This window comes from Nannocystis sp. RBIL2, from assembly GCF_026626745.1.
Classification (GTDB): Bacteria; Myxococcota_A; Polyangia; order Nannocystales; family Nannocystaceae; genus Nannocystis.
In genome coordinates this window covers 5259503-5316101 of the sequence record NZ_JAPNJW010000001.1, presented here as the reverse complement: position 1 = coordinate 5316101, position 56599 = coordinate 5259503, and the positions used below count along the sequence as shown (strand labels likewise).

General features: G+C 71.7%; 47 protein-coding genes, 1 tRNA gene and 2 pseudogenes (1 of these 50 only partly in view). 20 read left to right on the top strand and 30 right to left on the bottom strand.

Translation table 11 applies throughout. The features are described from left to right. Positions 1 to 151 precede the first annotated feature (151 nt). The gene (locus OV090_RS21130) at positions 152 to 1351 is read right to left on the bottom strand and encodes a hypothetical protein (protein WP_267705785.1); all 1200 of its coding nucleotides are present in this window, start codon (positions 1349 to 1351) and stop codon (positions 152 to 154) included. A gap of 164 nt (positions 1352 to 1515) precedes the next feature. Between OV090_RS21130 and OV090_RS21125 the strand changes: the two genes are divergently transcribed. The 3 genes from OV090_RS21125 to OV090_RS21115 are packed head-to-tail and all read left to right on the top strand — an operon-like array spanning position 1516 to position 5468. Further along, entirely contained in the window at positions 1516 to 3225 is a 1710-nt protein-coding gene (locus OV090_RS21125; RefSeq protein ID WP_267705783.1) for an AAA family ATPase, read from the top strand. Further along, on the top strand, positions 3222 to 4181 hold the full coding sequence (locus OV090_RS21120; protein WP_267705781.1) for a 5'-3' exonuclease H3TH domain-containing protein: 960 nt from the start codon (positions 3222 to 3224) through the stop codon (positions 4179 to 4181). The genes OV090_RS21125 and OV090_RS21120 overlap by 4 nt, the downstream gene beginning before the upstream one ends. Positions 4182 to 4223: 42 nt before the next feature. Continuing rightward, positions 4224 to 5468, top strand: a complete 1245-nt coding sequence (locus OV090_RS21115; RefSeq protein ID WP_267705779.1) for an MFS transporter — start codon at positions 4224 to 4226, stop codon at positions 5466 to 5468. 44 nt (positions 5469 to 5512) lie between these two features. On the opposite strand, the gene OV090_RS21110 is transcribed toward OV090_RS21115, so the two are convergent. Then, positions 5513 to 6205: a hypothetical protein gene (locus OV090_RS21110; protein ID WP_267705777.1), complete on the bottom strand. Its 693-nt coding sequence runs from the start codon at positions 6203 to 6205 to the stop codon at positions 5513 to 5515. 86 nt (positions 6206 to 6291) lie between these two features. Here OV090_RS21110 and OV090_RS21105 point away from each other — a divergent pair, with 86 nt between their 5' ends. Continuing rightward, a complete protein-coding gene (locus OV090_RS21105; protein WP_267705775.1) occupies positions 6292 to 7140 on the top strand; it encodes a Sir2 family NAD-dependent protein deacetylase in 849 nt (282 codons plus the stop codon). 124 nt (positions 7141 to 7264) lie between these two features. Here OV090_RS21105 and OV090_RS21100 read toward each other — a convergent pair whose 3' ends face one another. The 7 genes from OV090_RS21100 to OV090_RS21070 all read right to left on the bottom strand — a co-directional run bounded on the left by OV090_RS21100 (position 7265) and on the right by OV090_RS21070 (position 16998). Continuing rightward, positions 7265 to 7909: a uracil-DNA glycosylase family protein gene (locus OV090_RS21100; RefSeq protein WP_267705773.1), complete on the bottom strand. Its 645-nt coding sequence runs from the start codon at positions 7907 to 7909 to the stop codon at positions 7265 to 7267. 277 nt (positions 7910 to 8186) lie between these two features. Beyond that, complete coding sequence (locus OV090_RS21095) at positions 8187 to 9542, bottom strand: hypothetical protein (RefSeq protein WP_267705771.1); 1356 nt, start codon at positions 9540 to 9542, stop codon at positions 8187 to 8189. Between the two features lie 189 nt (positions 9543 to 9731). Continuing rightward, positions 9732 to 11564: a protein kinase gene (locus OV090_RS21090; RefSeq protein WP_267705769.1), complete on the bottom strand. Its 1833-nt coding sequence runs from the start codon at positions 11562 to 11564 to the stop codon at positions 9732 to 9734. A gap of 62 nt (positions 11565 to 11626) precedes the next feature. Further along, entirely contained in the window at positions 11627 to 13120 is a 1494-nt protein-coding gene (locus OV090_RS21085) for a serine/threonine-protein kinase (RefSeq protein ID WP_267705767.1), read from the bottom strand. A gap of 107 nt (positions 13121 to 13227) precedes the next feature. Next, positions 13228 to 14142, bottom strand: a complete 915-nt coding sequence (locus OV090_RS21080; RefSeq protein WP_267705764.1) for a hypothetical protein — start codon at positions 14140 to 14142, stop codon at positions 13228 to 13230. A gap of 42 nt (positions 14143 to 14184) precedes the next feature. After that, entirely contained in the window at positions 14185 to 15924 is a 1740-nt protein-coding gene (locus OV090_RS21075) for a hypothetical protein (protein ID WP_267705762.1), read from the bottom strand. A gap of 159 nt (positions 15925 to 16083) precedes the next feature. Further along, positions 16084 to 16998 (bottom strand): tetratricopeptide repeat protein, encoded by a 915-nt coding sequence (locus OV090_RS21070; protein WP_267705760.1) that lies wholly within the window; start codon positions 16996 to 16998, stop codon positions 16084 to 16086. A 177-nt stretch (positions 16999 to 17175) separates the two neighbouring features. On the opposite strand from OV090_RS21070, the gene OV090_RS21065 reads away from it, so the two are divergent. Beyond that, positions 17176 to 18579: a sigma 54-interacting transcriptional regulator gene (locus OV090_RS21065; protein WP_267705758.1), complete on the top strand. Its 1404-nt coding sequence runs from the start codon at positions 17176 to 17178 to the stop codon at positions 18577 to 18579. A 317-nt stretch (positions 18580 to 18896) separates the two neighbouring features. Then, positions 18897 to 18969, top strand: a tRNA-Phe gene (locus tag OV090_RS21060). A gap of 103 nt (positions 18970 to 19072) precedes the next feature. Here the strand turns inward: OV090_RS21060 and OV090_RS21055 are convergent. The 12 genes and pseudogenes from OV090_RS21055 to OV090_RS21000 all read right to left on the bottom strand — a co-directional run bounded on the left by OV090_RS21055 (position 19073) and on the right by OV090_RS21000 (position 32494). Next, a complete protein-coding gene (locus OV090_RS21055) occupies positions 19073 to 20374 on the bottom strand; it encodes a pectin acetylesterase-family hydrolase (RefSeq protein ID WP_267705756.1) in 1302 nt (433 codons plus the stop codon). Positions 20375 to 20588: 214 nt separating this feature from the next. After that, positions 20589 to 22427, bottom strand: coding sequence for a DUF255 domain-containing protein (locus OV090_RS21050; protein WP_267705755.1), 1839 nt, complete (start codon positions 22425 to 22427; stop codon positions 20589 to 20591). A 231-nt stretch (positions 22428 to 22658) separates the two neighbouring features. Next, positions 22659 to 23564 carry a hypothetical protein gene (locus OV090_RS21045; RefSeq protein ID WP_267705753.1) on the bottom strand — a complete coding sequence of 302 codons (906 nt, stop codon included), beginning with the start codon at positions 23562 to 23564 and terminating at the stop codon, positions 22659 to 22661. 682 nt (positions 23565 to 24246) lie between these two features. Next, positions 24247 to 24819: a Uma2 family endonuclease gene (locus OV090_RS21040; protein WP_267705752.1), complete on the bottom strand. Its 573-nt coding sequence runs from the start codon at positions 24817 to 24819 to the stop codon at positions 24247 to 24249. Between the two features lie 504 nt (positions 24820 to 25323). Further along, positions 25324 to 28584, bottom strand: coding sequence for a hypothetical protein (locus OV090_RS21035; RefSeq protein ID WP_267705751.1), 3261 nt, complete (start codon positions 28582 to 28584; stop codon positions 25324 to 25326). Positions 28585 to 28803: 219 nt separating this feature from the next. After that, positions 28804 to 29406, bottom strand: coding sequence for a class I SAM-dependent methyltransferase (locus OV090_RS21030; protein ID WP_267707138.1), 603 nt, complete (start codon positions 29404 to 29406; stop codon positions 28804 to 28806). Then, positions 29403 to 29798 carry a hypothetical protein gene (locus tag OV090_RS21025; RefSeq protein WP_267707157.1) on the bottom strand — a complete coding sequence of 132 codons (396 nt, stop codon included), beginning with the start codon at positions 29796 to 29798 and terminating at the stop codon, positions 29403 to 29405. Before OV090_RS21025 ends, OV090_RS21030 begins: the two co-directional genes overlap by 4 nt. A 190-nt stretch (positions 29799 to 29988) precedes the next feature. Then, a pseudogene (locus tag OV090_RS50770) lies at positions 29989 to 30429 on the bottom strand (glycosyltransferase family 2 protein); the annotation flags it as partial. An 82-nt stretch (positions 30430 to 30511) separates the two neighbouring features. Further along, positions 30512 to 30874, bottom strand: coding sequence for an STAS/SEC14 domain-containing protein (locus tag OV090_RS21015; protein WP_267705749.1), 363 nt, complete (start codon positions 30872 to 30874; stop codon positions 30512 to 30514). A 12-nt stretch (positions 30875 to 30886) separates the two neighbouring features. After that, on the bottom strand, positions 30887 to 31513 hold the full coding sequence (locus tag OV090_RS21010; protein ID WP_267705747.1) for an STAS domain-containing protein: 627 nt from the start codon (positions 31511 to 31513) through the stop codon (positions 30887 to 30889). Between the two features lies 1 nt (position 31514). Further along, positions 31515 to 31865, bottom strand: a complete 351-nt coding sequence (locus OV090_RS21005; RefSeq protein ID WP_267705745.1) for a hypothetical protein — start codon at positions 31863 to 31865, stop codon at positions 31515 to 31517. A gap of 2 nt (positions 31866 to 31867) precedes the next feature. Further along, on the bottom strand, positions 31868 to 32494 hold the full coding sequence (locus OV090_RS21000; RefSeq protein WP_267705743.1) for an STAS domain-containing protein: 627 nt from the start codon (positions 32492 to 32494) through the stop codon (positions 31868 to 31870). A 228-nt stretch (positions 32495 to 32722) separates the two neighbouring features. On the opposite strand from OV090_RS21000, the gene OV090_RS20995 reads away from it, so the two are divergent. Further along, on the top strand, positions 32723 to 34126 hold the full coding sequence (locus OV090_RS20995) for a DUF1552 domain-containing protein (RefSeq protein ID WP_267705741.1): 1404 nt from the start codon (positions 32723 to 32725) through the stop codon (positions 34124 to 34126). 39 nt (positions 34127 to 34165) lie between these two features. Here the strand turns inward: OV090_RS20995 and OV090_RS20990 are convergent, their stop codons facing one another. Next, entirely contained in the window at positions 34166 to 34747 is a 582-nt protein-coding gene (locus OV090_RS20990) for a TetR/AcrR family transcriptional regulator (RefSeq protein ID WP_267705739.1), read from the bottom strand. A gap of 169 nt (positions 34748 to 34916) precedes the next feature. Here OV090_RS20990 and OV090_RS20985 point away from each other — a divergent pair, with 169 nt between their 5' ends. From OV090_RS20985 to OV090_RS20970, 4 genes are all read left to right on the top strand, one after another. Continuing rightward, a complete protein-coding gene (locus OV090_RS20985; protein WP_267705737.1) occupies positions 34917 to 35927 on the top strand; it encodes an NAD(P)-dependent oxidoreductase in 1011 nt (336 codons plus the stop codon). 50 nt (positions 35928 to 35977) lie between these two features. Further along, entirely contained in the window at positions 35978 to 36976 is a 999-nt protein-coding gene (locus tag OV090_RS20980) for a hypothetical protein (RefSeq protein WP_267705734.1), read from the top strand. Positions 36977 to 37130: 154 nt separating this feature from the next. Then, complete coding sequence (locus tag OV090_RS20975; RefSeq protein ID WP_267705732.1) at positions 37131 to 37772, top strand: hypothetical protein; 642 nt, start codon at positions 37131 to 37133, stop codon at positions 37770 to 37772. Positions 37773 to 38058: 286 nt separating this feature from the next. Then, on the top strand, positions 38059 to 38445 hold the full coding sequence (locus OV090_RS20970; RefSeq protein WP_267705730.1) for a hypothetical protein: 387 nt from the start codon (positions 38059 to 38061) through the stop codon (positions 38443 to 38445). A gap of 75 nt (positions 38446 to 38520) precedes the next feature. On the opposite strand, the gene OV090_RS20965 is transcribed toward OV090_RS20970, so the two are convergent. Continuing rightward, positions 38521 to 39432 carry a histone deacetylase gene (locus OV090_RS20965; RefSeq protein WP_267705729.1) on the bottom strand — a complete coding sequence of 304 codons (912 nt, stop codon included), beginning with the start codon at positions 39430 to 39432 and terminating at the stop codon, positions 38521 to 38523. Positions 39433 to 39519: 87 nt separating this feature from the next. Between OV090_RS20965 and OV090_RS20960 the strand changes: the two genes are divergently transcribed. From OV090_RS20960 to OV090_RS20940, 5 genes are all read left to right on the top strand, one after another. Next, positions 39520 to 41076: a PilT/PilU family type 4a pilus ATPase gene (locus tag OV090_RS20960; RefSeq protein WP_267705727.1), complete on the top strand. Its 1557-nt coding sequence runs from the start codon at positions 39520 to 39522 to the stop codon at positions 41074 to 41076. Beyond that, on the top strand, positions 41076 to 42665 hold the full coding sequence (locus tag OV090_RS20955) for a hypothetical protein (protein WP_267705725.1): 1590 nt from the start codon (positions 41076 to 41078) through the stop codon (positions 42663 to 42665). Before OV090_RS20960 ends, OV090_RS20955 begins: the two co-directional genes overlap by 1 nt. Further along, complete coding sequence (locus OV090_RS20950; protein WP_267705722.1) at positions 42662 to 44224, top strand: hypothetical protein; 1563 nt, start codon at positions 42662 to 42664, stop codon at positions 44222 to 44224. The genes OV090_RS20955 and OV090_RS20950 overlap by 4 nt, the downstream gene beginning before the upstream one ends. A 154-nt stretch (positions 44225 to 44378) precedes the next feature. After that, positions 44379 to 44873, top strand: coding sequence for a GNAT family N-acetyltransferase (locus tag OV090_RS20945; protein ID WP_267705720.1), 495 nt, complete (start codon positions 44379 to 44381; stop codon positions 44871 to 44873). Then, positions 44870 to 46879 carry an endonuclease/exonuclease/phosphatase family protein gene (locus OV090_RS20940; RefSeq protein ID WP_267705718.1) on the top strand — a complete coding sequence of 670 codons (2010 nt, stop codon included), beginning with the start codon at positions 44870 to 44872 and terminating at the stop codon, positions 46877 to 46879. The genes OV090_RS20945 and OV090_RS20940 overlap by 4 nt, the downstream gene beginning before the upstream one ends. A gap of 15 nt (positions 46880 to 46894) precedes the next feature. Here OV090_RS20940 and OV090_RS20935 read toward each other — a convergent pair whose 3' ends face one another. From OV090_RS20935 to OV090_RS20925, 3 genes are all read right to left on the bottom strand, one after another. After that, positions 46895 to 47515, bottom strand: coding sequence for a peptidoglycan-binding domain-containing protein (locus tag OV090_RS20935; RefSeq protein WP_267705716.1), 621 nt, complete (start codon positions 47513 to 47515; stop codon positions 46895 to 46897). 211 nt (positions 47516 to 47726) lie between these two features. Next, positions 47727 to 49574, bottom strand: coding sequence for a hypothetical protein (locus tag OV090_RS20930; protein ID WP_267705714.1), 1848 nt, complete (start codon positions 49572 to 49574; stop codon positions 47727 to 47729). Continuing rightward, on the bottom strand, positions 49571 to 50461 hold the full coding sequence (locus OV090_RS20925) for a hypothetical protein (RefSeq protein WP_267705712.1): 891 nt from the start codon (positions 50459 to 50461) through the stop codon (positions 49571 to 49573). The genes OV090_RS20930 and OV090_RS20925 overlap by 4 nt, the downstream gene beginning before the upstream one ends. Positions 50462 to 51231: 770 nt before the next feature. Between OV090_RS20925 and OV090_RS20920 the strand changes: the two genes are divergently transcribed. From OV090_RS20920 to OV090_RS20910, 3 genes and pseudogenes are all read left to right on the top strand, one after another. Then, a complete protein-coding gene (locus OV090_RS20920; RefSeq protein ID WP_267705710.1) occupies positions 51232 to 51900 on the top strand; it encodes a CapA family protein in 669 nt (222 codons plus the stop codon). Further along, a pseudogene (locus tag OV090_RS50765) lies at positions 51852 to 52208 on the top strand (CapA family protein); the annotation flags it as partial. The gene OV090_RS20920 and the pseudogene OV090_RS50765, both read left to right, overlap by 49 nt. A 317-nt stretch (positions 52209 to 52525) precedes the next feature. Beyond that, positions 52526 to 52999 carry a hypothetical protein gene (locus OV090_RS20910; RefSeq protein WP_267705706.1) on the top strand — a complete coding sequence of 158 codons (474 nt, stop codon included), beginning with the start codon at positions 52526 to 52528 and terminating at the stop codon, positions 52997 to 52999. Here OV090_RS20910 and OV090_RS20905 read toward each other — a convergent pair. Next, positions 52950 to 53747 carry a hypothetical protein gene (locus OV090_RS20905; RefSeq protein ID WP_267705704.1) on the bottom strand — a complete coding sequence of 266 codons (798 nt, stop codon included), beginning with the start codon at positions 53745 to 53747 and terminating at the stop codon, positions 52950 to 52952. The two genes, OV090_RS20910 and OV090_RS20905, sit on opposite strands and share 50 nt — an antisense overlap. A 947-nt stretch (positions 53748 to 54694) precedes the next feature. Between OV090_RS20905 and OV090_RS20900 the strand changes: the two genes are divergently transcribed. Beyond that, positions 54695 to 54883 (top strand): DUF1328 family protein, encoded by a 189-nt coding sequence (locus tag OV090_RS20900; RefSeq protein ID WP_267705702.1) that lies wholly within the window; start codon positions 54695 to 54697, stop codon positions 54881 to 54883. 126 nt (positions 54884 to 55009) lie between these two features. On the opposite strand, the gene OV090_RS20895 is transcribed toward OV090_RS20900, so the two are convergent. The 3 genes from OV090_RS20895 to OV090_RS20885 all read right to left on the bottom strand — a co-directional run. Then, complete coding sequence (locus OV090_RS20895) at positions 55010 to 56131, bottom strand: tRNA-dihydrouridine synthase family protein (RefSeq protein WP_267705700.1); 1122 nt, start codon at positions 56129 to 56131, stop codon at positions 55010 to 55012. Next, entirely contained in the window at positions 56128 to 56463 is a 336-nt protein-coding gene (locus OV090_RS20890; protein WP_267705698.1) for a hypothetical protein, read from the bottom strand. Before OV090_RS20890 ends, OV090_RS20895 begins: the two co-directional genes overlap by 4 nt. Positions 56464 to 56541: 78 nt before the next feature. Then, positions 56542 to 56599 carry the 3' end of an ATP-dependent 6-phosphofructokinase gene (locus OV090_RS20885; protein ID WP_267705697.1) on the bottom strand. Its footprint extends 1043 nt past the window's final position, so 58 of the gene's 1101 nt are visible here — the last part of the coding sequence; its start codon lies beyond the right edge, outside the window; it ends in the stop codon at positions 56542 to 56544.

Sequence of the window (56599 nt, the reverse complement as noted above, 5' to 3'; positions counted from 1 at the left end):
CGTCCGTGCTGAGGCCGGCGCGGCCGGCGGGATGCGGTGAAGCGCACGCGCGCCGCGGCGACGCGATCTCGCAGGCGCAGGGCGATCCGAGGTGAGCGGCCGCGACGGACCGAGGGGCCATGTCCTCGGGGACATGTCCGCCCGCGCCGGTTCACGCGGCCTGCGACCACAAGGCGGCGTCGAGGCCGGCGCACAGCTGCACGGCGGCGCGCGGCGAGGGCAGGCCGAGGGCGAGCAGCTCGGCCTGCTCCGGGGCGTCGGCGAGGGCGTCGGCGAGGGCGTTCGCTGCGGCCCGTCGCGCGGCAGCGACAGCTCGCCGGCCGGCGTCGTCGAGCTGTCCCGAGAGCCAGGTGTCGAGCGCCCACGCCAGATCGGCGTGCCGCGCCTCGTCGGCGGCGATCGCGGCGAACACCGCCCGCAGCTCCGGGCCCTGGGCGGCGCGGGCCTGATGGGTGGCGACCAAAGCGGCCCAGGTCTCGTACACGCAGCCCTCGATCGCGTTCTCGACTGCCAGGGCTAGCAGGTCGCGCGGCGGCACCTCGGCGATCACCGGCGCGACGAGCTCGGCGCCGCGACGTCGCGCCAGCGCGGTCACCTGCGCTGCGTGGCGCTCCTCGTCGCGGGCGGCCTCGGCGAGCGCGGCGAGCAGCTCGGCGGGCGCACCGAGGCGCGCGAGCTCGGCGGCGAGGGCCGCGAAGGCATGCACCGAGGCGGCCTCGTCGTGAGCGGCACGCGCGAGCCACTGCGCCCCGGCGTCGGGCCCCTCGCCGGCGCTCCGCGAGCGCACGCAGGCGTGACCGCGTCCGCCGCAGGAGGCGGGCCATTTGCAATTCACGGTGTAGTTCTCGCCGGTCGGGGTGATCGAGCACGTCAAGTCGGACCGCTCGGGGCCTCCGGTGTCACTTACCGAGCCCTCGCAGACGCGCTCGCAGATCAGCGCGTCCCCGTACATGACGCCGCCGGTAGTGGTGCTGCCCGCGGACGTGGAATCGCCGGAGTCGGTGGAATCGCCGGTGTTCGCAGTGCCGGAATCGGTGGAGTCGCCGGATTCGGTGCCTGTGCTCGCGGTGGTGGAATCCGTGGCGTCGCCCGCGGTGGTGGCGTCGGAGTCGGTGGCGCCGGTGGTCGGGCTGACCTCGTTCGGGTCGATGCCCATCGACCAGAGCGCGTATTCTTCCGGGGTCAGGACGATCTCGTCGACGTAATAGCAGTCCCCGCCGGCGGGTGTAGTGGTCGAGGAGGACGCCGAGGTCGGGCCGTCGGTCGGCGCGCAGCCTGCCACCAGCGCCGAGAGCAACGGCGCGAGCGGGCTGCGCCACGGGAATTCGAAGGGTGAGTAAGCGTAGGCCATGCCGCACGGTAGCAGCGGCGGCCGGGTCCAGGGGGGCCGTCCGCCGCAGGCCCCTGCGTGGATGCGCGTGGGCGCTCGACCTCGATTCGCCCCGGCGGCAGCGCCGGCCGCAGGCGCAGTCGCGCGCGCACCCCGGCCGCGCGGGCCTGGTAGGCTCGCGGCGCATGACCGCGAGCGCCTCGACCTTCCCCCCGCTGCTCGTCACACCGCCGGCCGGCGGCTTCGATCGCGCCGCCGCGCGCGACCTGGTCAAAGAGTCAGGTCTGGCGGCCGCCCTGCACAAGCTGGTGCGCGCGCCGTTCGGGCACACCGTGGTGAGCCTGCGGGCGCTCGACGCGGCGATCGAGGCGGCCGATCTGGCGCTGCAGGCCGGCGAGGCGCTGCACGCCGCGCTGCTCGAGGACATCGCGCGCGCCGGCTCGCTGGCGCTGCCGGAGCCGACCCGCGACCAGCGGATGTTCGTCGGCGCGTTCACCCTGACGGTCCTCGGCGACGCGGCGGCGCCGCGGCTGGCCCTGGTCGCGCCGACGCCGGAGGTCCACGGCGAGCTCGAGTCGGATGGCCTCGAGGACCTGCTCGTTAGGCCAGCTCGGGAGGCGGTCAAGAGCGCGCTTGCGATGGCCGGCAAGTACCTCGAGGTCCAGGCCCAGCGGCAGCCGGGCGCCACCGCGCCGCGGCTCGACGAGCGCGAGGTGTGGGTGGTGACGACGCTGCACGCGTTCGTGCTGCAGCTGGCAGGCGCGCTGCGGCGGCTGACCCACGCCGGGCGCCTGCGGCCGTTCGGCGTGGCCCTGGCCCAGCGCAAGGTGGTGGTCGGCGAGCTGCGCTACGAGGGCTTTTCGGCGCGCGGCGCCGAGGGCCCGGCCAGCGACCTCAAGCCGGTCAAGCTGCAGGACATCGTCGGCAACCAGGAGTACCTGCAGGCCGGTCTCAAGCTGGCGCGCGACGTCGCCGCGTATGACCTCAAGGCCAGGCGCGGGCCGAAGCAGCTGAACCCCGTGCTGTTCGGCCTCGGCCGGCCCGGCTGCGGCAAGACGATCACCGCCCACGCGATCGGCAACTACTTCCTCGACTTCTGCAAGCAGCGCGACGTCCCGGCCCGCTTCAAGGTCATCCGCCGCACCGACTGGGCCTCGTCGTACCAGAACGCCAGCGCGGCGACGCTGGTGAAGATCTTCAAGGAGGAGGTCTACGGGTTCGAGGGCGTGTGCGGGGTCTATTGGCCCGACATCGACACCGCGTTCGCCTCGCGTGGGTCGGGCGACCTGCGCTCGGAGGAGAAGAACAACCTCGGCGCGGTGTTCGGGATCTTCGACGGCACGCTGATCCCGAAGGACGGCAAGTGGTTCATGATCTGCGACGCCAACTACATGCAGATGGACGAGGCGACGCGCTCGCGGATCGCCCAGAACCCGTTCACGGTGCGCGGGCCGACCACCGCCGACGACTACGTCCACCTGCTGCGCGACGTGCTGCTCGGCGATGTGCGCCCGTTCGTCGCCCACGGCGAGGAAGCGGGCTGGGCCGAGGTCGGCGCCGACCTGGTCAAGGCCGACCTCAGCGGCCGCTCGGTCGAGAGCGTGGCCAACAACATCCGCGCCTACGTGCAGGACTTCGAGTACCCCGACGAGTACTTCCGCGCCGACTACGACCGCCGCAAGCAGCTCATCCACGAGCTGTCGCGCCGCGTCGACATCGCCGGGGTGCGGCGGGAGATCGCCGACTACGTCAGCTTCCACCGCGAGGCCGAGGAGCGCGAGGCCAAGGACCGGTTCGAGCGCGAGGTCGAGGCGATGGTCCAGCAGCTCAACGCCGGGCGGGCCGCGACCGCCCGCGCGGCCGCGGCCGCGGCGCGGGAGATCGTCGGCGAATGAGCCTCTCTCTGGGGACATTGCCGATCGGGCATGCCCTCGAGGGCATGTCCCCGAGAGCATGTCCCGAGGTGTGGGTGATCGACGCGACCGCGCTGCTGTTCCGCGCCTACTACGGGATGCCGGCCCGGCTGTCGCCGGCGGGCGAGCACGTGGGGGCGGTGCTGGGGCTCGGGCACCTGCTGCGCGGGCTGCTGCGGCGGGCGCCGGAGCGGGTGGTGCTGGTGTACGACGCGGGTCGGTTCACGTTCCGCAACCGCATCGACCCGCGCTACAAGGCCAACCGCGGTGAGCCGCCGCCCGACCTGGCGCCGCAGTTCGAGCTGGCGCGGCAGTTCGGCGCGGCGGCCGGGTTCGTGGCGTTGAGCGTGCCCGACTTCGAGGCCGACGACCTGATGGCCACGCTCGCTCGCAGCGCGGCGGCCGCCGGTCTGCGCACGCGGCTGTTCAGCGTCGACAAGGACCTGTGCCAGCTGGTGCGCGACGAGGCGCCGGGGGTGGTGCTCGAGGACCCGCGCACGCAGGCGACCTGCGACGCGGCCGGCGTGCTGCAGCGGATGGGCGTGCGACCGTCGCAGGTGGTCGACTACCTGGCGCTGGTGGGCGACACCAGCGACAACGTGCCCGGGGTCCCAGGGGTCGGGCCGAAGGCCGCGCAGGCCCTCATCGCCGCGTTCGGCGATCTCGACGCGCTTTATGATTCGCTCGGGCGGGTCGCCGCGCTGCCGCTGCGCGGGGCCAAGGGGCTCGCGGCCAAGCTCGAGGCCGGGCGCGAGGCGGCCTTCCTCGCGCGCGCGCTGGTGCGGCTTCACGACGCGGTCCCGCTCGGCGCGCTCGACCTACACGCGCACACGCGCTGGGGCGGGCCGCGTGACGACGCCGACGAATTCTTCGCCGCGCTCGGCAGCCCGGGCGCGCTCCGCGGGCTGCGATCGATCGCGTCGCAGCCGCGTGCGTGAGGGACAAGCGCGCGCCGACGCGGTAGGCTTTTGCGGCCCTCGATGACGACCGCCGCCGAATTCGCGTCACCGCCCGCAGAGCCGCCGCCGTCGGGCCATTCGCGGGCGCTGGCGACGGTGTGGTTCACGCTCTTCCTCGACCTGGTGTCGTTCGGGATCGTCATCCCGGTGCTGCCCTTCTACGCCAAGAGCACCGGCGCCTCGGAGGGCCTGATCGCGTTGCTGGCGACGGCCTACTCGGCGGCCCAGTTCGTGATGTCGCCGGTGCTCGGCCGCCTCAGCGATCGTCACGGCAGGCGCCCGGTGATGCTGATCTCGATCGCCGGCAGCACGATGGCGATGCTGACCCTCGGGTTCGCGCAGGCGCTGTGGATGCTGTTCCTGTCGCGCACGATCAGCGGGGTGTGCAACGCCAACGTGTCGACGGCGCACGCATACGTGGCCGACCGCGTGCCGCCGCACCAGCGCGCCCGCTACATGGGCATGATGGGCACCGCGGTCGGCCTCGGCTTCATCGTCGGCCCGTCGCTCGGCGGCCTGCTGGCGCGCGCCGACTGGCCGCAGTTCCCGTTCTTCGTCGGCGCCGCGCTGAGCCTGCTCAACTTCCTCATGGCGGTGATGTGGCTGCCCGAGAGCCACCGCCCGCGCGCGGCCGCCGTCGCCGGGCCGCCGCCGCCGCGCCCGTCGCTGCTGGCGGTGGCGCGCGACCCGGCGTTCTGGCGCAGCCAGATCGGCGTGATGGTCGCGGTGTACTTCAGCTTCTTCTGCGCGTTCGCGGCGATGGAGGCGACCTTCGCCCTGTTCGCCGAGGCCTGCTTCGGCTGGGGCGAGCAGGAGAACGGCCGCTACTTCGCGTTCATCGGCACCGTCATCGTCCTGTTCCAGGGCTTCATCGTCGGCCGCGCGGTGTCGACGATCGGCGAGCGCCGCTCGCTGGCCCTCGGCCTGACGCTGAGCACCACCGGCTTCGTGCTGCTGTGCGCCTCGCCGTCGTGGCTGTTCGTGGTGCTCGGCGGGTTCTTCATCGCCGGCGGCAACGGCCTCATCATGCCGAGCATGTCGGCGCTGGTGTCGCGCAACAGCACCAGCGAGAATCAGGGCATCAACGCCGGCCTCGCCCAGTCGGCCGGCGCGCTCGGGCGGATCGCCGGCCCGATGATCGCCGGCGTGCTGTTCGAGGTGATAGGTCCGCGCGCGCCGATGGGTTCGTCGGCGCTTCTGGTGGTGCTGGTGTGCCTCATGGTGCTGGCGCGGGTCCACGAGGCGCGGCCCGAGGCCGGGCGCTGACGCGCTGACCTGGCTGTAGGGACAGGTCGAGACGCGCCGCCGGCTCAGCGATCGCGCTGCGGCCGGCCGTCCGGCTCCCAGCGGATCGTGCGATAGGCGAACAGGCCGTTGCCGGCGGGGTCACCGTCGGGCTGGACGGCGCGCACGTGGACGTGGCGCGACGGACCCCAGCCGAAGCCGAGCGAGACGCGGCCGATCGTCAGCGCCTCGGTGGCGGCGCCGAGGAGCCGCAGGCGCGCGTCGCCGCGGCTGACGCCGGCGAAGTAGCCCTCCTGGGCCTGGAGGACGGTGTGGACCAGGTGCGACGGGGCGTCGCCGCGCTGGCGGGCGCGCGACCACAGGAGCGCCGCGAGCTCGTCGAGCCGGTCGTAGCGGACGACCGTGTAGGCGGCCACGCGGCACACAAAGGTGTCGTCGCCGGCGAACAGCACTTCGGCCTCGTCCTCGACGGGGACGCGCACGCCGTCGGGGCCGACCACGAAGTCGTCGCCGCGCGTCGATTCGCGCCGCAGCTCGGCGCCGGCCGAGAAGTCGGACGGGCCTATGGGGGTGACGATCGTCGGCCATTCGCGCAGATCCGCGCCCCAGCGGTCGAGCGAATGGTGGGTCACGAAGCGCTCGTGGTCGAAGTCGCCGACGTCGCCGAGGCGGACGGCGGGGGAGAACGGCGGCCACGCCCCGAAGCCCAGCTCCATGACGCGGCTCGTGTGGCGATTCCAGGCGCTGATCAAGCTCATCGATCCCTCGAACGAGGGATAGCAATCATCAGCTCCATCGATTGCATCCCTCGATATTTTTTTCGCAGCGTTTACCCTCCGTATACATGAACGACCCCGTCGAAGCTGCGACTCGCGCCGCCGCCGCCGTGCGCTCGGCGGACGCCCTCATGATCTGCGCGGGCGCCGGCATGGGCGTCGATTCCGGACTGCCCGACTTCCGCGGGCCCGAGGGCTTCTGGCGCGCGTATCCGGCGGCCCGCCGGCTCGGGCTCCAGTTCCACGACCTCGCCGATCCGCGGTGGTTCTACAGCGACCCAGCGCTCGCGTGGGGCTTTTACGGGCACCGCCTCAACCTCTATCGCGCGACCACGCCGCACGCCGGATTCGCGCTGCTCCAGCGCTGGGCCGCCCGTGCGCCCGCAGGGGCGTTCGTGTTCACGTCGAACGTGGACGCTCAGTTCCAGCGCGCGGGCTTCCCGGAGTCGCACGTGGAGGAGTGCCACGGATCGATCTTGCACCTGCAATGTCTGAAAGGCTGCGACCTGCCGCCGTGGTCGGCCGCGGAGACTGCGGTGTCGGTCGATGTCGAGACGCTCCGCGCCGCGGAGCCGCTGCCTCCGTGCCCGCGCTGCGGCGGCCTGGCCCGCCCCAACATCCTGATGTTCGGCGACCTCGGCTGGGACTCCAGCCGCGCGAACGAGCAGCGCGCTCGCCTGGCAGAATGGCTGGAGGAGCTGAGCCAGCGCCGCGCTCGGATGGCCGTGCTGTGCCTCGGCGCAGGCACTGCGATCCCGTCGGTGCGCTTCCACGCCGAGCGCACCGCGCGTCGCTCGGGCGGGACGCTGATCCGCATCAACCCGCGCGACACGTGGGTGCCGAACGGCCAGATCTGTCTCGAGGCCGGGGCGCTCGCGGGCCTGTCGGCGATCGAGGCGGCGCTCGAACAGGGGTGAAGATCACGCCGCGACGGCGCGGGCGACCGGAGCTTGCAGGAATGGAGACATGTCCTTCGGGACATCTCATCCGCGCCTCGTCGAGACGTGAACTTGAATAGTATGTCCCGAGGGACATGTCCTTTCATGCGGCGCCGGCGCGCTGGCGCCGCTTGGGGGCGAACGCGCCGACGAAGGCCGGGTGGCGGGCGATGAGGTCGAGGGCGCGAGCGAGGAGGGTGCGGCCGGGTTCGACGTGGTGCCAGGTGGACACGCCGCTCGGGTGCGGCAGGCAGATCGCGTCGGTCTCGACGCCGTGCCAGCGAACAGGCAGGGCCTTGCCGATCACCTCCACGAGCGGACCCTTGTGGCCGAGCACTTGCTCGATCGCCACGCTGCCGACGGGGAGCACCAGGCGAGGTCGCAGGATGTCGACCTCGCCGGCCAGGAATTGCTGGCAGTTCGCCATCTCGTCGCGGTCGGGCTTGCGGTCGCCCTTGCCGTCCGCCTTGCCCGGGAAGCAGCGGGCCACCGCCGACATGTACACGCTGTCGCGGAACTCCTGCTCGCTGACGCCGGCCGCGGCCTCGAACCAGCGGAACAGGGTCTTGCCGGCCGTCCACGCGAACGGCCTGCCGAAGGCGCCCTCGCGCGGCCCGGGCGCCTGACCGACGAGCAGCACGGGCGTGACGATCGGCGGGCCGTGGACGACGGGGCCGATCATCGACGGGCACGCCTTGCACGCCTCCAGGCGCCGGTGCAGCACGGTCAGTCGCTTTCGCGGGTCCATCGTGGAGCGCTCTCACGCCAGTCTGCGCGACGAGGCGAGGTTGCGCCAGCGCAGCCGCGAGGACTCACGCGTGCGCGTGGCCGCCGCCGCGAGCGTGGTGCGCGAGAGGACTACGAGGTTGCCGCGAGGACGTCCGACGAATCGTCGCTGGCGGAATGCTGCGAGGGCGATCGACGCAGGGGCGGCGAGAATCGTCGGGCGAGGTTTCGTAGGTGCTTACGAGTCTCGCTTCACCGCGGCGGTGCATCGTCGATGTGATATTTTTTTAAAAAAAGAATCACTCGGGCGCGAAGGGCCACCATGGGTCGGCGACGAACAGGCGGCCCGGGGCGCGCTGGAACAGCCAGGCGCCGTACAGCTGGACTGCGGCGGAGACGAGCACCAGGGGCATGAACCACCGGCTGCGCGCGCCGCCGCCGGCGACCAGCAGGACCAGCACGAACGGCAGGAAGTCGAGGGCGAAGCGGTACGAGAACTGGACCTGGCCGCTGTTTTGATAGAGGAGCGCGGGCACTGCGACCGCGAGCGCGGCGAGCACGAGGCCGCGGCGTTGCGGCAGCGGGTCGCGGGCGTTCAGCAGGCACAGCAGCCACGGCGAGGCGAACAGCAGGCCCATGCCGTGGATCGACCAGCGCACGTGCAGCGGCGACAGCTGGACCTGCGGCCACAGCCACAACATGCACTCGAGGTTGCGCCACAGGTAGTGCAGGCCGAACATCCCGTGGGTCTGGATCCGCTCTTGCCAGCGGATCTCGAGGTAGCGGTGGCCGAACTCGAAGATGTCGTCGAAGCGGACCCAGTTGAACAGCGCCAGCGCGCCGCCGATCAGCGCCAGCGGGGCGAAAAATCGCAGCAGCGCGGCCGGTCGGCGATCGACCCGCCACCACTCGAGCAGATAGAACGGGGCCGCGAACGCGACCTGCGGGCGACAGGCGGCGGCCAGGCCGAGCCACAGGCCGGCGCTCGCCGGTCGGGCGGCGTTCCAGGCGGCGCCGAGGTGCAGCACGAGGAACAGGTCGGCGAGGATCTGCGCGGTGAACCACACGCTGCCGTGGGCGGCGACGAAGCAGGCGGGGCTGGCGAAGGCCCAGGCGGCGCAGGCGAGCAGGTGCTCGCGCGGGCGGCCGGGGCGGGTGCGCTCGAACAGGCGCAGCAGCAGGACGGGGATCAGCGCGCCGACGATCACCGTGAGCAGGATGTCGGGGAAGCCGAGGCCCCACAGCGCGACGCCCGGGAGCATGACCAGCGCCGGACCTGGCGGAAAGGTCACGTACCAGGTGCCGCCGCGCGCGGCCACCTGCGCCAGCGGGACGTCGTGGACGCGGCCGTCGGTGGCGCGGAAGGTCTCGACGCGCTCGCGCCGGCGCTTCTCGACGCAGGCCCGGGTGCGGCACGGGAAGCCGCGCAGGACGGTGCCGTCCTTGAGGGTGAGGCTGTGGACGCGGCCCCAGTCGTCGTACGCCCGCGGGTAGCCCGGTGGCTCGCCCGGCAGCGCGAGCCGGCCCTCGAGCCAGCCCTGGGCCATGTGCGCGAAGTGATTGTTGGCGCTCGGCTGCAGCAGGTCCTTGCCGGCGAGCACCGCGAGCACCGCGAAGGCGACGGCGAAGACGGCGATGGCGCGGAGCCGGGTCACGGGCGCGCGGAGCATAGCAAGCCGCGGCTCCGCCGGGGGCGCGGGGCGGGCGCTGATGCGGGTCGTGGCGCGCAGGTCAGCCGTCGCGCGAAGGTTCGTGGTGGGACGCAGCTCGGCCGCCGCGCACAGGCTCACGGGGACGCCGATCACGGCCGCGTGAGGCCCCGGATGACGACGCTGTCCCGCCGTTCAGCGGCCCGGGTTGACCTTGACCGTCTCGGCGGGGGCGTTGACGCTGGGCTGCGGCTGCGGCGGATCTTGCGAGCGACTGAGCTTGCACGCGCCGCCGAGCAGCGCGCCGATCACCGTCGCCGCGACCGCGCAGCGGACATACGCCGCGCGGACGTGGCCGCGCTCGGCGAACACCTCGGCGATGAGGCCGTGCTGGATCCGCTTCAACTCGGTGAGGAAGCGCTGGGCCGGCCGCGGCCCGCGGACGGTGCGGTCGCGGACGAAGCTCTCGGGGCGGCCGCGGACCATCGCGCGGAGGATGACCAGCATCAGCTCGTCGCGCCAGAACGGCTCGCGGATGCTCTTGCAGCGGTTGCCGTAGTTGTCGCGCCGCGACAGGCTGACGCGGTCGAGGCGGCATGGTTGATCTTGCAACGAGCCGACCAGGTGGCTGAGCGCGTCGACCTGGTCGTGGCGGCCGGTGAGGATGTAATAGAAGATCGCGCCGAGGGCGTAGACGTCGTGGGCCTCGCCGAGGGGGCGCACGATCTCGAGGTGGCGGCCGTTGGTGTTCGGCTGCGTGCCGCTGAAATAGGCGTGGCGGTGGCCCGGAAGGCCGTCGATCTTCTGGATGACGATGTCGCGCTCGTGCAGGTGATCGTGCGGGTCGGCGATCAGGTCGTGCTCGTAGACCGAGGCCGCCGATTGCTCGAGGCTGTCGGGCACACGGAAGCGGTTCTGCGGGGCGTCGAAGTCGAGCTGGCAGCCGATCGCCTGCCGCCGGTGACGCGCCTCGGGCGACAGATACGGCAGCTTGGTGGTCGCCATGCTGGTGTCGGCGTCCTCGTACCACGAGCGGGTCAGGGTCTCCTTGTCGGACAGGCCGAAGTCGATGACGCAGATCTCGGTGCAGAGGTTGGCGGCCTGGTCGAGCTGACGCGTCACCGGCTCGTCGGCGAACGCGGCGCCGCGCGGGTCGCCCGGGGCGTGGCGGATCATGATGTTGTCGGGCGCGAGGTCCTTGTGCACGACCTTCTTCTCGCCGTGCAGCCAGGCGACGGCCTCGGCGATCTGCACCATCAGGTGGATCTTCTCGAGCAGGCGCACCTTCTGCTCGATCATCCGCTGGCGCGACCGCGGGGGCAGCATGCCGAAGTAGTGCAGCGCCCGCTCGCCGGCGTTGAGCGGGGTCCCGTGCTGCTTCTCGCGGTAGGCCGCGTAGTCGCCGAGGCTCATGTCGAGCGACTCCAGGACCATCGCCTCACGCAGGACGAAGTTGACGATCGTGCCGACGCTGGCGAACGCGTCGTCGTCCTTGGTGCAGCACGGCTTGGCCCGCGGGCCGTGGAGCTCGTGGCCGCGCTGGTGGACGAACTCGGCGCTGAGCTCGTACTCGCACTTGCTGCAGCGGAGCGACGGGAACTCGCGCGTGGGCGGGTCGCAGCGCTGCAGCGGCAGGTTGCAGCCCCGCGGGCAGCGCGGGTGGTAGAGCGTCCCGCAGCCGCACATCACCAGCGGACCTAGATGAATGACGTCGAGGATCGGCGCGACGCCCTGCAGCGGACCGCTGGCGAATTCGCGGTTGAGCGCGACCTCCTGGCTGAACAACAATTCGGCCCGGCGGTCGGCGTGGTCGTGAAGCACCTTGATGGCGACGCTGCGCGACTCGCGACCGACGATGGTCTGCTGGGCGGCGAAGACCTTGGCGAAGCGGCCGGAGCCGAGCAGGCTGGGTCGATTCCCCGCGCCGGTCCCCGGGGGGACGCGCACCAGGTCGTACGCGACCTGCGACGGCAAGGTGAGGCGAGACCGCTGGAGCGTGACGACGGGGCTGAGGGCTGGCTGGTTCATGAGGACCTCGGTGCTCCGAGCCGGGAGACGGAGGATGGATCGAGGCGCCGAACCGGCAATCGCTAGCGCGGACCGCGTTCGATGCAGATGCACTCGAGGTGGTACGCGCGCGTCAGCTCGTGATGCGCGACCAGGACCACCAGCAGGTGCGCGTCGCGCGGGGCGACCACGGTGAGCGCGGGATGGGTGAGCCGGGCGACGAATCGATCGTCCTGGCGCAGGCCGACGAGGGGCTCGATGCGCTGGACCTGATGCCGCCGGTGGCCGACGTCGAAGGCGTGCGGCACCGACCCGTCGCCGATCAGCAATCGCTCGAGCCGCGAGCTCGGTTGACGCGCGTCGACGTAGAGCGAGGCCCGCGTCGACGGATCGACGGCCCCCTCGCAATGAATGCATAGAGCGCCGCCTGCGCAAGTCGCCAGCAACGGCGCGGGCAGCAGGCCCTCGATCGTCGAGAGCGCGAGTCGACGCGGGCCGCGGCCGGTGATGGGCATGCTGGTGGTGCGCAGGGTCAACCGCTCCCCCGTGGCCAGCTCCTGCTCGAGCTCGAGAGTGTGCGCGAGGTCGATGCGCGTGGGCTCGGCGCCGGGAGCAGGCGGCGGCGGGGGCGGGCCGGCCCGCCGGCCCAGGTCGTCGCTCGGGCGCACCGGCGGCGGGGCGAGCGAGACGCCGCGCTCCTGGAAGTGGCGGGCGACGGCCTCGGGGCCGCCGCAGCCGCGGCCGCGCGCGTAGGTCCACAGCGCCTCGCCGAGCGCGTCGATCGAGCGCGGGCGCAGCTTGGGATCGAGCGCCAGGCAGGCGCCGACGAGCTCGCCCAGCGCGGGCGGGGCCTCGGGGCACAGGCCGCGCAGCGGCGGCACAGCGGCGCGCCACTGCTCGCGCTTGAACGGGTGGGTGCCGGTCGCCAGCTCGAACAGGATCAGCGCGGCGGCGTAGACGTCGACGGTGCGGTCGAGCTCCTGGCCCGCGAGCTGCTCGGGGGCCATGTACGCGATGTTGCCGCGGACGATCGCCGGGTCGGTGGCGACGCGGCGCACGTTGGCGCGGGCGATCCCGAAGTCGATGACGCGGACCCGGCCGCGCTCGTCGAGCATCAAGTTGGACAGCGAGACGTCGCGGTGGATCAGGTGGAGCGGGCGGCCACCCTGCTGCAGCTCGTGGGCCGCGTGCAGGCCGTCGCAGGCCTGGGCCACCATGGCCGCAGCGACCGCCAGCGGCAGCTTCCGCGTGCCCGCGCGCCGGAGCAGGTTGACGAGGTTGATGCCGTGGATCCGCTCGAGCGCGACGAACAGGCGCCCGTCGTGCTCGCCGACCTCGTAGACGGTGACGACATTGGGGTGATTGACGAGCGCCGTCAGCTGCGCCTCGTCGAGCAGCATGAGCCGCAGGTCCTCGTCGAGCGGCTCCTCGACGCGGATCACCTTGAGCGCGACCTCGCGGCGGAACCCGCCGGGGCCGGTCTGCTGGGCGAGATAGACCGAGCCCATGCCGCCCTGGCCCAGCAGGCCCGAAAGCTGGTAGCTGCCGAAATATTGCGCTGGGTATGCATCCGCCATGATCGCACGATACGCGGCTTATGGCCCCTTCGAGAAACCTTTGCACCGTTCGCAAAGGTGTCAAATCGAGTCACGGCACAACGGCCGCCAATGGGCCGCGCACGGCGTCAGAAGCGGCCGGACACGGTGAGGCCGGCGAAGCCCGGGGCGATGCGCAGGTGCGGCTGCTCGGGCCGGGCGCCGCTGCGCGACCGCCTGTGATCGCGGGCGCCGACGACGGTCAGCGGGACGCCGATCGCCAGGCCGGCGAGCCCGCCGACGAGGCCGACTGCGAGCATCGATTCGGCGCCGTCACGCCGTTCCGCGAGGGCGGCGGAATAGGCAGGGTCGGTGGCGGGATCGGCGGCCTGCGCGGCGTCGACCCGCGCGGCGAGGGTGGCCCCCGAGACGAGCAGCGCCGCCCCGGCGACGCCCAGGCCGAGGAACACGCCGCCGGCCGCGAGCTCGGCGCGGCCGCGACGTTGCAGCTGCAATCGTTCGCGACGCTGTTCCACGCGGCGATCGAGCTGGCCGGCGAGGTCGACGACGCGGGGCACGACCGCCGCGGGCACCAGCGCCTGCTCGGGGGCCTGCGCGGCCTTTCGAGCCCTGTCCGCGAGGGCTCCGGCGGCGTCGAGCTGGCGCGCTCCGGCGCGGCTGTCGGCGAGCTGGAGGTCGGCGGCTGCGAGGTAGAGCACCGGGTCGCCGAGCGCCTCGGCGGCGCCGCGCACCATCTCGGCGGCGTCGCCGGTGCGCCCGGCCGCGACCATCTCTGCGCTGACCGTGAGCAGTCGGTCACGCTGGGCCGCGGCCTCGACGAGGCGCGGGTCGATCTGCGGGGCGCGCTGTTTTTGCGAGTGATGCGAGCCGCAGCGGCCCTTCTTTTTTGCGCACGGGCGTTTGGCGCGAGGCTGGGCTGGGGCGGGTTCGGCCGGCGTCGTCGCATCAGCCGGGGCGGCGGCCGGTGGGGCCGTTTTCGTCGGGGGACGCGGCCAATCGTCGGCCGGGGCGAGGCAGAGGAGCAGCGAGAGCAGGATGGACATGATTGGTTCTCCGGAGCAGAAGGAAGAGATCGGTGCGACGCGTCACCCGGGATCGATGCCTTCGGGGCACTCGCGGGTGCTGCCGAGCTTGAGGACGCAGGCGGCGGCGGCGAAACTGTTCTCGAAGGCGTCGCGGCGGAGGGTGCTGCGGTCGAGGCCGACGAGGCCCTCGAGGCGGCTCAGGTTCTTGAGCAGCTCGTCCCTCGAGATGCCGAATTCTGCGGCGGCGCGGCGCAGGTCGACGTCGAGGTCGAAGGCGATGTGAGCGGCCATGACGGGCTCGTAGCCGCCGACGCGCCCGGCCGAGCCGGTCCTCGCCAGGCTGGCGGCGAAGGTCTCGATGTCGCGCTGCTGCGCCCGGTCGAACTCGTCCTGCGGCGCGTAGAGCTTGGCGATCTGCTCCTGCTCGGCGGCGTCGAAGAAGGTGTTGCCGGCGGCGTAGGCGCGGACCTCGTCGGTGGCGCGCCGCATGCCCTCGCTGTGGCAGCTCATGCAGCTGAGGCCGTTGATGACCTCGGGCTCCTCCGGGACCTCGCTGTCGTGGACGATGGCGATCGGCGCGCGATCGATGCGAACGCCGGCGCCGTCGACGATCATGTAGCCCTGGAGACCATTGGGCAGGGTGAAGATGATCTCGCCGCCGTCCTCGACGAAGTCGAGCGGACGGACGAGGATGTCCTTCTCGTCCTCGTTGTCGGCGAAGTCGTAGCTGAGCCAGTAGGCGCGGTAATCGGCGCTCGGGACCTGGTGGCGCTCGATCGCGCGGTTGGACCGCGAGACCTTCGAGTCGCGGAAGCCGGCGCGCAGCACCTCGTCGGTGTCGGACACGACCTCCTCGGCGAGGTTGGCGTCGACGTCGACGCCGAGCTCGCTCTCCAGCTCGGCGCGGGTGCCCGGGATGCCGAGGACGGTGTGATAGAGCGGCGGCTGCGAGGCGGCCTCGATGAACCAGTCGCCCTTGACCGAGAACAGCTCGACCTCGGCGGCTTGCTGGATCTTCCGCGCGTCGTCGGAGCGGAAGGCGATGGCGTACGGGTCGGCGGCGGTGATCTGGGCCCAGGTGTCGGCGGTCCAGCCGTAGTCGACGAGGTCGATGCGGTAGATCGTGCGCGCCTCGTCGATCGCGTCGGGCACACGGATGGTCGGCGCGAGCGAGAGGTGGTTGATCAGCTTGGCGAAGGCGTGGCGGTAACCCTCGAGCTGCTCTTCGCAGAAGCCGGCGCTGTGGAGGTGGGCGAAGGTGACGTAGCGGGTGGTCCGCTGGCGCGCCGAGTCGAGCAGCGTGAGGTCGGCGAGGATCTCGGCGAGCACGTCGTCCTGGACGACGAACTCGTTCTCGAGGCAGGCGGGCGGTCGCGTGAGCTCGACGTCCTCGGCCGCCTCCTCGGCGGGGGTGCACACGTCGATCCAGCGCTCGATGGTGGCCTGCTCGTCGGCCGGTAGATCGTCGGCGCCGACGGGCATCTCGCCGCGGGCGATCCGCTGGAACAGCAGGGAGTCGGCGGCGGCGCCCCGCACGACGTAGCCGGCGGCGATGAGGCCGTCGAGGTCGCTGACGCCGCCGAACTTGCCCTGGGTCTGGCCACCGTCGTGGCAGGCGCCGCACCTGGCCCGCAGGATGCCCTCGGTGGCGGCGCGGGTCTCGATGCACTCGGGGGTGATCGGGCCGGTGTCGTCGGCGGCGCCGGTGGTGTCGCCGCCCTCGCCGGCGGGCGGCGTCGGCAGGTTGCAGGCGGCGACGAGGAGCAGCAGGGAAGAGACGCTGGCGAGCGGGCGGATCATGAGGGACTCCTTCGGGACATGAATGAAGGGACAGGCCGGGCGGAGTGATCAGCCGGCGGCCGAGGTTACTTTTTGGACATGAGTGAAGGGACAGGTGATGAGGCCGCGCCGGTCGGGCCGAAGGTCGAAGATATTTGGGGACATGAATAAAAAGACAGGTCACGCTGACGCGTCGGGGTGGGCGGCCAGCCACTCGTCGATGACGTGGACGCGGTCCGGGCGGCTGCGGCGGTCGCCGAGGACGCACTGGCGGGCCGCGAGGGCGCTGGCGCGGGCGGCCGCGGGGTCGCGCGGCCAGAGGGCGCGGGCGAGGAGGAAGTGGCCGCGGGCGAGCAGGGCGGCCGGGCCGGGGGTCTCGGCGATGACCACGAGGGCGTCGACGAAGCTGCGCTCGGCGTCGTCGCGCAGGCCGAGCTGGAGCTGGGCCTGGCCGCGGGTCATCCGCACCAGCGCGAGCGCGGGCCCGGCCTCGCCGCTGCAGCGGTCGAAGATCTGCAGCGCGTGCTCGAGGTGGGTCAGCGCCTCGGCGGCCCGCTGTTGCCGCAGCAGCACGGAGCCGAGGCTGGTCAGGGTGGTGGCGACCGAGGCGTGGGCCCAGCCGAGGACGCGGACCTTGATCGCCAGGGCGCCGAGGTAGTGGGTCTCGGCCTCCTGCAGCCGACCGCGGCGGCGGGCGACGAAGCCGAGGTTGTGCAGGAGGACCGCGTCCTCGACGCCGAGGATGGGCCGCAGCGCCCGCGCGAGCTCGAGGCCGAGCTCGAACAACGACTCGGCTTGCGAGAGGTCGCCGCGGTGGACTGCGACCACGCCGAGCCGGCCGAACGCCTGCGGCAGGCCGAGGCGGGCCACGCCGCCGCAGCGCTGACGCAGCTGCAGGGCGCTGCGAAAGTGCTGCTCGGCGGCGACGAGGTCGCGGTTGCTGAGGGCGACCTGGCCCTGGCGCTCGGCGAGCGCGAGGGCGTCGGCGTCGCGCGCGTCGACCCGCGAATCGGGGCCGGCCACGGGCGCGGAAACGGGGGAGAAGTAGAGGGTGGGAGAGACGTCGTCGGCGGCGTCGGCGTAGAAGTGCAGCATCGGGTCCTCGCTCCCATCCCAGGGAGCAATCGATGCGCCGCGGCCTCGCGCCGATGAAAATCAATGGTTTGCCGGCGCCGTGTGACCGCGGTTCCGGGGACTCGGGGCCGCTTTGCGGACTCGAGGGCGCATTGCGGTGTTTGACAGTCCGCGGCGGGCCGTGCGAAGGGTGCGAAGATGGAGCCGGAGGACGACACCCCGACGCGCGCGGTCGCCCGCGGCACCGCCGGCTACGAACGTCTGGGCCGCATCAGCCTCAAGGTGCTGAGCGGGCCCGACGCCGGCCGGGTGGTGCAGGTCCCGATCAGCCGCGGGCAGCAGATCCGCGGCGGCCGCAGCGAGACCTGCCACGTCGTCCTGCGCGACGACGACCAGGTCAGCGCGAACCACTTCTCGCTGCACTTCGAGCCGGCCGGGGCGGTGCTGCGCGACCTCGGCAGCACCAACGGGGTGTACGTCCACGAGGTGCGCGTGCGCGAGGCGATCATCGAGCTCGACACCGTGTTCCGCGTCGGCGCGACGGCGCTGCAGCTGACCGCCGCCGAGCGCGTGGTGGTGCCGCTGTCGGCCAAGGATCACTTCGGCGAGCTGTACGGCTGGTGCCCCGAGATGCGCGAGCTGTTCGACGAGTTGGAGCGCGTGGCGGCGATGCCGTCGAGCGCGCTGCGGGTGCTGATCACCGGCGAGACGGGCACCGGCAAGGAGCTGGTGGCGCGCGGGCTGCACGACCTGTCGGAGCGGGCGCAGCACCCGTTCGTGGTGCTCGACTGCAGCACGCTGCCGCGCGAGCTGGCCGAGGCGATCGTGCTCGGCTACGGCCGCGGGGCGTTCACCCACGCGGCGCCGGAGCAGCCGGGGGTGTTCGAGCAGGCGCACCGCGGCACGCTGTTCCTCGACGAGCTCGGCGAGCTGCCGCTCGACCTCCAGCCGAAGCTGCTGCGGGTGCTCGAGCGCGGCGAGGTGGCGCGCTTCAACGAGCGCAACAAGCTGCGCAAGGTCGACGTGCGGGTGATCTGCGCGACCAACCGCGACCTGCAGAAGATGGTCAGCGAGGGCCGGTTCCGCAGCGACCTGTACTTCCGCATATACGGCAAGCACATCGAGCTGCCGAGCCTGAGCGAGCGCGGCGACGACGTGATCTTGCTGGCCGATCGGTTCTTGCGAGCGCTGTGCGAGTCGCTCGGGATGCCGCCGAAGCAGCTCACTGCGGCGGCGCACCAGGCCCTGCGCGCGGCGCCGTGGCCGGGCAACGTCCGTCAGCTCAAGCAGGTGATCGAGTGCGCGGCCCAGCTGACGCGCGGGCCGACGATCGACGCGCGCGACCTCCACCTCGGCCCCGGCGGGATCACGCGCCGCGACCAGCTCGACGCCAGCCCGCTGCTGTCGCTGCGCTGGGACGAGGCGCAGGTCGGGTTCCAGCGCGAGTACTTCAAGGCGCTGATGCAGCGGGTCGGGGCCCGCCGCGGGTGGATCGGTCGCGCCGCCGAGCTCGCCGGGATGGACCGCAGCGGGTTCGTCAAGGCGCTCAAGCGCCTCGGGCTGTACCGCCATGCGATGGAAGACGCGGCCGAGGAGCCGTGAGCGGCGGGCGCGTCCGCGCGAGGCGGGTCGCGAACGACAATTGTGCTTCGCGTACTGTTGACATTCGCGGCGGGTCGTTCTATACCTCTCTTCACCATGCAGGCGACCCGACAGCTCGACCCTCGCCCGCGGCTCCGCGCCGCGCGCCAGGTCGCGATGGCGCAGTCCCTGCCGTTGGCGCTGTTTACGTAGCCAGGTCGGCTCCGAGCCCCGGAGCCGCCCTGGCGTGCGCTCCGGCCTGTCCCCGGCTCTTCCGCCGCTTTTCAGAAGCGGCTGCGAGCCAGCGCGGGCAGGCCGTCGCAGCGGTGCGTATCAGCGCCCAGAAAGCTAACCGGGTGGAAGCACTCCGCTGAAGACGGAGAGGGGTTGGTTCGAGTCCAACTCTGGGCATTCGCTTCTGCGAAAGAATGCACATTGCGGTCGTGCGCGATCGCTGGTGTGTGCATTCGCGACCGGGGGCGCGGAGAGATCCGCGCCCCCGGTCCTGTGATCGTCAGGGGCTGACGTGGCTGGCGTCGCCGGCCAGGAGCGCCGCGAGCCACGCGGTCAACGGCACGCCGTCGACCTCGGTCGAATAAAAGTTGGGGCTGGAGAGGATCGTGTGGCCGGTGCCGGGGACGAAGTAGCTGCCCCACGCGGTGCCCTCGCCGAGGATCTCGTCGCGCAGCTCGTACAGGCCGGCCTCGAAGGCCTCGCCGGTGTAGCTGCCGCCGCTGCAGTCCTCGAGGCCGTAGCCGAAGAAGGTGCGGATCACGCCGTCCCGCTCGCTCGAGAACAGGGCCAGGCGCTGGTCGCTCCACTTCTCGCCGAGGTAGGTGGCGAGGTTGGAGATCCCCCCGCCGTCTTCGCCGAAGCAGTCGGCGCAGTCGGCCGGCAGTGTGGCGTCGAAGTTGAAGAGGTCGCGCCACAGCTGCTGCATGCACACAGGCATGTACTGGTCGGACATCGGCGGGCCGGAGTCGTCGAGCAGGGTGACTGCGCTGCCCGGGAAGGCGCCGGCGATCCGGTCGTAGTTGAGCGCGGCCCCGAAGCCGCCGGCGCTGCTGCCTGTGACGAGGACGTGGCCGGCCTCGGCGAAGGTCGGGACGATCCGCTCGAGGTAGGCGGCGACGTTGCGGTAGCCGACGAACTGCTGGGACCCGAGGACGCCGTCGATGCCGACGTTCTCGCGGTCGCCGGCGTGGACGTCACCGGTGCAGTACGGGACGTAGATGAAGCTCCAGTCGCGCACCGGGTTCTGCGGGTCGTCGTCGAAGATGCCGCCCTGGCCGATGCCCAGGGCCCAGGCGTCGAACTTGAACTCGCCGAAGTTTTTCCATAGCTCGTTGAGGGCGCAGGTGTCCGAGTTGAAGCAGGCGCCGCCGCCCTCGAAGTAGATGACGAGGTTGTCGCCGACGCCGTAGCGCACGCCGATGCCGGTGGTCGAACCATCACGGCACATCGAGTCGGGGAAGGAGACCCACGACCAACTGCCGGGCGGCTCGAGCGGCAAGGGCTCGCCGTCCCACGGCGAGGGCTCGTCGCCGGTGGTGCCGTCGGTGATGTCTGCGCCCGTGGAACCGAGAGGCCCTGAGGTGGAGGTGTCCGGGGTGCCCGAGGTGGCGTCGCCGGTGGTCGAGTCGTTGGTGGTGGTGATGGGTCCGGTGCTGCCGGTCGGCGGTGCTTCGGCCGTGGTGCTCGTGCCAGTGTCGGCGGTGCTGCTGGCCACGCTCGCAGAGGTCACCGGATCTCCGGGATCTCCGCAGGCAGAGCTCAGCAGAAGGATGACGAACAAGGGCGGTTGAGTGCGCAACATCGCCCGCGATCGTAACTGGGGCCACAGGAAGTGAGAGAAGCCGGGGCTTGTGACCTAGACCTGCGGGCGTCCGCATCAGGGCTCGGAGGAGGGCAGGCCGACCTGGATTGCCATCCTCGGTCGTCATTGCCACAGCCGGCAGGCGGTTGCCGCAGGTGGCCGCGCTCAAGGTTCTGCTGTTGCCGGGGTCGGCAAGGACGATACGGCCACCGATTCACGGCCGCGCGATGCCGCGCAGGAAGGCCTCGGCCCCCTTATCAAAGCGGTCGGGCTCGGTGATGGGGGTCGAGCAGGCGGTGTCGGTGCAGAGGTAGGCGGCCGGCCTTTTTAGGTCGGGGTAGCGGGTGCCGGGGGCGCTGAGGCTGATGTTGCCGCGCGGCTCGTCGTAGGCGAGGGCGGCTCGCAGGAGCGCCTGGGCGGATGGGTCGTCGGGGCGGCCGACCACGGTGATGTCGATCGGGGTGGCGGTGAGCTCGGCGAGCGCGAGCAGGTAGTCGCCGACCTGGCGCATCTGCGCCTTCACTGCCTCGGGCTGGGAGATCGCCCGGATCGCCAGCTCGGCGGCCTTGGCGTAGGGCAGGTCGTCGGCGTCGTGGTCGAGGCCGCGGTGGAGCTCGAGGAGGAAGCGGGCCATCCGCGCGTTGTCGTCGAACGGCTTGCGCCGCTCGGCGAAGGCGCCGGTCGCCTCGGGGTCGACGGTGTGCGCGTAGAAACCTCCGGCCGGGTCGGCGAGCTCGCGCAGCGAGAAGTCGGCGACGTCGCGCGCCAGCTGCTGCCACTTCCCGTCGCCGGTGCTGCGCCACAGCGCGAGCAGGCCGCGGCCGACCTCGACCTGGTCGCCGAGGTGGAGCATGCCGCGGTCGCCTTCGGCGTGGCGGAAGCCGCCGCGGTCGTCGCGACAGGTCCGGACCACTCGCTCGCCAGCCTGCAGCGCGGCGGCCCGCACTGCCTCGTCGGGGGCGACCGCGTCGAGCAGGAGGAGGCCGCGCAAGATGGCGCCGTTGCGGTCGGCGTAGACGTGGGTGTCGATGACGGGGATGCCGAGGGCGCGGCGGGCGGCGTCGTCCTTGGCGTAGTACTCGTCCCCGAGGACAGGTTCTTTGCGACCTGTCGGAAGGCGCAGGTCGGCGTCCTGGCTGGTGTAGAAGCCGCCGTCGGGGTCGCGCCAGAACTGCAGGAGATAGCGGGCGATGTCGCCGGCGGCGGCGCGCCACCTGGGGTCGCGGGTGCGGCGGTAGGCGAGGGCGTAGCTCTCGAGCGCGCCGGCCTGGATCGGGGCGATCTTTTCGAAGTGCGGGTCGGTCCACACGCCGTGGACGCTGTACTGGTACATGCCGCCCCACACCGGGTCGATGAGGTTGCGCTGGCGGTCGAGGACGAGCAGGCCGCGCTCCTGCCAGGCTGTCTCTTGGTACAGGTAGGCGCGCAGCAGGCTGTACTCGTTGTTGGCGGCCAGCGGGTACTTCTGCTTGCGACCCCAGCCGGCCTGGTCGTCGTCCCAGGTGCGGTCGAGCTGGTCGCTGGCGATCTTCCGCAGCTCGACGAGCTCGCCGCCGCGCGGCGGCGGGGCGGGCAAGGCGACGCGACCGGTGAGCTTGCCGGCCTTCTGATCGGCGACGAGGCGGCGCAGCAGGGCCGCGAACTCGCGCGGGTCCTGGTAGCCGCGCAGCTCGAGCACGGGGCGGGCGTCGCTGGTGAGGATGGCGGTCGCAGGCCAGCCCCAGTCGGCGTAGCGCTCGGCGACGTCGGGGCGGGCGTCGCTGTCGACGCGGATGGCGACGAAGTGCTCGGCGAGCAGGCCAGCGACCTCGGGATCGGCGTAAGTCTCCTCGTCCATGACGTGACACCAGTGACACCAGCTGGCGATGACGTCGACGAGGATGATCTTGCGCTCCGACTTGGCCGCGGCGAACACGGCGGGCTCCCAGCCGCGCCAGGCGGTCTCGGCGTGCGCGGCCGGAGCGGCGGTCGGCGGGGCGGCGGGCTGCTTGTTGCAAGATGTCCCGAAGGACAGGAGCGACGCTGCGAGCGCGACGGCGAGGCGGGCAGGCACGGGCGAGGTTACGCGGGGCGCGAGGGGGCGGATCAACGCCGATAGGATCGGCGAATCACGGGCGCGGCGCGAGAGGGCGCGGCGGGCGGCGATCGGCTCAGATTCGGCGGATCGCGGGCGAGGCGCGAGATGATGCTCGCCGGTGCTCACCCATGGGACGAGAGCGCAGCCGCGCGGCCGGGCTGCGTCTCAGGCGAGCACGTGCCGGCTGACGAGCAGCGAGCGGGCGGCTCAGGCGGGAGGCGGGACCGGCAGATTCTCGCCGGGCGGCGGGACGGGGGAGGTCTCGGTCGGCGTGGTCGCGGGCGGGGGCGTGGCCGGAGGCGGGTTCGCAGGCGTGGGAGTCTCGACCGGCGTCGGCGGGGGCGTGGGCTGCGGCGGACCCTCGGCCGGAGCTTCGATCGGGGCGACGGGAGTCGACGGCGGCGGGCTGGCGTTCGGGCCAGGTTGCGTCGGCGCCGGGTAAGAGGAGGCGGGCGGCGGGTTGTAGTGGGCCGGGGGCGAGGGCTGCGAGGGCTGCGAGGCCTGGCGGCGACCGCCGAGGCCGAACACGAGGCCGGCGCGGAAGCCCCAGGTGAAGCTGCAGGCGTAGTCGGTGATCGGGTCGAGGTAGTTGTAGGCCTCCTGGCAGCGATCTTTCGTAAAACGCATGCCGAGGCCGATGCCGAGGTCGAGCCACAACGAGCCGCCGGCGCGGAACATGACGCCGGGGCCGACGGTCCACTGGCCCATCACGCCGCGGTGCTTGTTGAGGAACACGGGGCCGATGCCGAAGGAGAGGTACGGGGCGACCCGCTCGCCGCGGTAGATGACCCACAAGAGGGTGGGCGTGAGGCTGAACTCGTTGGTCGGGATCTTGGCGAAGGTGCCGGGGCCGACCTGCTCTTTGAAATACTGCGAGTAAAAGGTGGTGACGTTGCGCAGGTGCAGGCCGACCGCGAAACCACCGACGACGAAGTAGCTGGCGCCGGCGCCGACGAGCAAGGAGCCGCCGTAGTTGCGCGAGAAGGAGCCGCCGAGCGAAAAGCTCGGCAAGATGGTGCCGCGGCGGAAAGGGCGATAGTCGTCGTCGGCCTGGGCGGCCCGGACCGGGATGGCGAGAGCGACGAGAGCAGTGAGGACGACGGTTCGGCGCACGGAACCTCCGGCGAGGACGCTTGGAGATGGTCGCGCAAAGCGCGGCGCGGCGCAAAGGCCGACATCGCGGTCCGAGAAGGCTATCACCCGCGACACGCGAAGCCAGCCCGCTCGCGCACACGCGGCCGGCCGGCCCGCGGCCGAGCCCGGCAAGATCGCGCTCGCCTGCTTCCCCGCGGCGGGTGGAGGGGCGACCAGGCGAGCACCCGGGGGCTCGCGCAGCGAGAGGTCGGGCGGGCCTCGGCGCGCGCGAACCGAGGGCGCAAGCGAGGGGAGCCGGATGTGGGTGACCTGTCCTTTGGGATAGGTGATCGGCAGGGGCGGGTGGCTGCGCATGCGTCCGCGCTTCGAGTTGCGCGGTCGTCACGGATCGGTCCGAGGGGCTCACGCTTGGAGGCTTCGCGCGGAGACACTCGGAGCGACGGACGGCAGGTCCCGAGCTGGGCTCGGTCGGGGGTCGGTGGCTCAGCGATGCGGCGACCAGCGCACGGCGTCAAACGAGTGCGACCCAAGGCTCGTGGTACCTGGTCGAGGCGCTGATCGACGGTTCGGCCGGTCGAGGGTGGAAATAACGTGTCTTTGTAAACATGTCCCATAAAACACTTTGCGAGGGACATGTCCAGGGAGACATATTCTGGCAGCCGGGCCGCGGTTGCCGGCTCGCGGGGCGCAGCGGCTGGAGTCATTTGCCGACGCCGAGCAGCGCGCCGACGCTGTACTCGACGGCGTCGAACGGCTCGGGGCGGACTTGCTCGGGCGGCTCGGCGGTGAGCACCACGAGGTAGCCCTCGGGTTGCCAGCGGAACACGGTGAGGATCTGCTGGTCGGGGTCGGCGATCCAGTAGTGCGGGACGCCGGCCCGGTGGTAAATGCGGAGCTTGCGGACCGTGTCGCGCGATGGGCTCGACGGCGAGACGACTTCGCAGATCCAATCCGGGCGGATTTTGACCGGAAAGCCTGCGGGCGGCTCGGGGACGCGATCGATGCGCCAGCCGACCACGTCGGGGACGACGATGTCGGGCGCGAGTTCGACGTGGACCTCGGTGCCGATCCACCAGCCGCCGGGCTCGTCATCGGCCGCGTCGTCGCCGAAGTGGTCGATGATTCGGCCGGCGAGGCGAGGCTGCAGCCGGCCGTGAATGAAGAGCGGCGCGGACTTCTGGCTCAGCTCGCCGTCGAGGAGCTCGTAGTAGGGCTTCTCGTCGGCGACGGCCAGCAGGTCGGCGAGCGTGGCGCCGTGGGCGGCGGGCTGCATGATCGCAGCTTAGCGGAAGTCGGCGGGGTGCGCGAGGCCGAGCAGGACGGCGGCTGCAGAGGCCTCTCTGCCGCGGGAGTCTACCTGCTTGCTCGTTCTCGGCCCGCGGGTCGGCGACCGCGAGCTGCGGCCCGCGCCTGTCCGAGCGAGTTCCGAAATGAGGCGCGACAACCACGGCCTTCGTCAGTAGGTCTCGGGGCACCGGCAGGGTCGCTCGCTGCTCGCGTTGTGGATCTGACAACACACGCTCGCGGCTGGGAAAGCCGCGTTCCGGCGTCGTTGCTTCGGCCTACCTCATTGCTGGAAGCGACGGGTCGCTGCGGCGCGCCGCGGCATCGGCAAAAGCCGCTCACCTGTTCCAAAATCACTGCTGGACTGCTCGCGCCGCGGCCCGACTCCGCAACCGCTTCGGATCGCGGCGCCGACCTACTTCATCGGCGTATTGTAGCCGCACCCACTACCGTGCTTGCCGCTGTCCGATCGTACATGTCTTCAAGGACATGATTATGGATCGGCGAGCGCGACGTCGAAGCCGAACCTGGGAGGGGCTTCCCCGGTCGGGGTGATGCGGACGGCGAGGTCGGCGGCGCGCTGCATGTCCTCGGGGACAGGAATGCGGGGGCGCTGGCGGTCGGGGCGGTGGGCGGCGGTGAAGTCGGCGAGCGGCGTCCAGGTGGGGCTGCCGGGCGAGCGGGCGTCGATCTGGACGCGATAGGAGCCGCGGCGGCGCTGCTTGGCGTCGTCGTCGTCGAGCGCGAACCAGGCGTCGAGCGCGGGGCCGGGGGCGACCCCGGAGAACACGACCTCGGAGGGACGGCGTGGGTCGGCGACCACGGCCGGGAAGATCAGCATGTCGGTCTTGAGCGGGCCGCTGCGCGCGTGAGTGACGGCGGCGCGGCCGTCGGCGACGCGGGCGCTGGCGAGCGGGCGCTCGCGCTCGGCGGCGGTGCGCCAGCGCAGGCCGGCGCCGACGAGCGCGGCGGCGGCGACGACGGCGAGCACGGCCGGGTGGGCCAGGCGGCGCGCGAGCGGGCGCAGGCGGTCGACCAGGCGCGGCGAGCCGAGCAGCGAGGCGCAGGCGATCAGGGCGGTGAGGCTGGCCAACAGGCCGGCGGCGTCGAACCAGCGCCAGCGGGCGTAGCGGAGCTCGAACACGCCGTCGCGCGCGGGCGCGGCGATCAGGGTCGGTTCGCTGCCGTCGTCGCCGAGCGCCTTGCCGCCGCGCAGCTCGCCGCGCAGGCGCTGCTCCGGCGTGGCGGTCGGACCGTCGCCGACCACCGGGACTTCGATCCACGATACCGGCTCGGCGGGCGCGCCGTCACCTGTCCGGAAGGACAGGTCCCAGCGCGGGTAGCCGGCGACGTGGAACACCAGGCGCGAGTCGGGCGCGGTGCCGGCGAGGCGCACGCGGACGCGGCCGGCCTGCAGATCGGCGGCCTCGACGAGCAGCTCGCCCGGGCCGTCGATGCGGGCGATGCCGGCGGCGTTCGGCCGCTCGAACACGCGGAGCGGGCCGAAGCTGGCCACCTGCGAGCCGCCGCTGCCGCCCTGGGCGAGCAGGTAGCGGGCCTGGGCGAGGTCGAGGACACGGGCGGACCCCGACTCGGGCTTGTGGACGAAGTTGTCGCCGGGGGTGAAGCCGACCTTGTAGACGGGCGTGCCGGTGTAGACCGGGCTGTCCATGAACCAGTGGGCGTTGCGGTCGGTGCGGACCGCGATCCGCCAGTCCGCAGGCTGGCCGTGGCGGGCGCTGGCGGCCCACTGCAGGAACTGCTCGTAGGCGGCCTGGAAGGCCGGGTCGCCGGGCACGCGCTCGATCTGGACGACGCCGACCCCGTGACGGCGGGCCAGGTTGGTCGCGTCGCGCGCGAGCCAGGCGACCATGGCTGCGGCGACCGCGGCTGTCCCGAGCGACATGGCCTTTTTGACATGGCTCTTTGACCATGTCCGTCCGGCCAGGAGGGCGAGGCCGCCGACGACGGCGCCGGCCAGCAGGAACAGGCCCGGCTTGGCGGCCGTCAGGAAGCGCTGGTACTGGATGTGCGAGAAGCCGCCGCTGAGGCGGTCGAGGCGGAGGGTCCAGAACACGTCGGTGCTGGCCAGGAGCCAGTGGACCAGCGCGAGCAGGGCGAGGAAGCGGAGGAAGCCCGCGCCGCGGACCGCGGCGACGAGGAGCCCGAGCAGGGCGGTGAAGCCCGCCGCGGGCGCCATGAGCTGGGTCCACTGGCCCGCCTGCAGCATGCGCAGCATGGCGTCGAGCGGCGCGTACAGCCAGCCGTAGCTCGCCATGTAGCCGCGATGGGCGGCCATCGGCCACAGCCACCAGGCCGCGAGGGCGAGGGCGAGGCCGAGCGCGAGGGCGAGGTCGAGGGCGGCGCCGGCGAGCCGCTCGCGGCGAGTGAGAGGGGCGGAGGACGGGCTGTCCGTGGCAGCGGGACTCTGCGCGAGCGCGGACGAGGTGTCCGTCGGGACAGGCGAGGCGGCGGGCGGAGGAACGTCGGCGAGAGCCCCGAGCGAGGTTTCCGTGGGGTCGGCGGCAGGAGTAGGCGCCAGCGATGAGATGTCCGCGGGGACGGGTTGAGACGCGCCGGCCGCAGCGGAGGCGAACGCGGCGGCCACCGCGGTGACCGGCAGGCCGACCGGGGTAGTGGCCTGCGGGGTGTCCTCGAGGACAGGCGGAGGCAGGTCGACGGCGGCGAGCGAAGGGATGTCCGCGGGGACAGGTGGACGGCTCGGCGAGGGGAGGTCCGCGGGGACAGGTTGAGACGCGCCGGACGCGGCGGAGGCGAACGCGGCGGCCACCGCGGTGACCGGCAGGCCGACCGGGGTCGTGGCCTGCGAGGTGTCTTCGAGGACAGGTGACGCGGCGGATGGGATGTCCGTGAGGACAGGTGATCGGGTCGGTGACGGGAGGTCCGAGGAGACGGGCCGAGATGCGCTGTCCGCCGCAGCGGCCGGCAAGCCGGCGGGCGCCGAGGCTCGTGGGATGTCCGTGGGGACGGGTCGAGACGCGCCTGCGGAGGCGCTCGGGGATCGTGGCGCTGTCGGGACGGTGGCACCGGCGCCGCGCAGGCCCACGGTGATCAGCCACAGCGGCGCGGCCATCGCCAGCATCGGCAGGCTCATCGGGTGGGCAAGCAGGGCGGCGGCGGCGGCCAGGGCGGCGAGCGCGAGGTGGCGGTGATGTGTCCCCGGGGACATGCCCTCACGGACACGTGCGGCCAGGGCCAGCTCGGCCAGGGCCCAGTAGGCCAGGCTGGTGGCCAGCGCCTGCGGCCACACGCCGTAGGTGACGGTGTAGATCCACCCGCCCTCGCGGTAGGCCCCGGCGTCGAGAAGGGCCAGCGCGGCCGCGACGACGCCGGCCAGCGGGCCGAGGCCCAGGGCCCGGCCGCAGCGCAGCAGGGCCCAGCCCTGCAGCAGGAACACGAGGGTGAACGCGAGCGCGTAGGCCTGGGCCCAGTCGAGCAGGCCGAGGGTGACGAGGCGGACCGCGATCACCAGCAGGTCGCCGAGGGGCGGATAGAGCTCGCCGAGCGGGAAGCCGAAGAACCAGAACGGGCTCCAGCCGACCAGGTGGCCGCCGGCCAGCTGCTGGCCGTACAGCCAGGCGCGCGTGAGGTGGACGGTGTGGTCGGCCGACAGCGGCATGACGCCGGTCGGCACCGGCCACAGCAACCACAGGCCGAGCGCGGTGACCAGCGCGAAGGGCCATGTCCGAACGGCCAGGCGGATCAGCCGGCCGCGGGGGGGCGCGAGGCTCATGACCACCTCGCGGCAACGGGTGGTGAGGTCGAGAGCTCGAGCGCGAGGTCGTGACCCGCGCGCGGCGAGCCCGGGCAGCCTGCCCTCGCGGTCCCATCGGTCACCCGGGGAGCCATGGCCCGATGCGGCGGCCAGGTGGCGTCACCTGGCCTCGAGGTCATGTCACTCGCGCGCGCGCACCGGGGCTGCTCGCCTCGATTCGTCCGGCGCGGCTCGGGCTCAACGCGGCTCACCGAGGATCACCGTCCAGGGCAAGGGCCGGCGCACCTCGACCACGCGCAGGCGGGTCTCGGCCAGGCGCAGCAGGGCGCGGCGCGAGAAGTGCTGGATGTGCCCGGGGGTGTTGCCGAGCGCGCGCACGTAGCGGCCGCGGGCGAGGTTGAGGGCGCGCCACACGGGTTCCCACGGGGTGCTGATCAGCACTGCGCGGCGGGCGACGCGAGCCAGCTCGCGCAGGCCGGCGGCGGGGTCCTCGAGGTGCTCGAGCACCTCGCAGGCGAGCACGAGGTCGACGCTGTTGTCGGCGTGCGGCAGCTGGTAGATCGATGCTGTCTGAAAGGACAGGCCCGGGTCGAGGCCGGGCGCCAGGCGCGACAGGTCGACGTCGCAGGCCTCGAAGCTGGCCGGGCGGCGCAGGCGGATCAGGCTGTCGGCCAGCAGGCCCTCGCCGCAGCCGACCTCGAGCACGCTCTCGGGACATGTCTGAACGTACAGGTCGCCGACGGCCCGCTTGAAGCCGGCGACCAGGCGGCGGGCGATCGGGTTCGGGTGATCGTACTTGGCCTCGGCGTTGCCGACGACGTTGCCGACGTCGACCTTCACGCCCGCTCCTCCGGCCGCCACGACGCGGCGGCGGTGCGGCGGTGGCCGGCGATCGCCGGCGCGCTTTGTTGGGCCGCGAGCGCCGCCGACAGGCCGCGCACCTGGGTCAGCACTTGCTCGGTCAGCCGGCGGTTGGCGGCGCTGAGGTCGCCGAGGAACGCCATCAGCGCGACCAGGAAGGCCAGGACGACCGCGCCGACGCCGACCAGCAGCGACTCGGTGTGGCCGCTCTCTTCTGGCCAACGGGACAGGTAGTAGTAGGTGAAGCGGCCGCCGAGGGCGAGGCCGAACGCGAGCAGCAGCAGGGCGATCACGCCGAAGGTCTGGACCGGCCAGTACATGCCGTACGAGCGGACGATGACCGCGCCGTTGCGGCGGACGTAGCTGCCCATCGAGCGGAACAGGCGCGAGCGCCGGAGCTCCGGGTTGGTCGTGATCGCGACGTCGACGATCGTCAGGCCGGCCCGCGCCGGCCTGGATGATCGACTCGAGGGTGTAGGTGAAGCGGTTGTGGACGAACAGCGCGGCGGCGGCCCGCCGGTTCATGGCCCGAAAGCCGCTCGTCGAGTCGCGCACTGTGGTGCCCGAGGCGCGCCGGACCACGCGCGAGCCCCAGCGCTGCAGCAGCCGCTTGAGCGGGCCGAAGTGCGGGATGGTGTCGGTCTGGCGATCGCCCACGACGAGGTCGGCGCGGCCGGCGAGGATCGGCGCGCACAGGCGAGCGATGTCGGCGCCGGGGTACTGATTGTCGGCGTCGGTGTTGACGATGATGTCGGCGCCGAGCGCGAGGCAGGCGTCGACGCCGGCCTGGAACGCGACCGCGAGCCCGCGGTGGCCCGGGAAGCGCAGCACGTGGTGCACGCCGATCTGCTCGGCCACGGCCGCGGTGTCGTCGGTGCTGCCGTCGTCGATGACGAGCACCTCGATGCTGTCGATCCCCGGCAGCGCGCGCGGGAGGTCGGCGAAGGTCGCCGGCAAGTGCTCCCGCTCGTTGAGGCAGGGGATCTGGATGATGAGCTTCACAGGGCCGGGCGGCGCACCTTATACCACGGCACGACAGATCCGCGCGTTCGCCCCGCAGACCCCCGCCAGGGCCGAGATCGCCTCAGATCTCGAGGCCGTCCAGCCAGGCCAGCCCCTCGGCCTCGGTCGTGAACAGGTGCAGGTTCGGCGCCTGGCCGGTCAGCCGCATCATCATGTTGATCGCGGCGCGGACGATCGGGCTGGTGACGACGACGGCGATCGCGCCGTACTTGGGCTGCAGGCTCGGGAAGTACTTGCGGGCCCCCGCGGAGTACTCGGTGCCCTTCTCGACGATCGAGAGGATCCGCCAGCGATGGTTCGGCGCGCCCTCCTCGATGCGGGCGCCGAGCGACTCGGCGTCGGCGAGCGTGACCTCGTCACGCGCGGTGATCCGCAGCAGCGGCTTGCCCTGCGGGGTCGTGGCCTCTTCGTAAAGGAACGGCATGCGCGGTGACTCCTACTTGTGCGGCTGGCCCAGCGCGCCCTTCTCGGCGAGCACGAGGGCCAGAGCGTCGGACAGCTGCGCGAGCGCGCGGACGTGGATCTCGGCGTCGCAGAGCGCGACGATCTGCGGGGCGACGTCGGCGCGGATGCCGGTGAGCAGGCACTGCGCGCCGAGCAGGCCGATCGCGCGGACCATGCGGAGCAGCGCCGGCAGGGTGGGACCGGCGATCGCGGCGACGCCGGTCAGGTCGACGATGACGTGGGTGGCCCGCTCGGCGGCGACGCGCTCCAGCAGCACGCTGGTGATGGTGGCGGCCCGCGCGTCGTCGATGCGGCCGACCAGCGGCAGCGCCAGCACGCCCGGCCAGGCGACGATCACCGGGGTCGACAGCGCCTGCACGAGCTCGTCCTGCTGGCGCGCCAGCTGCCGCGCGCGCGTCAGCAGCTCCTCCTCCTGGGCCTCGTTCTGGTCGCGGCGGTCGATCAGGTCGTCGAGCAGATAGTTGATGCCGAGCTCGACGTCGAGCAGGGCGTCCTCGTTCTCCTCGAGCCGGACGCGCACGTCGTAGTCGCCGCTGCCGGCGGTGACGAGCACGTTGAGGAGCTCGTGGAGCCGCGCCTGCGAGATCGTCAGCGACACGTCACCCCTCCTGGTCGTCGAGCCAGGCCATCGCCTCGAACTCGTTGCCGAACACGCGGTACTTGCTGTTGTCGGTGAACCGCGTCATCAGGTTGATCGCCGCCCGCACCAGCGCGCTGCTCGTCACAGTCGCGTGCGGGCCGGCCTCCTCCATCGACAGCAGGTGCTTGCGCGCCTTGGCCGAGTACTCGGTGCCGCTGGCGACCACCGACAGCACGTGCCGGCCGCGGTACTGCCCGAGGAACCGGGTCACGTAGTCCTCGGCGTCGCCGAGGCTGATGTCGCCCGAGACGTGGACCCGCACGTACGGCCGACCGTTGGGGGTCACGAGCTCCTCGTAGCGGAACGGCATGGTCAGCCCCGGAGCGCGCCTTTCTGGGCCAGGACGTGCGCGAGCGCGTCGCTCAGCTGGGCCAGCGCGCGCACCGGCGCGCCGCCCTCGGCCTCGCCGAGCGCGACGATCTGCTGGGCGACCGCGGGGCTGATGCCGGTGAGCAGGCAGGACGCGCCGAGCAGGCCGATCGCGCGGACCATGCGGAGCAGCCCCGGCATGGTGTTGCCGGCGAGCGTGCCGACGCCGGTCAGGTCGAGGATGACGTGGGTGGCCCGCTCGGCGGCGACGCGCTCGAGCAAGACGGCGGTGATCCGCGCCGCGCGCTCGTCGTCGACGCGGCCGACCAGCGGCAGCGCGAGGACGCCAGGCCACACCGCGATCACCGGGGTCGACAGCGCCTCCACGAGCTCGCTCTGCTGGTGCGCCAGCTCCTCGGCGCGCGCCTCGAGCTGCTGGCGCTGGCTGTCGCTCTTGGCCTTGCCGAGGGCCAGCTCCTCCAACAAGTAGTTGACCCCGAGCTCGACCTCGAGGAACTCGTCGTCGTCCTCCTCGACCAGCGGGACCCGCAACTCGTAGTCGCCGGTCGCCGCCGCCACGATGATGCGCAGGAGTTGATCGACGCGCTCGCCCTCGATCGTGACCGACACTGCCTGGCAATTTAGAGAAGCCCGCGCGAACGTGTCAACGCTCTCTCATGGTGAGCGTCGCGCGCCTTGACCCACCGCGACGCGGCTCGTAGGGTGACAAGCGATGGTCGCGCGAGTGATGCATGTGCATGTCCGCAGGACCGACACGCGACCCGCCGCGGGCCCACACGCGAGCGCGATCGTGCGCGCGCGAGCACGCGCGGACTTGCTCGGCGCGACGGAGGCGAGGTGACGTCGACGTCGCGTCGCACGTGGCTGCGCGGCGGGCTCGGGCTCGGGCTCGGCGCGCTGTGTCTGCCCTCGCTGCTGCCGCGCGGCGCGCGAGCGCAGGCGGAGGCGCCGGTGCGACGCCTGCTGGTGGTGATGACGGAGCACGGCGCGGTGTACCCGCGCTGGCGCATGCGCCCCGGCGCGCTGCCCGAAGACGAGGACTGGGAGGTGCCGCTGTCGCCGCTCGCTGCGCCCGAGTTCAGCGAGATCTTGCAACCACTCCACCGCCACCGCGCGCGCCTGTCGATCCTCGACGGGCTCGGCAACGCGGTGGGCCTGACGACCGCGCTCAACGAGCACAAAGAAGGACACGCGACGGCGCTGACGGGGACGCAGGCGGTGGAGCTCGAGGACGGACCGGCGCACGCGCAGGGGCCGTCGATCGATCAGATCGTGGCGTCGGCGATCGCCGAGGCGGGCCAGATCGCGTCGCTGCAGGTGTCGCACGGCAGCTGGCCGTACTCGTACGACGCGAGCGGCAAGACGCTGCCGTACATCTACGAGCCGGCCGAGCTGTACACGCGGCTGTTCCCCGACGGGCCCGGCGGCGCGCCGCTGCCGACCGATGTGGCGGCGATGCGCGCCCGCCAGCGCCAGGTGGTCGAGCTGGCGCGCGCGCAATTCTCGGCGGTCGCGCCCCGCCTCGGCGCGGCCGACCGCCTCAAGGTCGAGCAGCACCGCGACCTGCTGCGCGCGCTCGAGCTGCAGCTCGAGACGCTGTCCCAAAAGACATGTGTCGTACCGGCGCCGCCCGGGGAGGTGGCGCCCTGGGAAGATCCCGAGTGGTACGACCAGCGGACTGAGCTGTTCACGACGCTGACCGCGCTGGCGCTGTCGTGCGATCTCACCCGCGTCGCGGTGCTGGCGCTGTGGGGACTCCGCAACGAACAGGTCGGCGCGCCGCCAGGGGACATCCACAACGACTTCGCCCACGCGGTGTCGTCGGACCCGGTGGCCGCGCAGGTGATGACGAACTTCGGCCGCTACCACGCGGAGGACGTGGCGAGGTTGCTGGATGTCCTCGAGGACATCCCGAGCGCCGGCGGGACGCTGCTCGACGACACTCTGGTGGTGTGGTCGAGCGAGCTCGGGACTCCGGAGCACCAGCTGCATCACGTGCCCGTGGTGCTGGCCGGCGGCACCGGCTACTTCGACAAGCCAGGGCGCTACATCTACTGGCGACAGACGAACGTGGTGCCCGGGCTGCTCGGCGACGAGCTGCAAGGGCCGCCGCACAACCGCCTGCTGGTGTCGATCGCGCGGGCGATGGGGGTCGAGCGTGACGCCGTGGGGATGACGTCGGTGCCGCTCAAGGACGGCGCGACGCTCGACTGCACCGGCGAGCTCGACCGCTTGCGGTGATGGCGTCGAGGCTGTCCGCGAGGGCAGGTGACGATTCGATCACGACAGCCAGGCGACGATCAGCGAAGCGAGGGTCGTGGCGGCGGCGGGCTCGTCGAGGCGGCCGCGGAACAGCTCGCGGCCGAGGGCCTCGGCCGCGCCGATGATGGCGACGCAGCGGCGCTGCAGCTCGCGGGGCGGCAAGGAGGAGAACGGGGCCAGGGCGTCGCGGTAGATCGTGACGTAGCGGTCCTGTAGCTCTTGCGCCACGGCCTCGGACTCGCTGTCGCCCTGCAGGGCGGCGAGGATCGCCAGCCACTCCGGGCCGACGGTGACGTAGCAGTGCATGTAGGCGCTGCTGATCACGCGGGCGACCTCGGGCAGGCGCGGGCGCGTGCGCTTCAGGGCCCCGTGCAGCGCCTCGATGTGGCGGTCGTCGAGCTCGCGGGCCAGCGCGACGAGCAGGCCCGAGCGCGTCTGGAAGTGGCCGTAGGTGATCGGCTTGCTGACGCCGGCGCGCTCGGCGAGGTGGCCGAGCGTCAGCGCGTCGGTCCCCTCCTCGCGCACGATCTGCTGCGCAGTCGCGAGCAGCTGCGTGCGCCGCTCGGCCTTGGGCAGCCGCTTGGTGGTGGTCTCCGTCATGGTCCCGGGTCTGGCGCACCGCGCGAGGCTTTCTGCGCGGCCGTCCTTGACAGTAGCACCGTCGGGCCATATTACCATCCGTAACTTACTAAGAGTAAATTGCAGCGCCAGCGAGGCGCCACGAGCGAACCGCGGCGGTCCGGCTGCCGCGCGAAGGGAGTTTTTTGTCATGACCACGACCACGAAGGCACCTGTCCTCATCGTCGGCGGCTCGGGCGTCGTCGGCTCGATCGCCGCGAAGTTCCTCCGTCGCCTCCACCCCGACCTGCCGATAGCGATCGGCGGGCGCGACTTCCTCAAGGCCCGCGCAGTGGCCGACGAGCTCGGCAACGCCGACGCGGTGGTCGTCGATCTCGCGCGCGCCGACCTCGGTCAGCCCGCGGAGAGGGCCTTCAGCGCGGTGGTGATGTTCTTGAAGGACGACACGCTGCACTCGCTGGAGTTCGCGCAGGCGCGCGGCGTGCCGTACCTCGAGATCTCGACGGCGGCGTTCGAGCTCGCGCCGCTGGTCGGGCTGTACGTGGCCCGGCCGAAGAGCGCGCCGATCCTCCTCGACGGCTACTGGCTGGCCGGCGCGGCCACTCTGGCTGCCGTGCAGCTCGCCCGCGAGTTCCGCAGCGTGGAGGCGATCGAGCTGGCCGCCGTCCTCGACGAGCAGGACGTCGGCGGGCCTGCGGCGTACGCCGACCTCGAGCGGCAGACGAAGGCGGTGACGAGCGCGCTCCAACTCGTCGACGGGCAGTGGAAGTGGGTCGGCGGCGAGGCCGGGTCGCGCGTGTTCAAGGCCGTCGACGGGCGCGAGTTGACCGGTCAGGGCTACTCGCTCCTCGACGTCCTGAGCCTCGCCACCGCCACCGGGGCGAGATCGATCCGCAGCGTCTTCGCTCTCGGCGAGTCGTCCAGTCGCCGGCGCGGCGAGCCGTTCTCGACAGAAATCATCCTCGAGATCACCGGCACCCGCAGCGACGGCACCACCGTCACGGTGCGCCAGGAGCTGGTGCATCCGCAGGGCCAGGCGCCGATCACCGCGGTGGGCGTGGCCGTCGGCGTCGAGCGCCTCCTCGGCCTCGCCGGCGGGCCGCCGGTGCCGCCCGGGCTGTACCTGCCGCACGTCATCATCGAGCCCGAGCACCTGCTCGGCCGCCTGGTGGAGTTCGGCACCCAGATCCGCCGCGCCTGAGCCATCTGAAAAAAAACGCATGAAAGGAGCTCATTCGTATGTCCGCATCCATGAAGAATCCGGTGTTGTTGCTCGGTGGCTCCGGGGCGGTCGGTAGCCGCGTCGCTCGCACGCTGCGCCGCCTGCAGCCCGACCTGCCGATCGTGATCGCGGCGCGCAACGCCGAGAAGGCGGCCGCAGTGGCGGCGCAGATCGGCGGGCCGACGACGGCGTCCAGCGTCGACCTGTCGCGCGAAGACCTCGGCCTCGAGCCGAGCCCGAGCTTCAGCGCCGTGGTCACGCTGCTCAAAGACCCGTGGTTGAACTCATTGAAGTATGCGCAGGCGCGGCAGACTCCGTATGTGTCGTTCGCCAGCTTCGCGTTCGAGATCGGTCCGGAGCTCGCGCATTACGTGCAGCGCCCGCACAGCGCGCCGATCTTGGTGCTCGGGCACGTGTTCGGCGGCGTCGGTACGCTCGCGGCGCTGCACTTCGCCCGCGAGAGGTTTTTTAAAAGAGTCGAGTCGATCGCATTGGTGGGGGTGGTCGACGCCGACGATCAGGGCGGGCCGGCGTCGCAGGCCGACTTCGTGCGGCTGACGGAGGAGTGCCCGAGCGCGCTGATCCGCCGCGACGGGCTGTGGCGGTGGGTCGGAGGCCAGGAGGCGCTGCGAGAGGTGGTCGACGTCGGCGGCGTGACGCGCCAGGCGCAGGCGCTGCCGCTGCTCGACGTGGTGAGCCTGGCGGGGGCGCTGGGCGCGAGGTCGTTGCGCGTCGACTTCGCCGGGCGTGACAAGGTCTCCGATGCGGCGCCGTCGACCGAGCTCATTGTGGAGATCGCCGGCGAGGGTCGCGACGGGGAGCCGGTGCAGGCTCGCTATGAATTGATCGATGGCGACGTGTACGCGAACCTCAGCGCGCACGGGGCCGCGCTCGCCACGGAGCGGCTGCTCGGGCTCGCGGGCGGGCCCGCGCCGGGGCCGGGGCTGTATCACCCGGAGAGCCTGCTCGAGCCGGAGTACGTGCTCCGCCGCCTGCAGGAGCTCGGGGTGCGCGTGCGCCGGGCGTGAAACGCTGCGGGGGAGCCCGCGCGAGTACGCTCGCGCTTGCGATGAAAAGAAATCGCCGCGAGCGATGCGACTGCGGGCGCAGCGCGCCTCTCTCGAGTGAGGCGGTCCCACGATCGCCGTGACCCCGCCGCCTGCGCGGCGGAGGAGCTCGAGCATGCACAAGCGTTCGAAAACGCCTCACATCATCGTCTTCTTTGGAGCGCTGGCCTCTTGCGCCGATCCAGGCGCCCCGGACGGCGACGGCGCCTCGACCGAGGCCACCACGCAGAGCACGACGACGACCACGAGCGATGCGCCCACCAGCACGTCGCTCGCAGAGAGCACCAGCACGACCAGCGAGGAGCCGGGCGCGACGACGGAGGGATCGGCCACGACGAGCGCCGGCTCAGGCGCAACGACTGACGAATCGGGCACGACGAGCGAGGGCGACCCGCAGATCTTTAAAAATTGCGCCGAGGGCAATGCGCTGCAGGTCGAGATGCAGGCGTGGAGCTGCGGCTGCTCGGTCGAGGCGGGCGACTATCCGACCTTGCGCGAGTGCCTGGAGGCGAACGGCACCACGCCGGAGGAGGACGCGTGCACCTGCGAGGTGTTCGCGGCCGACCCGCAGAACGGGGCGTTCGTGGCCTGCCAGACCGAGGCCTTCGCGGCGTTCGTGGCCTGCATCGCGCCGCTCGCCTGCGCCGACGACGGCGGGATCGAGGCCTGCTACGCGCAGCTCGGCTCGGCCAGTACGATCTGCGAGCAGCCGGTGCCTGATGTCTTTCGCGAGATCTCGATGAAGTGCGAGGGCTGATTCTTCTCGCCAGGAGGACGGAGGGCCGCTGCGAGGGCGGCGCGAATGCTCCGGTCGCCGCAATCGGTACGCCGGTTTCGCTCGGGGCCATTCGCAGGACACCGAATGGTCGAGTCCGCTATTTTCTCGCAGCACAGTTCGTGATTCCGAATGCACGGCCCGTGCGAATGCGCGGCGCCGTTTTTTTGCGCAGGGCGATGCGACAACGAATCACCGCACCTGTCATCCCCCAGGAAGGCCCGGGAACGGGCTCACCGACCGAACCGAACCGTAAGGAGAACGATCCATGACGAAGAAGATGTTGGCCGGACTGGGCGTGATGATGTTTTCGCTGGCGATCGGCGGCTGCGACGAGGCGAGCCTCGTCGCCGAGGAAGAGGCGCGGATCGACCCCGAAGAGCTGGCAGGCGCGGAGGAAGAGGCGCCCGAGCGGCAGCTCTCCGTCGACGACGGGCTCGAGGATCTGGCGGCGCCGGTCGAACCGGCCGCCGATCCTTGCAGCGACCAGTACATGGAATACAGCCACGCGTTTCATGCCTGTGGCACCTGCGCGAACGGCCGGGTCAACAACATCATGAAGCGTACCTGCTTCGGGACCGGGGCCTGGTGTCCGAAAGAATGCACCGGGTGGGAGGCGCATATCTCGACGTGCGTGCCGTGCGAGGACTGGTGAGCTGTCGCTACTCTTCAGGCCGGGCTGTCGATTCGCGGCGACGCCCGGCCTGCTCGCCGCAGTGGTGCCGACGGCTCACGGCCCGTCGTCGCAGATCTCCGCCGCGATGCTCACCGTTTTAAAGTGGATCTCGACCACGTCGTCGAGCTCCTTGGCGTAGCCGCCGGCCATCGAGATGGCCGCCGGGACATGTGCTTCGCGCAATGTCCTTAAAACCATGCGGTCACGCCGCGCCAGGCCCTCTTTCGTGAGGGCCAGGCGGCCGAGGCGGTCGCCCTCGTAGGGGTCGGCGCCGGCGAGGTAGATGGCGAAATCGGGGCGGGCGCGGGCGAGCGCCTCGGTGAGGCCGCGGTCCAGGGCTGCGAGGTAGTCGGCGTCGCCGGTGCGGTCGGGCAGTTCGATGTCGAGGTCGCTCGTCTGCTTTTTGAAAGGGTAGTTCTTGGCGCCGTGGATCGAGAAGGTGAAGATGGTGTCGTCGTCGGCGAGGATGCTGGCGGTGCCGTCGCCCTGGTGGACGTCGCAGTCGACGACGAGGACGCGGTCGGCGCGGCGCTCGGCCTGCATGACGCGGGCTGCCACGGCGCTGTCGTTGAACACGCAGTAGCCGTCGCCGTGGTCGCGGGAGGCGTGGTGGGTGCCGCCGGCCAGGTTGACGGCGAAGCTGCCGTGGATCAGCGCGGCCCTGCAGGCGCCGATGGTGGCGCCGGTCGACCGCAGCGAGCGCTCGACCATGGCCTCGGACCAGGGGAAGCCGATCTCGCGCTGCTCGCGGGCGCTGAGCTCGCCGCGGCAGACGCGATCGACGTAGCCGGGGTCGTGCGCCAGCGCGAGCTGCTCCCGGGTGGCGCGCTCGGGCACGTGCATCTCGGAGGGGTCGACCAGGCCGCTGGCGGCCACGCGCGCGCGCAGAGCGGCGTACTTGGCCATCGGGAAGCGGTGGCCGGGCGGGAGCGGCAGCACGAACTGGTCGGAATAAAACACGTGCATGCGCCCTGACGATGCCACGCCCCGGCTGGGCGCGCATCGGACAGGGAGCACTGGCGAGGAGACCTCGCCTCGCGCTATACCGGCGCCATGGCCGCGATCGACTCGCTGCTCAAGATCCTCGACGCCCAGAAGGCCGACGGCCTGGTCCTCGCCTCCGAACGCGTCCCCTCGCTCAAACGCGCCGGCGCCGACGTGCCGCTGTCGATGCCGAAGGTCAGCCACGAGATGGTGGCGATGTTCTTCGAGGACCTCGTCACCCCGGAGCAGCGCCAGGAGCTCGACGCCCGCAAGTCGGTCAAGGTCGAGCACACCTTCGAGGGCCAGCGCTTCTCCGGCGAGCTCAAGATCGACGGCGGGCGCTACCACCTGAGCCTGGCCAAGGCGCGGGTGGCCGCCGGGACAGGTGCCGGGAGACCTGGCCCTCAGGACAGCCACCCGGTGCCCGACCAGCCGCCGGTCCGCGCCCCCGCGCCGCCGCCTCCCGTGCGCCCGGCGCCGGTGCGCAGCGCGGCGGCCCCGGTGCCCGCGCCGCAGCCGGTGGTGCCGGAACCTGTCGTCGAGGACATGTCCGAAGAGCCCGACGAGGACGCGCAGCGGGCGGCCGACGAGCTGCGCGGCGTGCTGCAGCGGGCCCACTGGGAGGGTGCGGCCGACGTGATCTTCTCGGCCGGCCTGGCGCCGCGGGTGCGCACCGCCGGCGACCTGCGCGAGATCGGCACGCCCGCGTCGGAGGCGGCGATCGCCGCGCTGTTCGCCAAGGTGCTGGGGCCCGAGCAGCGGGCCCGGCTGCGCTCGGCGGGCAGCGTCGACACTGCGCTCGACCTCGGCGGCCTGCGCTTCCGCGTCAACGTGTTCCGCCAGCAGCGCGGGCTGTCGGCGGCGCTCCGGCCGGTGCGCGACAAGGCGCCGACGCTGTCCGAGCTCGGCCTGCCGGACGACTTCACGTCGCTGGTCGGCTACCCGGCGGGGCTGGTGCTGTTCACGGGGCCGACGGGCTCGGGCAAGTCGACGACGCTGGCGGCGCTGGTGGAGCACGTCAACCGCTCGGCGGCGAAGCACGTGGTGACGCTCGAGGACCCGATCGAGCACGTGTTCACCAGCAAGAAGGCGCTGATCCACCAGCGCGAGGTGGGGCGTGACGTGGCCAGCTTCGCCGAGGGGCTGCGCGCGTCGCTGCGCGAGGCGCCCGACATCATCCTGCTCGGCGAGATGCGCGACCCGGAGACGATCTCGGCGGCGCTGACGGCCGCGGAGACGGGCCACCTGGTGCTGTCGACGTTGCACGCGGCCGGCGCGGCGATGGCGGTCGACCGCATCATCGACGGCTTCTCCGGCCACCAGCAGGCGCAGGTGCGCTTGCAGCTGGCGGGCACGCTGAAGGCGATCGTGACTCAGGTGCTGGTGCCGGTGTCGCGGAACGAGCGCGCGGTGGCCTTTGAAAAGATGCTGGTGACCGCGGCGGTGGCGGCCCAGATCCGCGAGGGCCGCGGGCACCAGATCGCCACGGCCATCCAGACCGGCCGGGCCGACGGGATGGTGTCGCTCGAGCAGTCGCTGGCGGCGCTGGTCCGCGCGCGCAAGGTGTCGCTCGAGGCGGCGATGGGCGCGGCGCAAGACCCAGAGGCGCTGCGTCGGTCGCTGTGATGCCGGCCGGGCGCGGGCAGAAGATCGCCGTCGTCGCGCTGGCGGTCGCCACCGCGGCCGCGCTGCTGCTGCACGCGCGCGCGTGGCAGTTCGTCTGCGACGACGCGTACATCTCGTTCCGCTACGCCTGGAACCTCGCCGAGCACGGGGCGCTCGAGTACAACCTCGGCGAGCGCGTCGAGGGCTATACGAATTTCTCGTGGGTGGTCGTCCTGGCCCTCGGGACATGTCTCGGAGCGCTGCCCGAGGCGCTGGCGCCGTGGCTGACGCAGCTCGGGGCGCTGGCCGGGGCGGCCGCGACCGTGGTGCTGGTGCGGGCGCTGCGAGGGGCGAGCGCGTGGGCGGCGGCCGACCTGCTCCCGGCGTTCTTGCTGGCTGCCGTGCCTGAGTACGTGGTGTGGGCCCACGGCGGGCTCGAGACGTCGTGGGCGGCCGCGCTGACGATCGCGGCGATGGCAGCGACCGCGAGCGGGCGCTGGCGCGCGGCCGGGATCGCGACGGCGCTGGCGGGGCTGACCCGGCCCGACGCGGTGCTGCCGATCGGAGTGTTTTTTGTAACATGGTCTATCGGACATGTTCTGGAAGGCAGGCGAGAGAGATTGCCGTCGACGCGCGAGGCGGCGGTCGCGGCGGCGCTGGCGAGCGGACCGCTGCTCGCGCACCTGCTGTGGCGGTGGACGTACTACGGGGAGTGGCTGCCGAACACGTGGGCGATCAAGCAGCACGGCCGGCTGCTGCGCGACACGTTCGGGATCGCATACGTGACGACGTGGGCGAGCGCGCTGCGGCTGGTGTGGTTGGCGCCGCTGGTGCTGCTCCTGCGGGCCCGGCACGCGCCGTTGGTGCTGCCCATCGCGGCGGTGCTCGGCTACGCGTGGTCGGTCGGCGGCGACTTCATGGCCTACGGGCGTTTTTTAATTGTGGCCACCGCGCTGACCGCCGGGCTGGTCGGCTGGCTGCTGGCCGAGGCGGGCGAGCGTGTGCTCGGGCCGCGCGGACCGGCGGCGGCGACCTGCGTGGGGTGGGCGCTGGCGGCTGTCCTCGGGGTCATGTCGCGCGACCGTTTAATAATTGATCGGGCGACGCCGACGGGGTGGATCGACGGGCGCTGGGAGGGCGTGACTGCGATGGACCGGTTCGCGCGCGAGCGGGTGGCCGCGGGGACATGGTTTAAAGAGCATGTCCCCGAGGACACGACGATCTCGGTCGGGGCGGCGGGGGCGTTGCCGTACGCGTCGAAATTGCGGGCGGTCGACGTGTACGGGCTGGTCGACCGCTGGCCGCGCGAGGTCGAGGTGCGACCGCAGGCGAAGGCGCGACCGGGGCATCAGTTGATGGCGCCGCAGGCGGTGATCATCGCGCGCGACCCCGATCTGCTGTGTCACGTCGGGTACGTCGGGCCGAGGCGGCCGCCGCCGTCCGCGGCGCAGAACCGGGGCTTCGGGCGCGACATGGTGTGGGCGTGCGCCGAGCCGGGCTCGGTGGCCGATCTGCATGAGGCGGATGGTGTGCTCGAGGTCGGCTATTACTGCTGCCTGCGCCGGCGGGGTCGGACGGTCGGGCCCTTCGTCGACGGGGTGGCGCAGTGAGCGTGTGGGTGGCGCGCCTGCGGGCGCTGGTCGTCGGCCTGACGATCGCGTGGGCGGTGGGGATGGCGATCGTGTTCGCGTGCCGGATCGGCTTCCCGCTCGAGCTCGAATGGATGGAGGGCGGCAGCCTGCACACTGCCCTGCGGCTGCAGCAGGGGCAGAGCATCTATCCCGAGCCGTCGACCGAGTTCGTGCCGTTCTTGTATACGCCGCTGTATCCGGCGGTGCTGGCGATCCTCGGCTGGGTGCTGCCGCTCGGCTACGTGCTCGGGCGGGCGGTGAGCGTCGCGGCGATCGGTGCGGTGGCCGCGGGGCTGTGGCGGCTGGTGCGATTCGAGGGCAAGCCGCGCGCGCACGCGGCGGCGGCGGTCGGGCTGTTCTTGTCGGGCTACGTGTTCACGTTCCGCTGGTACGACGTGGCCCGCGCGGACAGTTTTTTCCTGGCGCTGCTGCTGTGGGGGCTGATCCTGCTGCGCGAGGGGGCGGGGAGCCGGCGCCGGGTCGTGGCGGCGGGTGTGCTGGTGGCGGCGGCGTTCTGGGCCAAGCAGACTGCCGCGGTGTTCGTGCTGGCGAGCGGGGTCGCCGGGCTCATCGTGGCGCCGCGGTTGTTGTGGATCTACGCGGCCACGATCGCGGCGATCGACGGCGGCGGCATGCTGCTCGGGCAGTGGCTGACCGAGGGGCGGCTGTGGACGTATGTTTATGAATTACATCAATCGCATGCGTTCAACGCGGTGAGGTTCTGGCGCAAGACTTGGGGGATGTTTTTCCACGCGGCGCCGTTCCTGGCGGTGCTGGTGGGGCTGATCGGCGGTCGCTGGCTGGCCGATCGGGCATGGCGGAGAGAGCTTTTTTTAAAAAAGGGCGGCTGGCGCGGGTCGGCGTACTGGGGGGTGCTGGCGGCGGCGGGGCTTCTGGTGTCGGCGCTGGGCTATTCGACGCAGTGGGCCGAGCCGAACGCGTTCATGCCGGGGGTGTGCTTCGCTGCGGCGTGGCTGGCGGTGGTGCTGCCGGTCGGGCGCGGCGAGGCGGCGGCGCTGGGGCTGGTGGCGGCGCAGCTGGTGTTCGCGCTGGTGATCGAGCCGACCTATCAGCCGATCCAGGACCGCGGGCTGGCTGGTCTTCGGGACAGCTATGTGCGGCAAGACCTGTCGCGGACGATCCCGCCGGCGGGGCTGCGCGAGCGGGCGGCGGCGCTGCGGGCCGAGCTCGAGGGCGATCCGCGGGCGATCCTGGCGCTGCACCGGCCGTGGTGGAGCGTGCTGGCCGGAGGACTGGGGCACGTGGGGTCGATGGGGATCCACGATGTCCCGAAGGACAGGCAGAAGCAGATCGAGGCTGACCTGGCGGCTGCGGTGAGCCGGGGCGACTTCGCGGCGGTGTGGATCGACGGCGACGCGCCGGCGTGGCTGCGCGGGCCGCTGCGCCGGCGCTACGCTGCCGGGCGGCAGCTCGCAGGCGAGGCGCGCGTGCTGCCGATGACGGGCTACATGTCCGCGGCCGGGATGGTGACGCCGTGGACCGGCGTGCAGCACGAGTACGTGCGGCGGAGCGAGTGAGCCCCGCCGTCGTCGCCCCGTCATTGCGTGAGTGTTCGGTCGAGTCTGCGCGCCGCGCGGGAGCGAGGGCTTCGCACGTGTGGGGCGACGCGGGCGCGAACGCGCGGCGTGGCGCGGCCGACCGTGACAGGGGCGGCAGTGATAGGATCGCGGCGTGTTGGGGCTGCGACCGCTCGAGCTCGACGACGCGGCCTGGCTGGCTCGCGCGAGCGAGGGTGAGCCGCCGGCGGGCGGAGCGATCCCGCGGCCGGACGCGGACGCGGAGGCGTGGGTGCGCGAGGAGCTGCGGCGCCGGGGCGCCGGCGAGGCGTTCGTGTTCGTCGCTGTCGCCGCCGGGGTCGCGGTCGGCACGACGCGGCTGGCTCGCTTCGCGCCGGACCGGCGTGGGGCGCAGCTCAGCTACTGGATCGCCGCGGCGGCGCGCCAGCGGGGCCACGCCACGGCGGCCGCGGGCCTGACGCTGGCGTTCGCCCGCGCGGAGCTCGGGCTGGGGCGCGTGTGCAGCTACGTCGCCCGGCACAACCATGCCTCGCGCGTCGTCCTGGAGAAGAACTCGTTCGTGCGGACCGCCGTCGGCCGTGCGCGCCAGGGCGGTGCGATCGTGGAACGTTACGAACGCTGCTGGGTGGGAGACGCCGTATGGAGATGAACGAGGGGGATTTCGACGATTTCGTCGGGGACGAGGACTACGTCGACGAGGACGACGACTACGGCGAAGAGGACAACGCGGACAGCGGGATGACGGAGGACGCGGTCTCGGACCGCGAAGAGAAAGAAGAGCCGTTCGTGGACCCGTTCGAGACGCTCTCGGACGACGACGCTCCCTGGCTCACGCCGCTGCCCCAGCAGTCGGTTCGGCGGTTTGACAGCGGCCGCAGCATGTCCTCGTTCTCGCAGTTCCATTCGCCGATCACGATCAACCGGAACCCTCTGATCGACCTGGGCGTGGTGACGTGGAACATCAACCACATGAACAAGACCAAGCCCAAGTATTTCTCCAAGAAATACACCCTCGCCCGGCTGTTCACCAAGAACCCGTGGCTGGACGTGCTGGTCCTCCAGGAGATCAACCAGGTCTCGTTGCAATCGTTCCCGAACGACATCCTCGCGCACGGCCTCAAGCTCGCGCTGGGGCCGCACATGGTCTCCATCGGGCCGAAAGGCGGCAAGGGCCAGCACGAGTACTACCCGCTCGTGTACCGCGCCGACCGGTTGACCTTCGACGGCTGCTGGGCGCTGCACCGCGGCAGGTGGATCGCTTGCCCCGAGGGGCAGACCATCTTTTGGACCAAACCTCAGCACAAGAAGAAGAACAAGGGGCTCCGGGGGTACGCGTCGTATCGACCCATCGTCGTCTACCGGATGATCCTGCCCGGCGGCGGGTTCGTGTACATCGCCAATGTCCACACCACGCCCAAAGGCAGCGGTCTCAGCCGCAAGCACGAGTTCGACCAGGTCAAGTTCATCCTGCAGGTGGCGCGGGCCCGCGGCGCGTTAGGTGAGCACTGGATCGTGGTCGGCGACTACTACCTCGATCCCGAGGCGTCGGTCATGGATCGCGGGCACGACCACGGCCGCGCGGGGCGCTTCGAGCACGCGGTGAACAGCTGTGGCCTGGATCTGGTCATCCCGCTGTCGGCGAGCAACCAGACCGGGTTGTCGGCGGTAAGCGAGCATTACGAGATCGAAGTCGAAGACGACGGAGAGGACGAGGACGCCGAGGAGGACGGGGACGCGAGCAAGAAGGAGAAGGCGCTCCTCTTCAACAAGTTGATGAAGGCCCGTGAAGCGGGGGCGTTCACCCAGGCCGATCCGAAGCGGGCGTTCGAGCACGCGCTGCAGAGCGACAAGCGCAAGCCGAAGACCAAGGGATCCTCGGACAACCACCTGGCCGACCGGGTGGTGATGTTCACGCTCGGCGGCGGGAACAGGCGGATCAAGGTGGTCCTCAACAAGCGGGCCGACTTCTTCATCTGCACGCGCGGGCTGACGCATCGCTTCTGCGGGATGGTGTCGCCGGTGAGCGGCATCCTGCACGTGGACCCCAATCACAACGCGCTCAATTGGTGGTGTACCGTCAGCGATCACGCGCCGATCGGCGCGATCTTCTGCAACCACGATTATTCTGCGAAGCTGGCCGAGTATCGGCGCGACTTCGCGGTCACTTACTCCGACGAGCTGGAGGATTCGAAGATGGAGCTGGAGAAGATCCGCGCGCGCGTGAAGTTCGAGGCGCTGCAGATCCTCGAGGGGTTGCTGAACAAGCTCTATCTCGTCCCGCCCCAGGCGGTCGACCATAACTATTGGCGTGCGCGCCGAGTTCTGGTCTACCTGTCGTGCATGTTGAAGCTCGTGGGCACCGACCTGAAGGTGGTGAGCCGCCCCATTCCCGGCGACGCGGGGGTGGAGCAGGTCTTTTCGAACGAGCAGGTGTATCACTTCGTCAACGTCGAGGCGTTCGCCCGCGACGCGCTCCGGTGGTCGCCGCTGAACGACACCCTCGTCGCCCTGACCTACGAGGCGGCGCGCGCCGCCTATCGTTGCATGCAGATCAGCGGCTACAAGGTCTTCGAGTTCGATTTCGTGGACGAGACCGACCTGTACGACGATCGAGACACCGACGAGAATGATACGCGGCAGGAGTGGCGCGGGTAGCTGTGAGATGGCGTATCAGGAGCCGTTGTGCTCGACGAGGCGGGCGCGGGTGGCCTCGTCGACGACGCCGGTGACGGGGAGCTGCGCGGCGGCCTGGAAGCGGCGCAGAGCCGCGTCCAGCTCCGCGGGTTCGGCGTCGATCGCGGGCAAAAAGCCGAGGCTGCACAGGCGTGCGCGCAGGCCACGTTCCTCGCTCGCCGGCTCGAGGCGACCGATCGCCAGCTCGTAGACCTCGCCGGTGTTCAGGGTCAGGCGGCCCGTGCGGACCGTCGTGGCCAGCCAGTGCTCGATCTCCCCGGCCGCGGACGTGACGCCCGCGAGCTCCTGTTCGCCGACCGCGAGCGTGTACGCGACGCCTGCGCACGGCTGGTCGTCTCGCATCAGCCGCACGTAGATCCGCACCGGCACCCCGCGGCGGCGGAACACGCTGCACATGTCGGTGGGCGCGCGCTCCTCCTTGACGCGGAGGTCGGGGATGTGGACCGCGTCGCCCGGGACGAGGAGGTTCGACTGCGCCCTGGCGCGCCGCAGCCCGGCGTTCTCCGGGGCGTTCCACAGGGTGTCGGGGAAGAAGCCGAAGCGATCGGCGATGCTGAGCAGACACTCCCCCGGCTCGACGGTGTGGACCCGACCCATCGTGCTCAGTGTGCCGTCATCTCGACGGCCCGGGCAAGCGCGGCGCGGCGCGTGGGAGGCTGCGATCTGCGGCGGTGACGGGCCGCTGGCTCACGTGCGAGTCCTGGGGCGGAGGCGCGCCGGTCGGCGCGGCGGGTCACGGCGCGAGCGCCTCGGTGACTGTCGCGAAGGACATGTCCCTAAAGACATGATACGCGAAGTCCAGGGCGGATCACTTGCCGTAGAGGCTGGTCAGCGGGACGTCGTCGAGGGTGACGACGTCGATCGGCGCGCTATTATCAAAATGGTTCCAGAGGTCGACCTCGTTGGAGAGCATGTGGCGCTCGTGGAACAGCAGGCCGGTGCGGGCGCGCGACAGCGGGGCCGCGGTGACGCCGGGGGGCCAGCGGCCCTCGCGTTCGTACTGCAGGCGGGCGAGCTCGTGGAGGTCGTGGACGTAGAGCGGACCTGTCCGCTGATACATGTCTTCAAAGAGCGGGAGGACCGAGCTGCCCCAGAAGCCGCGGAGCAGGCCGAGGTCGGCGGCTCCGCGGGCGCCGCCGGCGAGCGGGGCGTACTGCGACAGGTTGTGGGGGTGGCCGTGGAGCGTGCTCCACAGCGCGGGCACCAGCAGCAATGGCAGCAGGGCGGCGGGCAGGTGGCGAGCGCGGCCGGTCGGGGCCAGGGCGCGCCACAGGGTGACGTAGGCGAAGGCCGCGGCGAGGGCGAGGAAGGGGTAGGCGGTCAGCCAGTGCTTGGTGCCGCCGAAGATCGGGATCGTCGGCAGGCTGATGAGGGCCAGCGGGAACAGGCCGAACAGCGCCCACAGCAGGCCGTCGCGGGCCGGGTGGCCGCGCAGGGGGGCGGTGAAGCGCGCGGAGGCGATGTCAGCGGATGGCCTTTCGGACAGGTCCTTGCGGACAGCCAGGACGAGGCCGAGCGCGGCGAGCAGGAGCAGGGCGGTCGGGACGGTGGCCCAGGTGAGGACGAACGGGTAGCTCCACGGCAGCGGCGGCTGGTTGTAATTGATGTGGAAGTATTCGGTGTTGTAGTAGGCGTGGAGGCGGTGGAACTCGACGTACTCGCCGAGGCGCACGAGCGGGTCGCTCCACAGCCACGGCCACAGGGCGAGCACGGTCGGCGGCGCCAGCACTGCCATGCTGAGGAACGGCAGCGGCAGGAGCTGGCCGCGGCTGGGGCGGCGACCGGCCAGGGCGAGGCAGGCGAGGTAGTGGAGGCCGAGCAGGACGGGGATGAAGAGGGCGTTGTGTTTGATGGAGATCGCCACGCCCAGGAGCGGGCCGAGCAGCAGCGACCAGCGCCACGAGGCGAGCGCTCGCCGATAGCACAGGACGACGGCGAGGGTCAGGACCGCGACCGGGACGTCGAAGCAGTGCAGGCCGGCGTGGACCCACACGTGCGGCAGGCCGATGAACCACAGGGCGGCCAGGGCGGCGGGGATCAGCGGGGAGAGGGCGAATGTCTCGGAGGACAGGTCGGGTGGGGATGTCGGAGTGGCTGTCCCGGGGGACAGGTCGGGAGCGGGCGGCGTCCTGGCTGGCTCGGAGGACAGGTCGGATGGAGCGTCCGAAACTCGCTGGCGAGGCGGGTTCGGAGCGGCGGGCGCGGGGCTGTCTCCGAGGACATGTCTTTTGGAGCGGACGAGGCCGGCGCCGGCGAGGAACAGGAGGGCGACGCCGAGGCCGGCGAGGAGCTGGGCAGGCAGGCGCATGGCGGCGCCCTCGGGCATGAGCGGCAGCAGGCCGGCTGGGGCCCGGGCCTCGGGCGGCTGTCCTTCGGGACCTGGCGCGGAGAACAGGCGCGCGGACAGGCCGCCGGCGAGCTTCATCAGGGCGGGGTGCTCGTGGTTGACTGCGAAGGCGCGGTCGCGGGCGGCGCGGTCGAACAGGGCCGAGGGCGACTGCAGGCCGCGCACGGCCCAGTCGGCGTAGGCGCGGCTGGCGTGGAAGTAGATGCCCTCGTCGCGCACGTAGCCGACGTCGCGGTGGCCGCGGGCGAGCAGGAGGACGACGGCGAGGCCGAGCGCGACGGCGGCGAGCGCGGGGAGGCGACGGGTCACGCGGGCTCCATGAGGGCGCGCAGGTCGAGGCAGGGGACGCGGCGCGCGTCAGGGTCGTAGCCGGCGGGGGTGAAGCTACCGGCGAGCAGGTTGGTGACGCGGACGGTGAGCTCGGCCGGGCCGGGGGTGGTGGCGAGCTCGAAGGCGGCCCAGCCCTGGTTGTCGCTGACGAGCCAGCGCGCCCGCGGGACGCCGTCGAGCTCGAGCTCGACGATCGCGGGGGCGTCGTCGCGCAGGCGGCCGTTGAAGTCGGAGAAGCCGAGGTGGCCGCGCAGGCGCGCGCCGAGCTCGACGCGCCCGCGCAGCTCGAAGGCCGCGCCGTCGCTCATGTCGATCGCCAGGCAGCGGCGCGGGCGGTAGCCGATCTCGGCGTAGCGGACGGTGGCGCGGCCGTGCTTGCAGGCCCAGGTCCGCTGGGCCTTGCGGCAGGCGCCGACGCGATCGGCGGCGAGCAGGGCGGGCTGATCGAGGATGTCCCACAGGACATGTCCCGAAGGCGCGGCGAAGTGGTGGAGGGCGAGGGGGCCGAGATCGTCGACGCCGAGCGGCTCGGGCGCGAGGTCACCGAGGTCGGCGCGGAGGTCGGGGGTGAGCGGCTCGCCGAGCGCGAGGACGTGGAAGCGCGGCGCTCCGTGGAGGTCGGGGCGGCCGAGCGAGCGCTGCAGCGGGAGGAGGTGCCGGCGCGCCACGGGGCCGAGCCAGTCGTCGGCGAGCACGACGGGCTCGTCGGGCGGGAGCGCGGCGAGGGCGGCCGCTGCGGCGTCCCAGTCGGCGGGCCCGAGGAGCGTGCGATAGGCGCGGGCGGCGGCGACCCACTCGACGGCGGCGACGAGGCCGACGAGGCCGAGCAAGACCGCGGCACGGCGTCGGGTCGCGTCGAGAGGCACGGGGCGCAGTGTAGCGAACGGAGAGGGCGAGGGGGAGGCGCAGGGGCGGGGTGCGGGTGATTCGCTGGCCGCGATCGGCGCGGGGTCGCTGGCGGGCTCGGCGGCGAGGCTGCGAGCTGGTGAGGGGCAGGTCGGCCACGAGGGCTGGTCGCTGCCCCGACGAGCGCGGCATTCGTGGATGTCCGATGGGACATGTCATGCGAGGGCGCGGGCGCCGAGGTCGCCCTGCCGGGCGGCGCCATCCCTTCTTCGTGACCCGGCGAGGCATTGATGACCTGCGCCGGGGCTGCTGGTGTCGCAGCACGAGAGGGAGCAGTCGACTGCCTCGGGGTCGCACTCGGTAACGGCGTCGGGGCGCATGCGCTGGAGGTTCGGTCGCAGATCAAAGGGGTGGGGGAGCCGGGCGCAGGCTAACCGCGAGCTGACGGTGTCGTGCTGCGAGTAAACCTGTCTGGAGGGACAGTTTTAGCGAGCGTGATGCAGAGGGCGCAGGTCGCCTCGGTCGAGACGATGCCCTCGGACTCGGGCGTCGAGCGGGTCGCGGTCGGGGTGCAGGCGCGAGCGCGGTCACGACGAGCCGCGGAGGACCGTCCTGCCCAGATTCGAGCGCCGGGTGCGGGGGATCCACGGGCGACGGTGAGGCAGATCCGGGCACTCCGCGCGCGTGTGTCCAGGGCGATTGGAGACGGCCTGCACGGCAGAGGCGGCGAGGATGGCGCAAGCGTCGATCTCTTGCTTCGGCCAGAGGTTTGGGCGTAACTCCGCCCGCCGTGCCCGGACTGGTTCGCGTCGTCGCTGCTCTCGTCGCTCTCGCCTCCGTCCCGGGGCTGTCGGCGTGCTCGGGGGCAGGGCGGGACAGCGCGACGGTGGCCCAGCCGACGTCGCCGACTGTGGCTCAGTCACCTGTCCCGGAGGACAGCCGCCCGGTGGAGCCGCGGCGTACGGATGAACCTGTCCTCGAGGACATCAAGGAAGACGCGGGGCCCGAGCCCGTGGCGGTGGCCCCGGCGGTGGCCCGCGAGCCGCTCGAGATCACCTTCGTCGGTGACATCATCTTCGGCCGCTACCGGACTGCGGGCTTCGACGCGATCGTCGGCGAGGGCGAGCGGCCGTTCGACGACATTTTAAATACGATGCGCAGCGACCTGCTGATCGGCAACCTCGAGACGCCGCTGGTGTACGAGCTGCCGGTGAAGAGCCCGATCGGGGCCAAATTCGCGTTCGGGGCGTCGAAGGCGATGGCGCAGCACCTGGTCGACGGTGGGTTCGCGGCGCTCAGCCTGGCGAACAACCACTCGTTCGACCAGCGGGCCGAGGGTTTGCTGCAGTCGCCGAAGATCCTCGAGGAGCTGGGGATCGTGCGCTCGGGGCGTCGCGCAGCGAGCCGCCGGTGTTCCGCGTCGAGTCCTTCGAGCGTCGCGGGTGGAAGATCGGGCTGATCGCGGTGACGTCGCGCCGCAACGCGCCGCAGTTCCCGGACACGCCCGAGCTGCCGTTCCTGTCGACCAACGATTTTGAGACGACGCTCGGGCCGCTGATCGACGGCGCCAGAGCGACTCACGATCTTTTAGTTGTGTTCGTCCACTGGGGCGAGGAGTACGCCGACGCTCCCGGGGCCCATCAGCAGCGGCAGGCGCGAGCGCTGCTCGACCGTGGGGCAGATCTGGTGGTGGGGCACCATCCGCACGTGCTGCAGGGCATCGAGCAATACGGGAAGAAGGCGATCGCGTACTCGCTGGGCAACTTCCTGTTTGAAAACACGCACGAGGTCCCCCGCCTCACCGGGGTGCTGCGGGCGCGCTTCTCCGGGAAGTCGTGCCTCGAGGCGCTGACGTTCCACCCTGCCTATATTAAACGGACGCCGAGCAAGCACCCGGTGCCGGCGACGAAGGGGATGGGCAAGACGGTGCGCGCGCGCATGCTGTCGCTCAGCGAGGCGCAAGGGACGAAGCTCGAGGCGAGCGGCGAAGACCTGGTGCTGCGGGGCGACTGCGGCTCGTGAAGCTCACGCGAGGGGCGTCGGTCAATCGCTCTTGCTGCTCGATCCCGGCGGGATGGTGCAGGGTGCCAGACCTCCGTGCGCACGTCCGACTCGCCGGCGACGATGGCGGCGGCGACGAGGCCGGACTCGTTGATCTCGCCGCGGCCCAGCCGCGCTCCCGGCGGCCACTCGAACTCGAGCTCGTGCGTGCCGTGGGCGTCACCGACGAACACGAGGCCGACGCTCGCGTCGGTTCCGTAGGCGGCGCCCAGGAAGCGGCCCTGTTCGTTGATGTCCTCGAGCTCGCCTTTGCTTGCGCCGACCGGGAGCGTGACCTCGACGAGCGGGCCGCCGTCCCAGAGTACGGGCACGTAGTGACCGCCGCGGGGGACCAAGCCGACGATCTGCCCGTGGTCATTGAGATCCCTGATCATCATGACAGCCCCGGCGAGCGTCGGCAGCTCGAGCACCTCGTCTCCAGCCCAAAGCATCGCTCTGGGTTCGCCGTCACATTCGAAGGTCGCTGCGATCTGCCCGGGACGATTGAGATGCGGTAGCCCCCCCCGGTCGGAATGTCTCGGACGGGCAATCCGCGGCGAGCACTTGCCGTTCACCCTCCCGCCAGCGAAGGAAAGCCGGGTGCTCGTAGCTGTAGCCGGCGATGTGGTCCGCGTCGTTGAACTCGAGCGCATAGCCCTCGCCCAGCGCGGTGACGACGCCTTCGCGCCAGAGGTACGTCCGGGGCCGCCAGTCGATGCCGCTGGCGAGAGGGGGCGTACTCAGCATGGCGTGACCATGGGCGTTGATCTGGCCCCACTCGAAGATCGTCCCGCCGGGCGCGGGGATGGACGCAACCACCTCGCCGTCCTTCCAGATCACCGCATGCGTCCAGTCGGGCGCGCGTAGGTCGCTGATGGTGCCAGCGCCCGGAATGTCGGTCGCCAGCAGCAGGACTTCGCCGCGCTCGTTCATCGCCAGGCCCGCGGTCTGGAAAAAACCGTCCGGCACGAGCGGCTGCGAATTCAATCCGTCCCACAGGAACGCAGTGAACGCGGTCTCGCCCGCCTCCCACGCCGCGCCGAACGCCGGGACCGCGTCGACGAGCACGCGGCCTTGCTCGTCGACATCGACAAACCGCTGGCTCTGCTCCTCGACGATGCCGAGCGGCGGGACCTGCTGGTGGGTGTAGCACGCCTCCGCGTCGAGGTCGTCGAGCTTCGGAACTGGAGACGCCGCCGTGGGCCCCGGCGCGCCCACGAGGCCGGACAGCGACGCCAGCGCGAGGACGCCGATCTCACGGCACATGGTCGAAAAGACACGAGCCCCGCGCTCACATGATCGGTCCATCGCTCGGCGATCCTTTCCGGGCTCGATCTATGCGCAAGGTATTGCGAGCCGCAAGCACGCTCAGGCGACCGCGTGCTTGAGCCTGTTGCAGCGAGCACGAGCTGGCACGGCGGGCGATCGAAGCGGATCGCAAGGCGACCGGGCGGCGCGACGACTCGGCCGGTTCGCCGCGAGGAGTCGTCCGGGCAGGAAGTCTGTCGGCGGCCGGCCCCGGCCGTCGAACAGGCACCGACGATCTGCCTCAAAGGACAGACGACATCGGAGCCGAGGCGGCGGTTCTTGAGGCTGTTACCGGGGGGCACGGCCTGGAGCGCTCGAGCCGGCGAGCGCCGGGATAAATCGTCGGGCGAAGGACCGGCCGTAATGACGGGAGAAAGCGTCTGTTCGGCGGCCGGCCCCAGCCGTCGAACAGGCGCCGACGATCTGCTTCAAAGGACAGCCGACATCGGAGCCGAGGCGGCGGGTCGGCTTCTCACGGTTGGGCCGTGCCCCTCGCGAGGCGCAGCCGGCAATCAGCGAAGCGAGGACGCGACATCTCCGCGGTGCAATGCATCGAGGCGCGACGATCTTCGAGCGTGAGCATTGAAGACGGTGCGACGCATCGACGGCGACGAGCTTCGCAGCGCGAGCAAGACGCGGCGATCCTCGCAGCGAGCAGGCGAGACGATGCTAGGAGCGGGACGTCGCGATCGACGAGGATCGAGCGGTTCGACGCGTCGAGCGGCCGGCGGGCGCGAGTGGATCGCAGGGCCAGGTTCCAACGGGCATGGCGCATCGAACATCAAGAATGCGTCAGGGGGCATCGCGTGGCGCGCCGGGTGCGACGGGAGTGACTCGAGTTCGGTAGCGCGCTTGACAGGTACGGCGGACCGTTTCATGAAAAGTGCGAAGACGCGAGGCGAGGAATGCTCATCTGGACGGTCAGCTTCTTGACGCTCGCGCTCCTCGCAGGAGCGCTGGGGTTCTCGGGATACACGAGTACCGCCCCGAAGGTCACGGCGACCACGGCAGCCGGGATGGCGCGCATGCTGTTCCTGGTGTTCCTGTTCGCCGCCCTCGTCACCCTGGTCCTCGGGTTCTTCCGGGGCTGGTGACAGCGCTGACTCCTGCGCGACGTCGCGTCCCTCGCGGCGCCGCATTGTAAAACTTCCATTCGTTCGACAAGCAGACGCAGCACCCCCGCGCAGGCAGGACTCGACACACGGCCTGCGCGGGGTTTTTTACGTCGTGGTCGCGTCGGCCATGCCGTCCAGGTGGGCGGCGATGGGCGGCCAGGCGGCGGCGATCTTGGTCGCGTGGAAGTGAGGCTCGAAGCGAGGGTCGAGCTGGGCGGCCAGGCGCAGCCATTGTTTGACGCGGGCCACCGCGCGGCCCGGCTCCAGCCCGTCGTCGCGCATCGCGGCGTGGTAGTCGCGCAGGATTTCGGCCAGCTCGGCGAGCGGCAGCGGTCGGTCCTGGCGCGCGCCGCGGATGACCGCGAACAGGTCGGGACGGGCCATCGCCGCCCGGCCGATCATGAAGGCGTGACAGCAGCTCTGGGCTGCGCAATGGGACAGGTCCTCGGGGACACGCAGGTCGCCGTTGGCGACCACGGGGATCGCGATGGCCGCGCGGGCGCGGGCGAGGTCGGGCCAGCGCACCGGCGGCTGGTAGAGCTGGGCGCGGGTGCGGGCGTGCACGGTGAGCCAGGCGGCGCCCCCGCTGGCCGCGGCGACTGCGATCTCCTCGAGGCCGTCGCTCGAGTCCCAGCCGACGCGGACCTTGGCGGTGACCGGGATGTGCTCGGGGACGCGGTCGCGGACGCGGCCGACGATCGCACGGATCCGCTGCGGCGCGCGCAGCAGGCTGGCGCCGCCGTCGTGGTTGTTGACGGTCTTGGCCGGGCAGCCGAAGTTGAGGTCGATGCCGGGGGCGCCGAGCTCGGCGGCGCGGCGGGCCGTCTCGGCCAGCGGCTCGGGGTCGCCGCCCAGTAGTTGCACGTACACCGGGACGCCGGCGCGGGTGTGGCCGCCGTGGGCGAGCTCGGGGACGTCGCGCAGCAGCACGGCCGCGGGCACCGGGTCGCGGGTGACCCGCACGAACTCGGACACGCACAGGCTGATGCCGCTGCGGCCGCCGAACTGGTCGGTGAGCAGGCGGCGGTAGACCGCGTCGGTGATGCCGTCCATCGGCGCGAGCGCGAGGTAGAGGCCGGGCTCGCCGGGACGCGGGGCGACGCGGTGGCGCTCGCCCCAGGTCGCGGACCAGCGAGCGGCGCTGTCGCGTCGCATGTCCTCGAGGACAGCTTCGGCGACGCGCTGGCCGGGGTCGGCGGCGAAGCGCTCGCAGGCCCCGATGGTCATCGCGCGGGGTCGTCTTCGTCGTCGACCTCGGCCTCGTCGGTGGCGAGGTCGAGGTCGAGCTGGTGGTCGAGCTCGCTCGACCACGGGGCCAGCAAGAGCTCGTAGCAGCGGGTCTGCACCATCTCCCCGAAGGGGTCGCGGCGGCGCAGCTGCCGGCAGAGGAAGCCGCTCGGCGTCAGGCGACGGGCGCCGAGCAGGGCCCAGATCGCCTGCTCGACCGCCTCGGCCGTGTAACCGCGGCCGACCAGCGCGTCGACCAGCTGACCCATCGCCACGCCGCGGTTGCCGGCACCGTCCGCGTGCTCGAGGATCGCCTGACTGATTCCGTCCATGGGAGGCGGGAGGATGGCGCGGCTTGCGTCGGCCCGCAACCAAGATCGCGCATCGGCCGATCGTCGGGCGCGGGCCGATCAGGCGTCGCCGAAACTGATGCCAAGGCCGCGGGCGTGGGCGACGAGCTGGCCCTGT

Excerpts from the sequence above, each read along its gene's own strand:
- OV090_RS20900 (WP_267705702.1), top strand. The coding sequence starts at position 54,695 with ATGCTCATCTGGACGGTCAGCTTCTTGACGCTCGCGCTCCTCGCAGGA.
- OV090_RS20940 (WP_267705718.1), top strand. The coding sequence starts at position 44,870 with ATGAACGAGGGGGATTTCGACGATTTCGTCGGGGACGAGGACTACGTC.
- OV090_RS21055 (WP_267705756.1), bottom strand. The coding sequence starts at position 20,374 with ATGTTGCGCACTCAACCGCCCTTGTTCGTCATCCTTCTGCTGAGCTCT.
- OV090_RS20890 (WP_267705698.1), bottom strand. The coding sequence starts at position 56,463 with ATGGACGGAATCAGTCAGGCGATCCTCGAGCACGCGGACGGTGCCGGC.
- OV090_RS20975 (WP_267705732.1), top strand. The coding sequence starts at position 37,131 with ATGCACAAGCGTTCGAAAACGCCTCACATCATCGTCTTCTTTGGAGCG.
- OV090_RS21015 (WP_267705749.1), bottom strand. The coding sequence starts at position 30,874 with ATGCCGTTCCTTTACGAAGAGGCCACGACCCCGCAGGGCAAGCCGCTG.
- OV090_RS21090 (WP_267705769.1), bottom strand. The coding sequence starts at position 11,564 with ATGAACCAGCCAGCCCTCAGCCCCGTCGTCACGCTCCAGCGGTCTCGC.
- OV090_RS21115 (WP_267705779.1), top strand. The coding sequence starts at position 4,224 with ATGACGACCGCCGCCGAATTCGCGTCACCGCCCGCAGAGCCGCCGCCG.
- OV090_RS20970 (WP_267705730.1), top strand. The coding sequence starts at position 38,059 with ATGACGAAGAAGATGTTGGCCGGACTGGGCGTGATGATGTTTTCGCTG.
- OV090_RS21130 (WP_267705785.1), bottom strand. The coding sequence starts at position 1,351 with ATGGCCTACGCTTACTCACCCTTCGAATTCCCGTGGCGCAGCCCGCTC.
- OV090_RS21085 (WP_267705767.1), bottom strand. The coding sequence starts at position 13,120 with ATGGCGGATGCATACCCAGCGCAATATTTCGGCAGCTACCAGCTTTCG.
- OV090_RS21065 (WP_267705758.1), top strand. The coding sequence starts at position 17,176 with ATGGAGCCGGAGGACGACACCCCGACGCGCGCGGTCGCCCGCGGCACC.
- OV090_RS21100 (WP_267705773.1), bottom strand. The coding sequence starts at position 7,909 with ATGGACCCGCGAAAGCGACTGACCGTGCTGCACCGGCGCCTGGAGGCG.
- OV090_RS21105 (WP_267705775.1), top strand. The coding sequence starts at position 6,292 with ATGAACGACCCCGTCGAAGCTGCGACTCGCGCCGCCGCCGCCGTGCGC.
- OV090_RS21035 (WP_267705751.1), bottom strand. The coding sequence starts at position 28,584 with ATGAGCCTCGCGCCCCCCCGCGGCCGGCTGATCCGCCTGGCCGTTCGG.
- OV090_RS20980 (WP_267705734.1), top strand. The coding sequence starts at position 35,978 with ATGAAGAATCCGGTGTTGTTGCTCGGTGGCTCCGGGGCGGTCGGTAGC.
- OV090_RS21040 (WP_267705752.1), bottom strand. The coding sequence starts at position 24,819 with ATGCAGCCCGCCGCCCACGGCGCCACGCTCGCCGACCTGCTGGCCGTC.
- OV090_RS20955 (WP_267705725.1), top strand. The coding sequence starts at position 41,076 with ATGCCGGCCGGGCGCGGGCAGAAGATCGCCGTCGTCGCGCTGGCGGTC.
- OV090_RS21070 (WP_267705760.1), bottom strand. The coding sequence starts at position 16,998 with ATGCTGCACTTCTACGCCGACGCCGCCGACGACGTCTCTCCCACCCTC.
- OV090_RS20960 (WP_267705727.1), top strand. The coding sequence starts at position 39,520 with ATGGCCGCGATCGACTCGCTGCTCAAGATCCTCGACGCCCAGAAGGCC.
- OV090_RS20990 (WP_267705739.1), bottom strand. The coding sequence starts at position 34,747 with ATGACGGAGACCACCACCAAGCGGCTGCCCAAGGCCGAGCGGCGCACG.
- OV090_RS21080 (WP_267705764.1), bottom strand. The coding sequence starts at position 14,142 with ATGTCCATCCTGCTCTCGCTGCTCCTCTGCCTCGCCCCGGCCGACGAT.
- OV090_RS20895 (WP_267705700.1), bottom strand. The coding sequence starts at position 56,131 with ATGACCATCGGGGCCTGCGAGCGCTTCGCCGCCGACCCCGGCCAGCGC.
- OV090_RS21110 (WP_267705777.1), bottom strand. The coding sequence starts at position 6,205 with ATGAGCTTGATCAGCGCCTGGAATCGCCACACGAGCCGCGTCATGGAG.
- OV090_RS20905 (WP_267705704.1), bottom strand. The coding sequence starts at position 53,747 with ATGTGCCGTGAGATCGGCGTCCTCGCGCTGGCGTCGCTGTCCGGCCTC.
- OV090_RS21025 (WP_267707157.1), bottom strand. The coding sequence starts at position 29,798 with ATGGGCAGCTACGTCCGCCGCAACGGCGCGGTCATCGTCCGCTCGTAC.
- OV090_RS21120 (WP_267705781.1), top strand. The coding sequence starts at position 3,222 with ATGAGCCTCTCTCTGGGGACATTGCCGATCGGGCATGCCCTCGAGGGC.
- OV090_RS20965 (WP_267705729.1), bottom strand. The coding sequence starts at position 39,432 with ATGCACGTGTTTTATTCCGACCAGTTCGTGCTGCCGCTCCCGCCCGGC.
- OV090_RS20935 (WP_267705716.1), bottom strand. The coding sequence starts at position 47,515 with ATGGGTCGGGTCCACACCGTCGAGCCGGGGGAGTGTCTGCTCAGCATC.
- OV090_RS21075 (WP_267705762.1), bottom strand. The coding sequence starts at position 15,924 with ATGATCCGCCCGCTCGCCAGCGTCTCTTCCCTGCTGCTCCTCGTCGCC.
- OV090_RS21005 (WP_267705745.1), bottom strand. The coding sequence starts at position 31,865 with ATGCCGTTCCGCTACGAGGAGCTCGTGACCCCCAACGGTCGGCCGTAC.
- OV090_RS21125 (WP_267705783.1), top strand. The coding sequence starts at position 1,516 with ATGACCGCGAGCGCCTCGACCTTCCCCCCGCTGCTCGTCACACCGCCG.
- OV090_RS20985 (WP_267705737.1), top strand. The coding sequence starts at position 34,917 with ATGACCACGACCACGAAGGCACCTGTCCTCATCGTCGGCGGCTCGGGC.